The 47335-nt window shown below is 46.0% G+C and carries 40 protein-coding genes, 3 tRNA genes and 1 pseudogene; 14 read left to right on the top strand and 30 right to left on the bottom strand.

The genetic code is table 11. The features are described 5' to 3' along the window. The first annotated feature begins 390 nt into the window (after positions 1–390). Positions 391–1515 (top strand): Fic family protein, encoded by a 1125-nt coding sequence (locus HMPREF3144_RS10245; RefSeq protein ID WP_070477764.1) that lies wholly within the window; start codon positions 391–393, stop codon positions 1513–1515. Between the two features lie 194 nt (positions 1516–1709). On the opposite strand, the gene HMPREF3144_RS10240 is transcribed toward HMPREF3144_RS10245, so the two are convergent. The 5 genes from HMPREF3144_RS10240 to HMPREF3144_RS10220 all read right to left on the bottom strand — a co-directional run bounded on the left by HMPREF3144_RS10240 (position 1710) and on the right by HMPREF3144_RS10220 (position 4524). Then, positions 1710–1800, bottom strand: a tRNA-Ser gene (locus HMPREF3144_RS10240). Positions 1801–1805: 5 nt separating this feature from the next. Continuing rightward, positions 1806–1893, bottom strand: a tRNA-Leu gene (locus tag HMPREF3144_RS10235). Between the two features lie 151 nt (positions 1894–2044). Further along, positions 2045–3214: a vWA domain-containing protein gene (locus tag HMPREF3144_RS10230; RefSeq protein ID WP_070477762.1), complete on the bottom strand. Its 1170-nt coding sequence runs from the start codon at positions 3212–3214 to the stop codon at positions 2045–2047. A gap of 13 nt (positions 3215–3227) precedes the next feature. Then, entirely contained in the window at positions 3228–4073 is an 846-nt protein-coding gene (locus HMPREF3144_RS10225; RefSeq protein WP_018026453.1) for an AAA family ATPase, read from the bottom strand. A 16-nt stretch (positions 4074–4089) separates the two neighbouring features. Further along, positions 4090–4524, bottom strand: a complete 435-nt coding sequence (locus tag HMPREF3144_RS10220) for a DUF1841 family protein (RefSeq protein ID WP_018026454.1) — start codon at positions 4522–4524, stop codon at positions 4090–4092. A 237-nt stretch (positions 4525–4761) separates the two neighbouring features. Here HMPREF3144_RS10220 and icd point away from each other — a divergent pair, with 237 nt between their 5' ends. The 4 genes from icd (at position 4762) to HMPREF3144_RS10200 (ending at position 9744) form a co-directional block, all read left to right on the top strand. Further along, positions 4762–6018: an NADP-dependent isocitrate dehydrogenase gene (gene icd, locus HMPREF3144_RS10215; protein WP_070477760.1), complete on the top strand. Its 1257-nt coding sequence runs from the start codon at positions 4762–4764 to the stop codon at positions 6016–6018. 222 nt (positions 6019–6240) lie between these two features. After that, on the top strand, positions 6241–8049 hold the full coding sequence (aceK, locus tag HMPREF3144_RS10210; protein WP_070477758.1) for a bifunctional isocitrate dehydrogenase kinase/phosphatase: 1809 nt from the start codon (positions 6241–6243) through the stop codon (positions 8047–8049). A gap of 108 nt (positions 8050–8157) precedes the next feature. Further along, complete coding sequence (locus HMPREF3144_RS10205) at positions 8158–8691, top strand: phosphatase PAP2 family protein (protein ID WP_048767613.1); 534 nt, start codon at positions 8158–8160, stop codon at positions 8689–8691. Between the two features lie 18 nt (positions 8692–8709). Then, on the top strand, positions 8710–9744 hold the full coding sequence (locus tag HMPREF3144_RS10200) for an MJ1255/VC2487 family glycosyltransferase (RefSeq protein ID WP_070477756.1): 1035 nt from the start codon (positions 8710–8712) through the stop codon (positions 9742–9744). 116 nt (positions 9745–9860) lie between these two features. Here the strand turns inward: HMPREF3144_RS10200 and HMPREF3144_RS10195 are convergent. From HMPREF3144_RS10195 to rpsO, 3 genes are all read right to left on the bottom strand, one after another. Further along, positions 9861–9937: transfer RNA gene (locus HMPREF3144_RS10195), tRNA-Pro, on the bottom strand. 138 nt (positions 9938–10075) lie between these two features. Then, a complete protein-coding gene (pnp, locus tag HMPREF3144_RS10190) occupies positions 10076–12223 on the bottom strand; it encodes a polyribonucleotide nucleotidyltransferase (RefSeq protein ID WP_036560419.1) in 2148 nt (715 codons plus the stop codon). Between the two features lie 142 nt (positions 12224–12365). Beyond that, complete coding sequence (gene rpsO, locus HMPREF3144_RS10185) at positions 12366–12635, bottom strand: 30S ribosomal protein S15 (RefSeq protein ID WP_018026460.1); 270 nt, start codon at positions 12633–12635, stop codon at positions 12366–12368. Positions 12636–13195: 560 nt separating this feature from the next. Between rpsO and HMPREF3144_RS10180 the strand changes: the two genes are divergently transcribed. After that, the gene (locus HMPREF3144_RS10180; protein WP_036560427.1) at positions 13196–13756 is read left to right on the top strand and encodes a hypothetical protein; all 561 of its coding nucleotides are present in this window, start codon (positions 13196–13198) and stop codon (positions 13754–13756) included. Positions 13757–13816: 60 nt separating this feature from the next. Here HMPREF3144_RS10180 and pssA read toward each other — a convergent pair whose 3' ends face one another. Then, positions 13817–14686, bottom strand: a complete 870-nt coding sequence (gene pssA, locus HMPREF3144_RS10175) for a CDP-diacylglycerol--serine O-phosphatidyltransferase (RefSeq protein WP_141742774.1) — start codon at positions 14684–14686, stop codon at positions 13817–13819. Next, entirely contained in the window at positions 14686–15354 is a 669-nt protein-coding gene (locus tag HMPREF3144_RS10170; RefSeq protein ID WP_070477774.1) for a phosphatidylserine decarboxylase, read from the bottom strand. The genes pssA and HMPREF3144_RS10170 overlap by 1 nt, the downstream gene beginning before the upstream one ends. A gap of 300 nt (positions 15355–15654) precedes the next feature. Here HMPREF3144_RS10170 and HMPREF3144_RS10165 point away from each other — a divergent pair, with 300 nt between their 5' ends. Continuing rightward, a complete protein-coding gene (locus tag HMPREF3144_RS10165) occupies positions 15655–16251 on the top strand; it encodes a nitroreductase family protein (protein ID WP_070477754.1) in 597 nt (198 codons plus the stop codon). 141 nt (positions 16252–16392) lie between these two features. On the opposite strand, the gene HMPREF3144_RS10160 is transcribed toward HMPREF3144_RS10165, so the two are convergent. The 9 genes and pseudogenes from HMPREF3144_RS10160 to ilvB form a co-directional block, all read right to left on the bottom strand. Beyond that, entirely contained in the window at positions 16393–16575 is a 183-nt protein-coding gene (locus tag HMPREF3144_RS10160) for a FeoB-associated Cys-rich membrane protein (protein ID WP_018026465.1), read from the bottom strand. Positions 16576–16581: 6 nt separating this feature from the next. Beyond that, a complete protein-coding gene (locus tag HMPREF3144_RS10155) occupies positions 16582–17382 on the bottom strand; it encodes a DUF4198 domain-containing protein (protein ID WP_018026466.1) in 801 nt (266 codons plus the stop codon). An 18-nt stretch (positions 17383–17400) separates the two neighbouring features. After that, positions 17401–17703: a hypothetical protein gene (locus tag HMPREF3144_RS10150; RefSeq protein ID WP_018026467.1), complete on the bottom strand. Its 303-nt coding sequence runs from the start codon at positions 17701–17703 to the stop codon at positions 17401–17403. A 72-nt stretch (positions 17704–17775) separates the two neighbouring features. Continuing rightward, a pseudogene (gene feoB, locus HMPREF3144_RS11965) lies at positions 17776–20207 on the bottom strand (ferrous iron transport protein B). Between the two features lie 56 nt (positions 20208–20263). After that, positions 20264–20527, bottom strand: coding sequence for a FeoA family protein (locus HMPREF3144_RS10140; RefSeq protein ID WP_070477752.1), 264 nt, complete (start codon positions 20525–20527; stop codon positions 20264–20266). Positions 20528–20829: 302 nt separating this feature from the next. Next, positions 20830–21657: a phosphonate metabolism protein PhnP gene (gene phnP, locus HMPREF3144_RS10135; RefSeq protein WP_239660498.1), complete on the bottom strand. Its 828-nt coding sequence runs from the start codon at positions 21655–21657 to the stop codon at positions 20830–20832. Next, the gene (gene ilvC / locus HMPREF3144_RS10130) at positions 21638–22654 is read right to left on the bottom strand and encodes a ketol-acid reductoisomerase (RefSeq protein WP_018026471.1); all 1017 of its coding nucleotides are present in this window, start codon (positions 22652–22654) and stop codon (positions 21638–21640) included. Before ilvC ends, phnP begins: the two co-directional genes overlap by 20 nt. Before the next feature lie 45 nt (positions 22655–22699). Continuing rightward, a complete protein-coding gene (gene ilvN, locus HMPREF3144_RS10125) occupies positions 22700–23191 on the bottom strand; it encodes an acetolactate synthase small subunit (RefSeq protein WP_018026472.1) in 492 nt (163 codons plus the stop codon). Between the two features lie 11 nt (positions 23192–23202). Continuing rightward, positions 23203–24930: a biosynthetic-type acetolactate synthase large subunit gene (gene ilvB / locus HMPREF3144_RS10120; protein WP_018026473.1), complete on the bottom strand. Its 1728-nt coding sequence runs from the start codon at positions 24928–24930 to the stop codon at positions 23203–23205. Positions 24931–25454: 524 nt separating this feature from the next. On the opposite strand from ilvB, the gene HMPREF3144_RS10115 reads away from it, so the two are divergent. Further along, positions 25455–27707, top strand: a complete 2253-nt coding sequence (locus HMPREF3144_RS10115) for an FUSC family protein (protein ID WP_070477750.1) — start codon at positions 25455–25457, stop codon at positions 27705–27707. 77 nt (positions 27708–27784) lie between these two features. On the opposite strand, the gene HMPREF3144_RS10110 is transcribed toward HMPREF3144_RS10115, so the two are convergent. The 3 genes from HMPREF3144_RS10110 to dctP all read right to left on the bottom strand — a co-directional run bounded on the left by HMPREF3144_RS10110 (position 27785) and on the right by dctP (position 30640). Continuing rightward, on the bottom strand, positions 27785–29062 hold the full coding sequence (locus tag HMPREF3144_RS10110; protein WP_036560764.1) for a TRAP transporter large permease: 1278 nt from the start codon (positions 29060–29062) through the stop codon (positions 27785–27787). After that, on the bottom strand, positions 29062–29541 hold the full coding sequence (locus HMPREF3144_RS10105) for a TRAP transporter small permease (protein ID WP_036560761.1): 480 nt from the start codon (positions 29539–29541) through the stop codon (positions 29062–29064). Before HMPREF3144_RS10105 ends, HMPREF3144_RS10110 begins: the two co-directional genes overlap by 1 nt. Positions 29542–29638: 97 nt before the next feature. Further along, entirely contained in the window at positions 29639–30640 is a 1002-nt protein-coding gene (gene dctP, locus HMPREF3144_RS10100; protein WP_036560758.1) for a TRAP transporter substrate-binding protein DctP, read from the bottom strand. 372 nt (positions 30641–31012) lie between these two features. On the opposite strand from dctP, the gene HMPREF3144_RS10095 reads away from it, so the two are divergent. From HMPREF3144_RS10095 to HMPREF3144_RS10080, 4 genes are read left to right on the top strand one after another with little or no spacing between them, the layout of a single operon-like run. After that, positions 31013–31591, top strand: a complete 579-nt coding sequence (locus HMPREF3144_RS10095; protein ID WP_070477748.1) for an NUDIX hydrolase — start codon at positions 31013–31015, stop codon at positions 31589–31591. Between the two features lie 2 nt (positions 31592–31593). Further along, the gene (gene aat, locus HMPREF3144_RS10090; protein ID WP_246823948.1) at positions 31594–32385 is read left to right on the top strand and encodes a leucyl/phenylalanyl-tRNA--protein transferase; all 792 of its coding nucleotides are present in this window, start codon (positions 31594–31596) and stop codon (positions 32383–32385) included. Continuing rightward, positions 32369–33076 (top strand): arginyltransferase, encoded by a 708-nt coding sequence (locus tag HMPREF3144_RS10085; protein WP_026156835.1) that lies wholly within the window; start codon positions 32369–32371, stop codon positions 33074–33076. Before aat ends, HMPREF3144_RS10085 begins: the two co-directional genes overlap by 17 nt. Before the next feature lie 24 nt (positions 33077–33100). Then, a complete protein-coding gene (locus HMPREF3144_RS10080) occupies positions 33101–34153 on the top strand; it encodes a quinone-dependent dihydroorotate dehydrogenase (RefSeq protein WP_070470980.1) in 1053 nt (350 codons plus the stop codon). 117 nt (positions 34154–34270) lie between these two features. On the opposite strand, the gene HMPREF3144_RS10075 is transcribed toward HMPREF3144_RS10080, so the two are convergent. From HMPREF3144_RS10075 to HMPREF3144_RS10065, 3 genes are all read right to left on the bottom strand, one after another. Next, positions 34271–34855 (bottom strand): phasin family protein, encoded by a 585-nt coding sequence (locus HMPREF3144_RS10075; RefSeq protein ID WP_018026482.1) that lies wholly within the window; start codon positions 34853–34855, stop codon positions 34271–34273. A 193-nt stretch (positions 34856–35048) separates the two neighbouring features. Further along, on the bottom strand, positions 35049–35813 hold the full coding sequence (locus tag HMPREF3144_RS10070) for an IclR family transcriptional regulator (protein WP_036560923.1): 765 nt from the start codon (positions 35811–35813) through the stop codon (positions 35049–35051). A 15-nt stretch (positions 35814–35828) separates the two neighbouring features. Continuing rightward, on the bottom strand, positions 35829–36623 hold the full coding sequence (locus tag HMPREF3144_RS10065) for a competence/damage-inducible protein A (protein WP_070477746.1): 795 nt from the start codon (positions 36621–36623) through the stop codon (positions 35829–35831). 82 nt (positions 36624–36705) lie between these two features. Here HMPREF3144_RS10065 and HMPREF3144_RS10060 point away from each other — a divergent pair, with 82 nt between their 5' ends. Further along, complete coding sequence (locus HMPREF3144_RS10060) at positions 36706–37161, top strand: thioredoxin family protein (RefSeq protein ID WP_225792204.1); 456 nt, start codon at positions 36706–36708, stop codon at positions 37159–37161. Between the two features lie 26 nt (positions 37162–37187). Here HMPREF3144_RS10060 and HMPREF3144_RS10055 read toward each other — a convergent pair whose 3' ends face one another. The 4 genes from HMPREF3144_RS10055 to HMPREF3144_RS10040 form a co-directional block, all read right to left on the bottom strand. Beyond that, positions 37188–38612: a DEAD/DEAH box helicase gene (locus tag HMPREF3144_RS10055; protein ID WP_018026486.1), complete on the bottom strand. Its 1425-nt coding sequence runs from the start codon at positions 38610–38612 to the stop codon at positions 37188–37190. A 312-nt stretch (positions 38613–38924) separates the two neighbouring features. Next, complete coding sequence (locus HMPREF3144_RS10050) at positions 38925–42182, bottom strand: type I restriction endonuclease subunit R (RefSeq protein ID WP_070477770.1); 3258 nt, start codon at positions 42180–42182, stop codon at positions 38925–38927. Between the two features lie 338 nt (positions 42183–42520). Continuing rightward, positions 42521–43852, bottom strand: a complete 1332-nt coding sequence (locus HMPREF3144_RS10045; RefSeq protein WP_083290441.1) for a restriction endonuclease subunit S — start codon at positions 43850–43852, stop codon at positions 42521–42523. Further along, the gene (locus tag HMPREF3144_RS10040; protein ID WP_070477744.1) at positions 43842–45542 is read right to left on the bottom strand and encodes a class I SAM-dependent DNA methyltransferase; all 1701 of its coding nucleotides are present in this window, start codon (positions 45540–45542) and stop codon (positions 43842–43844) included. The genes HMPREF3144_RS10045 and HMPREF3144_RS10040 overlap by 11 nt, the downstream gene beginning before the upstream one ends. Positions 45543–45786: 244 nt before the next feature. Here HMPREF3144_RS10040 and HMPREF3144_RS10035 point away from each other — a divergent pair, with 244 nt between their 5' ends. After that, on the top strand, positions 45787–46041 hold the full coding sequence (locus HMPREF3144_RS10035; protein WP_070477742.1) for a zinc-finger domain-containing protein: 255 nt from the start codon (positions 45787–45789) through the stop codon (positions 46039–46041). 163 nt (positions 46042–46204) lie between these two features. Here HMPREF3144_RS10035 and HMPREF3144_RS10030 read toward each other — a convergent pair. Continuing rightward, on the bottom strand, positions 46205–47335 hold a 1131-nt coding region (locus HMPREF3144_RS10030), incomplete at its 5' end, for a YadA C-terminal domain-containing protein (protein WP_210394311.1).

The raw sequence follows: 47335 nt of genomic DNA, 5'->3' as shown, positions 1-47335 counted from the left end.
AGTAAATTTGGATTGGTGAAGTTTTGAGCAGGTAGTAATTAAATTAAATCGTCAATGCTTTTGACATCTGGGACGTTCGCCCGTGACGGTAGCCTTTTGTGGGGTGGTACTTCATCAATATCTTCCCCCCTCTGTCACACTAGTTGTCCGATCATTTAATTTTTACTTTTAATGCCTTTAGGGTGGCGGATAGGGTTTTATGTCCGGCGCACTGAACAGCAATTGCTTTGTGAACGGTTTATCAGTAAATACAGGACGCAAATTGTTTTGTGTCCTGTATGCCGAACACCAGTTATTTTGTGAACGGTTTACTCCAAACTTCCGAACACAAACCCACTTAATGTACACTGAGTCTTCAATAAAAACATCTTTTATAAACGCTATCAACTCATGTCTAAACACACATATATTCCTGATAACTTGCCTCTACCCCTAGAAAAACTCGAGTTAACAAGCTTAATTCGAGATATCAGTGACGCTAACTCTGCTCTCTCCACCTATGATGGAATTTTAAGGGCTATCCCCAACCCAAGGGTATTACTTTCTACCTTAATAGACCAAGAAGCTGATCTTTCATCAAGAATTGAAGGCACTCAGGCTTCATACAAAGATGTTCTTGATAAAGAGGCGGGGAAACTGCCTGCCACCACAAGACAAGAAAATGACATTCAAGAAATTATTAATTATAGAATGGCGATGATAACTGCCCAAGAGTATCTTGAGGAAGGCCGCAGACTGTCATTAAGCTTGATATTAGAATTGCACCAACAATTGCTGACTAGTGTCCGAGGACAAGACAAATCGCCTGGTGAATTCAGAAAAGAACAAAATTGGATTGGCACCGAAGGCTCAACCATAGAAAATGCTATTTTTGTTCCTCCTAGCCCAATCGTTTTATCTACAGCTCTTGAAAACTGGGAACAATACATATCCTATGACGAAGTCGATCCGATAGTTCAGGCTGCCATTCTACACGCTCAATTTGAGCTTATTCACCCATTTAAAGATGGTAACGGCAGAATAGGACGTCTTCTTATTCCCCTAACTTTATATAAAAAAAATAGATTCAACACGCCAAAATTTTATTTATCAGAAGTTTTGGAATCTAAAAGAGGCGAATATTATGAGAGATTAAACAATATATCTTCTCATCGAGATTGGAATGGTTGGATTAAATTTTTTCTACAAGCAGTCAACTCCCAAGCCAAATCAAATATCATCAAGGTAGAAGCAATACTCGAGCTTCATAATGAAATGAAAAAAGAAATTGTAGCGGCCACCAACTCCCCTTACAGTTCAGCCTTAACCGATTTTATATTCATTAGACCCATTTTTAATTCCGGCCATGTCCAAAGTTATATTACTGAACAGCATGGTAGTAGCGTTGGCAGAACGACTATTCATACAAACCTAAATAAACTTATCGATGCTAAAATTCTTCGTATAACCAGAAAGGGTAGCGGCTCAGCGCCTAGTATCTATTCATTTGATCAGTTATTAAAGATTATTAAATAGAATGGGGTAGGTTCATAAAGTAATCACTATAGGCGCATTATGGGAATTATCTAGCTCCTTTCATACTATATTCCCATTCGATACATTCTTTTTAGTTAAGAAAGTAGCCGATCTACGAAGCCCATTAATAATTATTTAATACTTAAACCAATAACAAAAAAGCCCTTGAACATCAAGGGCTTATTATATAATACTGGCGGAAGCTGTGAGATTCGAACTCACGGAGGGCTATTAACCCTCGCCGGTTTTCAAGACCGGTGCATTCAACCACTCTGCCAAGCTTCCAGTCTTGGTGCACTCGGCCGGAATCGAACCGGCACGGACGCAATGTCCGAGAGATTTTAAGTCTCTTGTGTCTACCTATTTCACCACGAGTGCTTGTGTAATGTATTAGGTTAAGAGCATAACTATAGCAAGTGAACGCAGGCTTGTCCAGTGGTTTGATGCGTTAGACCTTTTTTGTTGCAAAAATATGACTTTTTAAGGCTAAACATGCGCAAATAGCGCTCATCACCGCATTAGCTCAACGCTATTTAGCTAATAAGCGCATGGCTTCATCAATCGCCGAGATGCTTAAGCCATACATCCTACCACCGAGTAGCTCATAGATCAGTCGGGTTGAGTGATAGTACTGCCAATGTGACTGCGGATTAGGATTAAACCAGATGGACTTGGGCCAGTGCTCGACTGCGCGCTTTAGCCAAACCCCACCAGCTTCCTTATTGTAGTGCTCCACCGAACCGCCCGGATGGATAATTTCATAGGGACTCATCGCCGCATCACCTACAAAGATCAGGCGCCAATCCTCATTCATGCTGCGCAGTAAATCCCACGTACTTTTGTACACGCGGCGTCCTGCTTCATAGCGCCACACCCGTTCATATAGGCAATTATGAAAATAATACGCCTCAAAATGCTTAAACTCACTGCGTGCCGCAGAAAAGAGCTCCTCCACAATGGCGATATGATCATCCATACTGCCACCCGAATCGAGTAGCATTAAGACTTTAACCGTATTATGACGTGCTGGCACCATTTGCAAATCTAAATGACCAGCGTTTTTAGCAGTACCACGAATGGTGCCCTCCAGATCCAACTCCTCGACCGCCCCCTCGCGCCCAAAGCGTCGCAAACGGCGCAAGGCCATTTTAAAATTTCGGGTGCCGAGCTCCTGCTGACTATCGTACTCACGGAAATGGCGCTCTTCCCAGACCTTGACTGCCGTGCGATGACCAGCAGAGGGACCACCGATGCGAATCCCCTCAGGATGGTAGCCGCTATGACCAAAGGGCGAGGTGCCACCGGTACCAATCCATTTGCTACCACCCGCATGACGCTCCTTTTGCTCTGCCAATCGCTCCTTAAAGAGCTCCATCAGCTTTTCCCAGCCATGCTTTTCAATGGCAGCTTTTTGCTCCTCGCTTAAGTGCTTTTTAAACTCTGCCAACAACCAATGCTCAGGGATTTCTTTAAACTGCTCCATCACAGGTTCTGCTTTGCTAACAAAGGCAGCAAAGGCCTGATCATAGCGGTCAAAATGACTTTCATCCTTGACCATGGTCATGCGAGCGGTACGATAAAAATCATCCAAGGTGGGCGCCATCAGCGGGCGCCGTAACAAATCAATCAAGGTCAAGAGCTCATTGATTGACACAGGAATACCGTATTGCCGCAGCAGATAAAAGAAATTGATTAACATCGCCTTGCCTGTCCTAGCGTCGTCCCTGCCCTGTTGCCATGGCCACTAAGCGCTCGATTAAGGACAAATCCTGCTCGTTTTTAATCAATGCGCCCGCCAAGGGCAGATTGCCATTTTCCACGCTTTGTGGATTGATATTTGAGGCACTCAACAAGGCCAACCAATCCAAAAACTCGGAGGTTGAGGGCTTTTTCTTTAAACCGGGCATCTCACGCAATTCAAAGAAACGCTGCATGGCGCTATTAAGGATATCCTGATCGACATTGGGATAATGCACAGCCACAATCTGGCGCAAGGTTTCGCTATCTGGGAACTCAATATAGTGGAAAAAACAGCGGCGTAAAAAGGCATCTGGTAAATCCTTTTCATTATTCGAGGTGATAATCACCAACGGCCGGTGCTTCGCCCGAATCGTACGTGCTGTCTCGTAGACATGGAATTCCATCTGATCTAGCTCGCGTAATAAATCATTGGGAAACTCAATATCCGCCTTATCAATTTCATCAATGAGCACCACCGCCGGCGTCTCAGATTCAAAGGCCTGCCACAACACCCCGGGACGGATATAGTTGGCGATATCCTTGACACGCTCATCCCCTAGCTGAGAGTCACGTAGGCGCGATACCGCATCATACTCATATAGTCCCTGCTGTGCTTTGGTGGTCGATTTAATATGCCATTGCAACAATGGTCGTTGCAAAAACGCTGCTACCTCCTCGGCTAACATAGTTTTACCGGTGCCAGGCTCCCCCTTAATCAATAGTGGACGCTCAAGACTCAATGCGGCATTAACCGCCAAACGCAAATCATCGGTCGCAATATAGCGCTCAGTGCTTTCAAAAGATTGATTTAACTTCATGCCCATGTTCTAATCCCTAATGTGTATTAACTCGCTGCTTTAACAGCTCAATATATAATTGCTGATCAAGCGGGCCACGATTACGCTGTGCCTGCCAAATCACCTGACCCAAACACTCCATCATCTCATGATGCGCTGCATGCTCGTCCAACTTAGCGCTCAGCTGCTCGAAAACCTCACGAATGCCATGCGGGTTATCAATGGATATCTGCTCTTCAAGCGCAATGTGCATTGACAGATGTAAAAAGGGATTGGTCTGCCCCTCGGCCACGCTAAAGTCCTTATTGCGGGCCTCAGGATTATCCAACATCGCATGGTACTCAGGATGCTTCATAATCCAGCCCAATGCTATTTTCTCCATCGCACTTAGCGCTGCTTTATGTTGATACTTTTGCCAAGTCTGAATAAAAAAATCTCTGACCTGCTCACGCGTGGGATTAAAAATTGCCATATAACTATTTATTACAGTTCGTGAAAAATAAGAGTAATTTCAATGATAATAAGGTACACTAATCGAGTCTTATATAAGACTAGGTAGTAAGCAGTATATATTAGTCATCTCAAGTCTTATACAGTGTAAGCAAAGTTTTTAAAATCTCTGCTGTTACTGAGAGTTGAGTGTTAATTGTCTTTTATATTAACCTTTATTTTACTAGTCTATTCATTGCAACCAGTTCTGGAGAAAAGCATGTCTTACCAACACATCAAAGTGCCGGCAAACGGCGAAAAAATTACAGTCAATGCGGACAATAGCTTAAACGTTCCTAATAACCCGATTATCCCTTATATCGAGGGTGATGGTATCGGTGTTGATGTTAGCCCAGTGATGATCAAAGTGATCGATGCAGCGGTTGAAAAGTCCTACGGTGGCGAGCGTAAAATTCACTGGATGGAAGTTTATGCGGGTGAGAAATCAACCCAGGTCTATGGTCCTGACGTTTGGTTACCTGAGGAGACACTGGATGCGGTAAAAGAGTATGTGGTTTCTATCAAAGGTCCTCTAACCACACCCGTTGGTGGCGGTATCCGCTCACTTAACGTGGCCTTACGCCAAAAGCTAGACCTTTACCTCTGCTTACGTCCTATCCAATACTTTGAGGGCGTGCCTTCACCGGTTAAAGAGCCTGAAAAAACCAATATGGTTATTTTCCGTGAAAACTCAGAGGATATTTACGCCGGTATTGAGTTTGAAGCCCAATCTGATAACGCTAAAAAACTAATCAAGTTCCTCCAAGAGGAGTTAGGCGTGAAGCAAATCCGCTTCCCTGAGACTTCCGGTATTGGTATTAAGCCTGTTTCTGAAGAAGGTACCAAGCGCTTAGTACGCCAAGCCATTCAGTACGCAATTAATAACGACCGCGACAGCGTGACCCTCGTTCACAAGGGTAACATCATGAAGTTTACTGAGGGTAGCTTCCGTGACTGGGGTTATGAATTAGCTCGTGAGGAGTTCGGTGCTGAGTTGATCGACGGTGGCCCATGGTGCTCCTTCAAAAACCCTAAAACTGGCAAGGAAATCGTCATCAAGGATAATATCGCTGACGCCTTCTTACAGCAGATCTTATTACGCCCTGAGGAGTACTCCGTTATCGCTACACTAAACCTTAACGGTGACTACATCTCTGACGCCTTAGCAGCACAGGTTGGTGGTATCGGTATCGCACCAGGCGCTAACTTATCTGATACGGTTGCTATGTTTGAGGCGACTCACGGTACTGCTCCTAAGTACGCCGGTAAGGATATGGTTAACCCAGGTTCTGTCATCCTTTCTGCTGAGATGATGCTACGTCACATGGGTTGGACCGAAGCTGCTGACCTCGTTATCAAAGCCATGGGTGATGCTATCAAGTCTAAGCACGTGACCTATGACTTTGCTCGTGCCTTAGAGGGTTCTACTCAGGTGAGTTGCTCTCAGTTCGGTCAGGTGATGATCGACCATATGTAATCACTGCGGCTACCTAGGTAGCTGAGCATATTCACATACAACCGAGTTAAAGGCAAATTGCATTTAACTCGGTTTTTTTATGGCAAATGTAAAGCTCAGGCGCCATTTTGTGCAGTGCAGTAGAGATAAGTACCTATGGTGTTTACTAGCCTAATCTCCTACCATTGTATAGATGACTAATTTACCTTTTACGCATTTTTAAGTGCGAAGTTTTTACGATTTATGGCTAGCAATACCTTACCCGAACAATGTAAAGCCGATCCGGAGCTACTCGATGTAGCCCAAGCGATTGCCGAGACGATTTTACGTGGCTTTAATAAGCACTACCGCATTTTCCGTTCTTTCTCCGCCCATGCCAAGGAGGCTTTCGAAAACCGAGATTGGCAGCAGATCCAACGACTGGTGGCCGATCGTATTCAGGTATATGATGAACGGGTCAGTGAAGCCATTAGCGAGCTACGCCAACACTACCACGAGGTGATCCAGCATGAGGAGACCTGGCGTCTGACAAAAACGGCGTATATCGCACTCTTAGTGGACCATTATCAACCCGAATTAGCAGAGACCTTTTTTAACTCCGTCTCCACTAAGCTACTGGATAAGGCCTACTACCGCAATCAGTTTATTTTTGTCAAACCGGCGGCAGCCACCGAGTATCTAGAGTCCGATCGTGGCACCTTTAAGTCCTTTTATCCGGTCGATCGCGATTTACACGCTTGTTTTTCCAAGGTACTCGACTTCTATGATTGGCAGGTGCCCTTTGCCGATCAAGCGCGCGATGTGGAGAGGATTTATCAGGCACTCCTTGACTATCTAGGTGAGGGCTATCTTCTTAATGAGCTCAATCTACATATACAGGTACTGCAATCACCCTTTTATCGTAATAAATGCGGCTACATCATGGGCCAAGTGATTAACGGTCACGCCCGTCACCCTTTTGCCATAGCCATCATGCACAATGCTAAGGGCGAGTTGGAGGTGGATGCAGCGCTCTTTAATCCGCAGCATATTTCCGTGCTCTTCTCCTTTGCACGGGCCTATTTTCTCGTATCAATGGATGTGCCCTCAGGCTACGTCAACTTTCTATTGCAATTGATGCCAATGCGTAATAAGGCCGATATGTACGCCATGCTAGGATTGCACAAACAGAGTAAGAATATTTTCTGGCGTGATTTTTTACAACATCTGCATTACTCTGAGGATCAGTTTATTCTTGCCCCCGGTATTAAAGGCTTGGTCATGACGGTCTTTACCTTACCATCATTCCCCTTTGTCTTTAAGGTGATAAAGGATAAGTTCGGCCCGAATAAGGACTTCGACCAGGATTATGTACGTGCTAAGTATCTTTTAGTCAAAAAGCATGACCGCGTGGGGCGCATGGCGGATACGCTAGAATACTCCAATGTCGCCTTACCACGTCATCGTTGTAGCGAGGAAATGATTCAGGAGCTACGCGAACTTGCGCCGTCTCAATTAGAAGAAACTGAGCACTTTATTGTGGTACGTCATTGCTATGTGGAGCGTCGTCTAAAGCCGCTTAATATGTATTTATTAAATGCCACCGATGAGGAAAAAGAGCGCGTCATCATCGACTATGGCAATGCCTTAAAAGAGCTTGCTTCGGCTAATATCTTCCCCGGTGATATGCTCTTTAAGAACTTCGGCCTAACCCGTTTTGGTCGCGTGATTTTCTATGACTACGATGAAATCGAATATATGACCGACTGCCATTTCCGCGATATCCCGCCTGCCCCCTATCCGGAACTGGAAATGTCGGGTGAGGTCTGGTATCCGGTGGACAAATACGATGTGTTCCCCGAGGAGTTTGGCGCCTTTTTATTAGGCGATCCAGTGGTGCGCAAAACCTTTATGCAGCATCATAGTGAGCTCTTAACCTCGGCTTTCTGGCAAGGCAAGAAGGAGCGTATCCAAAACGGTCAGATGGATGACTTCTACCCCTACCCCGAGGAGGTGCGCTTTAGAAATGGCGATGACGGTAAAACCAAGTACCACGGCCAGGTTGAGGACTAAAGGAGCGCAGGCGCACTGAGCGATATTAGCTGTCATAAAGCTGTCATTACAGACTGTTACTATTATCTTGATAACTAGGGAATCGTCTGTAAATGACAGGAGTCTTCCATGAAAGCAAGTACGCTCGCGCGCTTAGGTGCAACTGATACACGCTTATTTTTCCGCTTATCAGCTTATAACCGCAAAAAGTATATTGCGATCTTAAGTCAACTCCTCTCGACACTTGGTAATGGCCCATTGTATGCCATACTCGGGATGGCCATGTGGATTTGGGCCGGTCCTGAAGGTAAGCAGCTGTTCTATGCAGGCGTACTAGCTTATAGCTTTGAATTACCGATTTACTATGTGCTTAAAAATAGCATTAAGCGTGACCGCCCCTGCTACAAAATCGTTGATGTGGTCAGTCTAGTCACCCCGTCGGATAAATTCAGTTTCCCTTCCGGGCATACGGCGGCAGCCTTTGTCTTTGCGACGACTATTGTGGCTTTATACCCCTTCTTAGCCGTGCCAGCCTATGCATTTGCTACCTTGGTAGGGCTATCGCGTGTGATTTTAGGCGTCCACTACCCAGGTGATATTGTGGCTGGTATGGTCTTAGGTTTAGCTAGCGCTTGGTCCGCCTTAACCATCATGGCGATTTAATTTGATTGAGTTTTATTAGTGCGAATTCTTTATGGTGTACAAGGCACGGGCAATGGTCATATCACCCGCGCCCGTGTGATGTTACCGGCGCTACAAGCAGCCGGTTGCAAAGTAGATTTTGTGTTTAGTGGTCGCCCAGCCAATGCCTATTTTGATATGGCCATGTTTGGTGATTACCGAGCCTTTCAGGGCTTTTCATTTTATACCAAGCAGGGTGCCGTCAATTGGTTTAAAACCATCAGTGATGCCCGTCCGCTACGCTTTATAAAGGATGTCAGCGCCTTAAATGTCAAGGACTATGATTTGGTGTTGACGGACTTTGAACCGGTTAGCGCATGGGCCGCCAAGCTACGTGGCGTACCTGCCATCGGCCTAGCCCATCAATACGCTTTATGTCATGCCATTCCCGGCACGGAAAAATCACCGCTACTGGCTCAAGCACTCAAAAGCTTTGCCCCAGCTAAGCACTATATCGGTGTGCATTGGGCGCCCTATGATGCGCCTATCGTACCTCCGCTGATTGCCATGAACCATGAGCAAGCCACGCGTGAAGAAGACTTTATCCTGGTGTACCTGCCCTTTGAGGATACGGCACAGGTGATTCAGTGGTTGCAACAAATCCCTGAACAGCGCTTTATCGTCTATCGCCAAGGTGACACCACGGTGCAAGACAAAAATATCCTAGTCAAACCCCTAAGTCGCGAACACTTTCCGCAGGATCTCGCCGCCTGCGCCGGGGTGATTTGTAATACTGGATTCGGTCTTTGCAGCGAAGCCATGGTACTAGGAAAAAAAATATATACCAAGGCCTTAGCCAAGCAAGTCGAGCAGTTTTCTAATGGCAAAATTTTAGAAGATTTAAATCGGGCTGTTGTATTTACTGAGTTTGAGACCACCGCCTTACGCCAATGGCTCATGCAAGCTAATCCACCACGGGCCGTGTTTCCACCGGTGGCTGAGGAAGTAGCAGCATGGATAGTCTCGCAGAACTACGAGGATTGGCAGGGTTTAGTGACGCGCTTGTGGGCTAGGGCTGAACAGGTGGCGCTGTAGTACTCAGCCTAAGGGACGTCACACGCCACCATAGCACATTATTTTAGACAACAAAAAAGCCGTCAATCACAATGGATTACGGCTAATTGCTACCACTACTATCTACTGATAAATAGTGGTCGGGACAGTAGGATTCGAACCTACGACCCTCTGGTCCCAAACCAGATGCGCTACCAGACTGCGCTATGCCCCGACTGGCTAAGCAATAAATTATACAGGGTTTTGAGATTAATGCAAGTAGATGACAAGTAAAAAATCAAATTTGTTAGTTAAAACCCACAATCATAAGAAATTTGTGGGTTTTAACACACGCCGCTACTTGCCGCCTCACTTACTCTGCTGCAGGCGTATCAACCTCACCCAGTAGGTTTTCTTCGTTTTCAATCCCGCCTAAGGCCTTCACCGATAAACGGATACGACCGCGATCATCCGCTTCGATCACCTTAACGCGTAGCTTCTGACCCACTTTAAGTACCTCATTAATATCATTAATGCGGTAATTAGCGATTTCAGAAATATGCAGTAAACCATCGCGACCCGGTAGGATTTGTACAATCGCACCAAAATCTAGCATGCGCTGCACCGTACCCTCATACACCTGATTTACCTCAACCTCAGCGGTAATCTCAAGAATACGACGCTCTGCCTCTTTTGCCTTATCTAAATCGGCACTAGAAATTGTCACTAGACCGTCATCACTGATATCGATTTGGCTACCTGTTTCCTCGGTTAGCGCGCGAATCGTCGCACCACCCTTACCAATCACATCACGGATTTTTTCAGGGTTGATTTTAACCGTCAACATACGTGGCGCAAAGCTGGAAAGCTCGCTACGCGAACCGGAAATCGCTTCTTCCATCTTACCCAAGATATGCATACGACCCTCTTTGGCCTGAGCCAACGCAGCCTGCATAATTTCTTTGGTAATGCCTTGGATCTTAATATCCATCTGTAAGGCAGTAATACCCGCTTTGGTACCTGCGACTTTAAAGTCCATATCGCCTAAGTGATCCTCATCACCCAGAATATCAGTCAACACGGCGAATTTATTATCCTCTTTGATAAGACCCATCGCCACGCCTGCGACGTGATCCTGCACCGGTACGCCCGCATCCATCAAGGCCAAGCTACCGCCACATACGGAAGCCATTGAGGAAGAACCGTTAGACTCCGTAATCTCAGACACCAAACGAATGGTGTACTGGAAATCATCGTGCTTAGGCAAGGTGGCAACTAAGGCACGCTTTGCCAAACGACCATGACCGATTTCGCGACGCTTAGGCGAACCTACGCGACCGGTTTCACCGGTAGAAAACGGTGGGAAGTTGTAATGCAACATGAAGCGTTCACGTCCCTCACCCATCACCGAATCAATGATTTGCTCATCCTGCTTGGTCCCAAGGGTCGCCACCACGATAGCCTGTGTTTCACCGCGCGTAAATAAAACGCTACCATGGGTCCGAGGCAACACACCTAAACGAATCGAAATAGGACGGACGGTGCGGGTATCACGGCCGTCAATACGCGGCTCACCGTTAAGGATTTGACTACGCACAATCTCAGACTCTAGCGAGAAAAGAATATTTTCAACCTCAACCGCGTCAAGCTCTTCGCCTTTGTCAGCGGCAGCAGCGGCTAACTGCTCCTGCACCGCTGTATGGATTTGCTTGATTTGCGTACTACGCGCTTGCTTTTCACGCACTTTATAAGCCGCCTGAAGACCCTCTTGTGCTGCCGCTTTAATTTGAGCTACTAGGGCTTCATTTTTAGGGGCTGGCTGCCAATCCCAAGCAGGCTTACCTGCTTTTTCTACTAGCTCATTAATCGCATTGATCGCGGCTTGCATTTGCTCATGACCAAACACCACACCGCCTAGCATCACCTCTTCGGATAGCTGCTTAGCCTCGGACTCAACCATCAACACCGCAGCTTCTGTACCCGCTACCACTAAATCCATCTGCGATTTTTCTAATTGGCTAGGGCTCGGATTCAGCACGTAATTGCCATCAATATAACCCACACGTGCCGCGCCGATAGGACCATCAAATGGAATACCAGCAATCGCTACCGCCGCTGAACTTGCAATCATGGCAATAATATCGGGATCAATCTCCGGATCCACCGATAACACATGCACAATCACTTGCACTTCATTATAAAAACCCTCAGGGAATAAGGGACGCAAAGGACGGTCAATTAAACGAGAAGTAAGGGTTTCCTTTTCGGAAGGCTTAGCTTCACGCTTAAAGAAACCGCCGGGAATCATACCGGCGGCGTAGGCCTTTTCAATATAGTCCACGGTCAGTGGGAAAAAATCCTGGCCTGGCTTAGCATCCTTAGCGGCAACCACGGTCGCTAACACAACTGTATCGCCCATCGAAGCTAACACAGCACCCGTCGCCTGACGCGCAATCTCGCCGGTTTCTAGGGTAACAGTATGCTCACCATACTGAAAAGACTGAGTAAATTTATTAAACATGTGGATTCCTTAATCTACAATTTTGTCCGAAATCTCAAGCGATACCACGGTTCTATAACGCTTGTCGGACTAACAATAAAAAGCCGTGCAGCAGAAACCATCTGTGCACGGCTATGAATCTCTACTTCTAAAGACCCGTCAATTACTTACGTAAGCCTAATTTAACAATTAAATCACGGTAAGCGTTAGCGTTAGTTCTTTTTAAGTAGTCTAGTAACTTACGACGACGGCTAACCATACGTAATAAACCGCGACGTGAGTGGTGATCCTTGGCGTGCTCCTTGAAGTGAGAACCTAACTCGTTAATACGAGCGGTAAGCAAAGCGATCTGTACTTCAGGTGAACCGGTATCGCCCTCTTTGCGAGCGAATTCTGAAACAATTTTTGCTTTATCAATATCTGCAACTGACATACTATATATCCTTAAAACATGCGTTGACACGGATAGAGCGCCAACGTGAACATAATCAATTAAACCCTAACTTTTGACTTCCTCCCCTCCCTAAAGGGATGGGATTCCTACAACTAGACGGTCAAGCCCGACCGCAAATCTTAGAGGTGGCTACCGCCTTGCAATTCACACCTTGCATCTAAGATTCTTATTTCAAACTAACCCTACCGTTAAGATTGTCTGTTGACACGAGCTAGTTTGAGAGTGTGTGTGGAATACCATCTACTAGCCAAAACACTGCGTACTCGCAATTTATACTATACTTGTCTTAGCTGTTTTTTGTAGATGGTTTGAATTAACAACTGATTGATTGTAGCAACTTTATCGCCTTATATCCACCCCTTGAAGTGGGTGGTTTTACGGCGACTGATGATAAAGCTCGCATGCTAGTCGCGCCGATCATCTGCTAAACTAAAGCTAGCCAGTCGCTACCTAACTGTCACTAATTTATAAGTTAATCGCTAATTATACTCCCTTTTACCATTTAAGTTGTGTTTAAAATCACCACTTGAGAGAAAATAATGCAATCTGTGATAAATAAGCCGCAAAAAGCCCAACCGCGTGCCCTCCATGCCCTTTATCGACCCGCATTTTTGCTTGCCTTAGCCGGCGTGCTTAGTGCTTGCGCCAGCTATCGTGATGTGCCGGCAAATGCTCCACTACCTGAGGCTTTGAGCATTATGGGACAAGCTACTCATCAGTGCGAGCGTGCCGATGGCGGTCAACGTTTGCTTTGGTCACAACAGCCTAACGGGCAATATGTGTACGGTGCTGATGTCAATGCTGAGGGCTATTTAATCGGTTCTGTTTATTCGGTACTCACTTCACAAAACTTTAAAAAGCTAGACCGTGGTCAGTGGTCTGCCCAAGCGGTACTATGCGAATTCGGTCCACCAGCGGAAATCGAGACCCTTGGCTTAGGCGAAAAGCGTGAGCAGATTTGGAGCTATCGCTACAAGGAGGTTAACCACTGGAATAAGCTGCTGCATATTTATATGGGCAAAGATGGTCAGCAGATGACGCATTGGCATACCGGACCGGATCCCCGCTTTGATCGCGATTGCTTCTTTGTCGAATGCTAATAGCACCACGCCCGCGACCATTTATGGTACCGCGGGCGTTTTTATAATTTTATGAGTTAACTACTCGGTCTTTCTCAAGCTGCGTAAGCGCCTAGCCTTGCGCCAGCGTAGCAGCATAATCACCCAACCTGATAGGGTATAGGATAAAAAGACAACGGTGATGACCAATGGTGCATTAAGCATCAACAAGGCAAATAACAACACCAACAGCGTCATCAATAGCGCCGGTGATTTTTTCTCCATAAAGAGACCTGATTTGCCACTAAAAAACGGCGCATTGGAAATCATGGTCAAGCCTGCATACACCGTGATCACAAAAGCAACCCACGCATGCGGATCCGAGATGGGTAAGCGATTATCCACCGACAACCAGACAAAACCGGCGGTTAAGGCCGCCGCCGCAGGACTCGGTAAACCCTGAAAGTAACGACTATCAACAATATTAATATTGCTGTTAAAACGCGCTAAACGCAGAGCAGCACCGGCCACATACACAAAGGCAGCTAACCAACCCCAACGACCCAAATCATTTAGGGTGTAGGTATACATCACCAAAGCTGGGGCCATGCCGAAAGACACCATATCGGCCATGGAATCATACTGCTCACCAAAGGATGATTGGGTTTTGGTTAAACGTGCAATACGACCATCCATCCCATCCATCACCATGGCGGCAAAAATCGCTAAGGCAGCCCATTCAAAGCGATGATTCATGGCTTGCATCACCGCAAAAAAGCCAGCAAATAAATTAGCCGTGGTGATCGCATTCGGCAATAAATAAATACCTCGCTTAGGCACCGGCTTTGCATTAATCAATAAGGGCTCTGCACCATCGTCCTGACTGAGCGTCTCAGGACTAGCTAAGTCCTCATTGGCCTGTGAAACCCCTGTCTCTGCAGCCTCAGCGCTCGCTCGTTGATCCTCTGTCATCATGACTCCAATTCGGCTAATACCGTCGTTGTATGCGAAACCCTATCACCGATAGCGACAAGTGGCTTAGCCTGCAAGGGTAAATACACGTCCACGCGCGAACCAAAACGAATAAAGCCGTAACGATCCGCTGCCTGCAGCGCCTGCCCCTCCGTCACATAACATAAAATGCGTCGTGCCACTAAACCGGCCACTTGCACCGAAGTGACTAACTGCCCATCGGCGCGCTCAATCACAATGGCATTACGCTCATTTTCTACCGAAGCCTTATCCAAATCAGCATTAACAAATTTCCCCGGATGGTACTCGACCTTATGAATCCGTCCACTGACCGGCATCTGATTGGAATGCACATTAAACACATTCATAAACACACTGATTTTAAGTGCTCGACGATCGGCATAAGGATCGTGCACTTCCTCAACAGCCACAATACGACCGTCAGCTGGAGACAGCACCAAGCTATCGCCGGACGGTGCCTGACGACTCGGATCTCTAAAAAACTGGATAACAAATATCGCCACTAGGGCCAATGCTAAACCTAGCCAGCTATTAATAAAAGCTGCAATAATCGTTAGAATCAATGCGAGGGCAATAAAAGGCCAACCCTCTCTTGCGAGTAACGGGCGCTTTTTTGCTTGATTCTTTTGTTGTAACTGATTGCTCACCAAGGTACCTATACAAGTAAATTTAATCAATTAATTCATCACCCTCCATGGTAACATGCAGACGCCCTTGGGTAGTCGCTAAGCCACCTTGAACCACATGCTTTTTTTCAATACGGCTAAGATTAAGATTGGCTATCAACTCATTTAGATGAATTGATTAGACCGCCTTGCAGCAATCAAGTAATATATGACTAGTCAGTAAATTTTTTACAGGCGCACATGAGCGTCTAGTTATTAGTTATTATCACCACCTCCCCTGAAGCAGTCGAGGTCGTCAGCCATTCTAATGTTGGAGAAACAATGAAATTACATGATTTAGCTAAAAAGCGTCGTTCTATTTATCACCTTGGCAAAGACATCGACCATTCTCATGCCGAGCTTTACGAACTCATAAAAAAAATTGTTAGTGAGAGCCCTTCCTCTTTTAACTCACAAAGTTCTCGTGTGGTGGTGCTGTTTGGGGATGAACATGAGGCCTTATGGGATATGACACGTGAGACATTGCGTGAAATCGTGCCAGCGGATAGTTTTGAAGCCACCAATGCAAAAATGGATGCCTTTAAAGCTGCGCGTGGTACCGTATTATTTTATGAAGATCAGGAGCCGATTAAGGCATTGCAAGAGCAGTTCCCACTCTATGCGGACAAGTTCCCAATTTGGTCTGAGCATTCGACCGCCATCGCTCAATATGCCGTATGGATGGCGCTTGCCGAGCACGATATCGGCGCTTCTCTACAGCACTATAACCCCCTCATCGATGCCGCCGTCGCTGAGCGCTGGGATATTCCTAGCAACTGGGTGTTAACAGCACAAATGCCTTTTGGTAGCATCGAGACGCCTGCAGCGGCTAAAGACTATATGGATGAGGCCGATCGTTTCCGTGCCTTTGGATTATAAGTTAAAGCCCTCACAGCGCTAAAGCAACATCGTCCCGAGCAAATTAGCACCCACGCTTAATTGCTCGGGATTTTTCTTGCTAACAGCGCCTATAGTAAAAGCGCTGTGTTAACTATTAAAGTAGCCCTGCGCTATGCGGACTTATTTGCTCTGATCCACTTCTGGCAATCGTTGCTTTTTCATCATGGCTTGCTTTTGGTGCTGAGCAGCAGCGCAACCCTTAGATGAAGCGCAACCGCTGCAACCCTTTTTCTTAACGAGCTTATGATAGATATACCAGCTAGCAAGCGCAAACACGGCGCCAATAATAATTAAATCCATCATCTTAATTTACTCTTGTGTCATGGCTTTAGCCTGAACCCAAATCACCGCATCTTGGCTTAGTTCCTTGCCTTCATAGCTGTCATCAGGACCTACGCCCAGGGCGGCAAAACCCCACCAACCCGCTTTAGGAATGGCAAAATTAAAGACGCCCTGACTATCGGCTTTGAGCACAAGGGTCACAAAGCTATCTTGTGGTGCTTTATATTTTAGGGGGCCGGTTTTGTTTGCCTTCACATCCACATCCGTATTGAGGTATTCCACTTCAATCTCAGCAAATGGCACTGGCTTACCCTCGCTCATCACCACACCGCTAAAGCTACCATGCTCCCACACGGCATAAGGCTTGGTTAATGGCACAATTTCAGCCTTCAGACCTAATTCACTATCCCAATCGGTGGGCATACCGGCCACATTGACGATGAGCTTGGTGATTTGCTGAATGTATGCGTCCTCGTTTTCTTCAAAATAAGGCGCCGGGGTTAAGACAAACATGTGATCGCCCATGGAACGTGCTTTGTAATCTAATTCAAAGGCTTGGCCTTTATTCTCATTACCCGTCCACTCAATGGATTTAAGCTCAGCTAGCAGATCCTTTTGCCTTTCTTTGTGAACCACATAAAAAGACGCTGGCTTTTTCATATCCATGGTGTGTGAATCTTCAAATGGGTGAGCAAACACAAGCTTCATGGGAATGGTTTGACCCTGATTTAAAGCAGACTCCGGTGTGTAAAGCATTTGAAAATGCGCATTGGCCGAGCCCATACCTAAGGCAAACATCAAAGCACTTAAGGTGAAAAATTTCTTCATAAATAATCCTCGCTTCGCTTAATTAATCTCACTGCCATTTAGCTGGATACGATGACCATCACCAGCATCAAACACGGCTTTATACTCACCCTCGGGTTTTTTAAAGTTGACACTATTCAACTCATCAAAAGTCAGGCTGTGAATTTTTTGGCCATCTTGCTCAACGTAGAAATTCACACCACTGGCGCTACTACCGTCACTAAAACCACCCTCGCATGTAATGGTGCCATCGCCCTCATCAAAGCAAGACATTAAGGCAGTATGGGCAAAGGCACTGGGCGCCAAGGCTAAACATAATGCGATCATTAAGAATTTTTTCATCAGAACACCTTTAAGATTAGTTAAAACAAACAGGAATCAAATGCTACTTGCACACTACGCTCCCTAACACCATTAGCGATAGTGATAGCTCGCCTGCCCACCACTCGTTTCAGGCAAAACAGCGGAACCCCTAAAAAACCCTAAAACTAAGGTAATGGCCACCACCGTGAAATAGAAATACACCATGGTATGCAGCCCATCCCAGGCAAAATGCGTTGCTAAGGTAAAGAAAGCAGAAGCAAATAACAAACCGAGACCAAAAGGCAGCGCAATCGCCAACAGCATCAATTTGTAGGACTGCACATTAAGCTTTAGTACCACCATCGAGGCAATGCAGGGCGGCGTAAAAATCATAAAGATCAACATCGCCACTGCATGCAGTGCGGTATAACCCGTTTCTGCACTAGCGAAAGCTTCTTCAGGACGATCACCCTGACCTTGCTCATACATCGAACCAATGGTGGCTACGGCACTTTCACGTGCAGCAAAAGAGCTTAAGAACGCCACGTTAATACGCCAGTCAAAGCCCGCCCATTGTGTCGCCGGTTCAATAAAGCGACTGACGCTACCGAGTAAGGAATTCTCAATACGCTCGTTTTTAATTTCGTTTTGTAATAACTGCGACTTTTGTGCTAATTGACGCAAGGCCCGATTAACGGCACGCTCATCGTTATTAGTAGGTTTCACAAATCTAAACAACTCAGGGTATGTTTGTTCAAAGCGTGTATCCAGCGCTTTTACCCTATCCGCTGAACTGGCCGCCACCATCCGCTCGGAACGGTATTGATTGTGTAAATTCACCAGTTGATAAATCGTTTCCTTACTGTGCAACGATTCAGCATAAGGTGAGTTTTGTACACTCGCTTTAAAGTCCTCAACCATGGTTGTAGCACGTTGCTCAAACGCAGCTTTAGTCGCTGCTGGTACCCCCGGAAATTGCAATAGCACAAAAAGTACGACAGCCACCGCCATCACAATGGTGCCGACCTTATAGATGTACATCCACACGCGCTGCACCGCACGCAATAAGACGCCCTTAACCGTTGGCAAATGATAAGGTGGCAACTCCATCATAAAGGGCTTGCTGGCGCGATTTTTAAGCACCGTCATGGTCAATACTCTGGCCACGCTGAGTGCAATAAAGAAAGTCACTGTAGAAATAAAAAACATCATCAATGACATGGATGAGGCAAAAAACGCCCCCAACAATAAGGTATAAAACGGCACTTTGGCTAAGCAGTTCATGTAGGGAACAGTCATGATGGTGGCAATGCGCGCCCGTTCATCAGCAATTCCTTTGGTGGCCATAATACCGGGCACGGCACAGCCGCCGACAAAGGCTCCACCTAACACCAACGGCAAGGTCGATTGACCATGTAGACCATAGCGATTAAATACGCGGTCCAAGACAAAGGCGATTCTAGGCATATAGCCCGTATCCTCTAGAATCGCAATAATAGAAAATAAAATCAGGAAGATGGGCACATAGTTCAAAAGCGCTAAGGCACTATTCACCAACCACACCACAAACTCGGCAATGAGTGGCACCTCAATCAACTGTGGCGCAGGTAATAAGCTCACAATAAAGTTCTTCGCTTTTGCTAAATAGGGCCAGGTATAATTGGTCAGCTCATAGCCTTTCACAATCGACAGCTCGTAGGTACCATATACCACCAAAGCCAAAACGACAAAAGACAAGTAACGATTTAGCACGACCTTATCGATCAGGGCAGTGAGTGAGGTTGATGACTTCGCTGGCAGGCGCACAATGTTGTGACATAAGGCACTGGCTGCAGCATGACGGGTAGCGGCAATACTGGATACCGCATCAAGCTCAGGGTGCTGTTGCGCTAAACCTTGTTTCACAGTTGCAATCGCTTCAGCCAAGGCCGGGGCAATGGCTAGCAGCTTGGCTTGTACGACGGCATTACCCTCTAAGAGTTTAAGCGCAAACCACCGTGGGGCAATGCTCGCCTCGATTTCTGAGGCAATACGCTGTGCCAGTGTATCAATGGCTACCTCTAACTCTGGATAAAATAATTGGTACGCTTGGGGTGGCGACTGCGCCAGTGACTGCGCTTCAGAAATGTCACTAATCGCCGCTAGAATTTCCTCTCTACCAATCTGCTTTGACGCCACCGCCTCAATCACCGGCACCTTAAACTCCGCCGCCAAGGCATCAATATCTATCTGCATGCCCCGACGCTTAGCCACGTCCATCATGTTGAGTACTACAATCACGGGCTTGCCAATTTCGAGTAACTGATAGCTCAGATATAGACTACGCTGAATACTCGACGCATCAACCACATTGATAATGATGTCAGGATCTTCATCAACGATATAGCCAATAGCCGCCTGCTCTTCAGCAGAGAAGGCGCTAAAGGAATAGGTGCCCGGGAGGTCGACCAACTCAATGGTCTGCCCTGCATGGCGCAGTACCGTGCTTTTTTCTCAACCGTCACACCGGGGTAATTAGCCACATACTGCTTGACCCCACTCATCATGGTAAAAATAGTCGATTTACCGCAATTAGGCTGACCCGCAATGGCTACTTTAATCATGGTGCTACTCGTCTAACCTCTAACATCTTTGCCTCTTGACGACGCATGGATACGTAGCATCCAAGCACCTGCACTTGAATTGGATCAAGTAATGGTGCGGAGCGTACCTTCTCAATCTCAACGCCTGGAATAAAGCCCATATCTAGGAATTTTTGCTGTAAAGCACCCTCGCCACGTACATGTGCAATCACTGCTTTTACATTGCACGGCAACTCGTCTAGGCTGAGAGTTGCCTCATCTACTGAGTGATTTTCTGACATCATCACAAGCTTAAAATCTGATTTGAAATGAAAAACTAACTTAGCTAATCGCTTAATTTAGTTAACTATTTAATACTAATGAGAATCATTGTCAATATCATTTGCAGAAAGGATTGATCAAGCTCAAATAGAGCATCACTTTCTGTATGCCGTGTCTTTGTACAACAACATGCGCAAGCACAAGGGTGGTCACTGTGAATGAACCACAGGCATAAGTGATGATGTAAAAAAGGAATTGACGCTATGCTAATGCCAGAGCTTAAAAAGTGCGGAGGGAGCACATAGGCTATTTGCTAGAAAAGCTACGCGACACTTAAATCAAAACACATCCCATCTTGAGCAAGTTGCACACCGGTCGGTAATTGCTCGGGATGCCGGATCAAATACGTCTCTAAGCTATGATCGATATGGGTTAAGTAAAAAGCCTTTGCTGGTATTTGGGGCACCAAGGCCAAGGCCTCATGTAGATGATGATGCCCTTTCGCCTTCACACCGGGCGGGTAGGTACAATCTACAAGTACATAGTCCACTGCCTTGGCACGCAATAAAGCTAGCACTTCCGGTGACAAGCCTTTGGTATCGGTTAAATAGGCAATGGCTTTGCCTTTAGATACCTCAATTAAATAGCCTAAGGTTGGTCTCGAATGCTCTAGGGGCAAGGCCGTGACAGTGACGCTGCCCGTGTCATTATCCACTAGGGTCAGGCACTGAAAAGGCGCTAAGGTATGGGAAAAATCAAGGATGCCGGGGTGTTTATACAGATCAGCAAAGCCGACCGCATCATCCGGCCCATAGACTGGTAGCGACATACCCTCACCCCAACGCAGACTTAACAAGCCTTGCGCATGATCGGCATGATAATGGGTTTGAAATATCGCTGTGAGACGTGGTGCTTCCACCTCATCGGCTGCCGGCATGGGAAAACGCTCCCGTAAATCCATCAGCCCGCTATCAAATAAATAAACGTCCCGACCGATTTGCAACATGGCACTGGCGGGACGTCTAATCAAACGACTATCTGCCCTTGCTCGCTCACAAGCGAGGCAGCGACAGTTGTAAACCGGTAGCTGCGAAGCGCTACCGGTTCCTAAGACAGTAAAGCGCACCGGCTTAGTTTTTGCTTTGGTCAACTAGTTTATTCGCTGCAATCCAAGGCATCATGGCACGCAATTCAGCGCCGACTTTCTCGATTTGAGACTCTGCGTTAATACGACGACGAGAGGTTAAGGTAGGCGCACCGGCTGCGTGTTCAAGAATAAAGCTCTTAGCATACTCACCGGTCTGAATGTCATGTAAGCACTCGCGCATTGCTTGCTTAGTTGCTTCAGTCACAACACGAGGACCTGTCACATACTCACCGTACTCAGCGTTATTCGAGATAGAGTAGTTCATATTGGCAATACCGCCCTCGTAGATTAAATCAACGATAAGCTTTAACTCATGCAAGCACTCGAAGTACGCCATTTCAGGTGCATAACCCGCTTCAACTAGGGTCTCGAAACCGGCCTTGATTAACTCAACGGCACCACCGCAAAGTACGGCCTGCTCACCGAATAAGTCAGTTTCAGTCTCTTCACGGAAGCTCGTTTCAATAATACCGGCACGACCACCGCCGTTAGCGCTCGCGTATGAAAGCGCAACATCACGGGCAGCGCCAGATACGTCTTGGTAAACAGCCACTAAATGAGGTACACCACCACCATTTTGGTAGGTATTACGCACTGTGTGACCTGGTGCCTTAGGCGCAACCATGATCACGTCGATATCATCACGCGGCACGACCTGACCGTAGTGAACGTTAAAACCATGAGCAAAGGCTAAGGCAGCGCCAGCCTTCATATTGGCCTCAACCTGGTTTTTGTAAACCTCGGCAATGTTTTCATCCGGCAATAAAATCATCACAACGTCAGCGTCTTTAACCGCATCAGCCACTTCAGCAACTTTTAAGCCAGCGTTTTCAGCCTTTTTCCAAGACGCACCGTTTTTACGTAAACCAACGGTCACATTCACACCGGATTCGTGTAAGTTAAGCGCATGCGCATGACCCTGAGAACCGTAACCGATGATCGCTACTTGCTTGCCCTTGATTAGGGATAAATCACAATCTTTGTCGTAAAAAACTTTCATAACTTCCTCTATAAAATTAATCTATTACTGCGTTATTTTTAAAAATTAAACTTTTAAAATACGATTACCGCGCCCTACGCCAGTCACTCCGCTCCGCACGGCCTCTAAAATCATCCCTGGCTCTACTGCCTCGATAAAGGCATCAATTTTTTCCTGCACACCGGTGACTTCAATGGTCATGGTCTTGTCGGTGACATCAACGATACGACCGCGGAAGATATCGCTAAGGCGTGTAGCCTCTTCACGCTCCTTGCCTACAGCGCGTACCTTAATCAACATCAACTCGCGTTCTACCATCGGTGCTTCGGTCAAATCAACCACCTTGACCACATCCACCAAGCGATTTAAATGCTTCGTAATTTGCTCAATCACATCATCCGAACCGTTGGTCATAATGGTCATACGTGACAAGCTGAGGTCCTCAGTGGGCGCTACGGTGAGCGTCTCAATATTGTAGCCGCGAGCAGAGAACAAGCCGACCACACGAGATAAGGCACCGGGTTCGTTTTCCAATAAAATCGAAATAACGTGTTTCATTTGCCCTTCCCCTATACATCAATGCCGTCGATTAGCATTTCAGTTAAGCCCTTACCGGCTTTAACCATCGGCCAAACGTTAGTTTCACGGTCAGTCATAAAATCAAGGAACACTAAACGATCCTTGTGTGCACCGAAAAAGGCCTCACGCAAGGCCGGCTCCACATCCGCCACCTTGGTCACTTGAATCCCCACATGACCATAGCTCTCTGCTAACTTCACAAAGTCGGGCAATGAATCCATATAGGACTCGGAATAGCGTGACTCATAATCAAGCTCTTGCCACTGCCTGACCATACCGAGATAACGGTTATTTAAACAAATGATTTTCGGGGTAAAACCGTACTGCTTACACGTGGCGAGCTCCTGAATATTCATCTGAATCGAGCCTTCACCGGTAATGCAAGCAAACATCCCGTCAGGATTTGCCATTTGCGCACCCATGGCATAAGGTAAGCCCACGCCCATCGTACCCAAGCCGCCAGAATTTAACCAACGACGCGGCTTTTCAAAGCCATAGTACTGCGCAGCAAACATCTGGTGCTGCCCTACATCAGAAGTAACAAAGGCCTCGCCACCAGTCACTTCCCATAGCTTTTCAACCACAAATTGAGGCTTAATCACATCATCTGACTGTGTATAAGCTAAGCACTTACGCTCACGCCACTCATTAATCTGCTGCCACCAAGCCTCAATATTTTTAGCTGGCTTGTCTGGATTATCTCGCAATGCGCGGAGCTGAGCGTTCATCTCCTGCAGCACGTCTTTGACATTACCCACAATTGGCAAGTCCGCACGTACACGCTTAGAAATTGAAGATGGATCCACGTCAATATGAATCACCTTACGTGGCACCTGACCAAAATGCTTAGGATTGGCAACCACGCGGTCATCAAAACGCGCACCCACACAAATCAGCACATCGCTGTTTTGCATGGACATATTGGCCTCATAGGTACCATGCATCCCCGGCATCCCGACATAATTAGGATGACTCGCATTAAGACCGCCTAAGGCCATAAGGGTAGTGGTGCAGGGTGCTCCTAATAAATCAACAAACTCTCGCAGCTCCTCGGCCGCATTGGATAAAATCACCCCACCGCCGGCATACACCATCGGTCGAGAGGCAGCGCGCAATGCGGTAATGGCCTTTTTAATTTGCCCCTGATGCCCCTTAACCACTGGATTGTACGAGCGCATTCTCACCTCCCCCTTGGGTGGTGCATAGCGACACGTATCAACGGTAATATCCTTGGGAATATCCACCAATACCGGACCGGGACGACCGGTCGAAGCAATATGGAAGGCCTTACGCATGGTGTCGGCCAAATCTTTGACATCACGTACTAGGAAATTATGCTTTACGCAGGGACGCGTGATCCCCACGGCATCACACTCTTGGAAGGCGTCTTCACCAATCATTTTAGTGCCGACCTGACCACTGATAACCACCATCGGAATCGAGTCCATGTATGCGGTCGCCAGGCCGGTCACGGCATTTGTCAGCCCGGGACCACTGGTCACCAGGGCTACACCAACTTTATGAGACGATCGGGAATAAGCATCGGCAGCATGAATTGCGGCTTGCTCATGACGCACTAGAATGTGCTGAAAATCTTCTTGACTGAAAATAGCGTCATAGATGTATAGTACTGCGCCGCCCGGATAACCGAAGATGTGCTTAACACCCTGTTCGGCCAGACAACGAACTACTATCTCTGCGCCCGTTAATTGTTCCATTTTTATGATCCTTTCATAACCAGTACGTTACCCTACTGAACTTGTGGTGCTTGACGTAGTCAACTAGCCGCCGCAGCGCTTCAACCCTCACAGAGGATATCCACCCACAACAGATAATTGGCTCGAACAAGACCTTCAGCGGCTTGTACATCGCATTAAAAATATGCAAAAAAGTCAGAAACGGAGTCTGCGCATTCGCTTGTGGCGAGAAACGACAGATTTTTCTAAACTTAGGGCTATATAGCTCGATGACTTGGTGTGTAACTAGTCAACTATACTCAATGGGTAATTGAATATCTTCTGTCTATAAGTCCGTTGTTTTTCTGATAAAAAAACATAACTAGAAACATTAGCTCATTAGGATTAAAAAATCAATTCAATCGCCTAAATACATCATTTTTTTTAAAAAATCATGCATAAAACAACAGTATCGCAATGGCAATCTCATCAATTTTAGAAAATCGATTGCGCCCAAAAGTTTATAATAAAGCGTCTTATGAGTCCTAATGATCAGGTGAGAAGCAGTGCATATTGCAAGCGATACGCTCAATAAATTTATCCACAGCCCGGAGCTATACTTCGGACTACGTAAGGCCTTCGGCTTATTTGTGGCCGTTGTGGTCTTTGTCGGCTTATTGCAGGACTACGCCCATGGAGTTGCCTTTGCCAGCGGTGTCTTGGCCATGTCGATTGTGGATCCACCTGCTGCCTACAGTCTACGAGCACGTAGTAATGAGCTTTTATCCACCTTGCTATTATGTAGTGCAGGCACTTTTTTGGTGAACCTAGTCGGTCCCTATCCTGCGATTTCTTGGATTGTCGTCACCCTGTTGGTGTTTTTTTATACCATTCTGGCCGGCTACGGTAAATCTGGCATGTTGATTGGCTTTGCCGCCTTACTGGCGGTGCTAATCAATCATAATTTTGTCAAACCCTTTGATGAGGCAATGATACATAGTGTACTCACCTTGTTGGGTTGTACTAGCTATTGGTTTTTCAGCCTGAGTATCAGCTATGTGTTTAGAAAATACGAGCAGCGTCTCATTATTGCGACTGCGCTCTATGCCACCGCCGATTATATGCTGGCACGAGCCCGTTTATACGATATGGAGCGGGATTTAGATCAAAGCTTTCATCAACTGATTAGCCAGACCTCACGTATGATTGAGGCACAACAAGCGGCGCGCGATATGATTTTACGGCATTTGCCGAGCGCCGATGAAAGCAGTTCCTATGAACAGCGCACTCGCTTGTGGAATATCTTTAATCGGATGGTGGCGATTATGGATAATATGGTCGCTACTCATACGGATTATCAATTTCTTCGAGAAAAGCTAGGCGAGCATGATGCCTTACTGTTTATGCGGGATACTTTAGTCATTTTAAGCACCACCCTGCAGCATGCTGCCACTGATTTGATTCGTAATGAACCGCTCTCCTATCGCAGTAGTGTCAAGGCCGAGTTGCGGGCGCTGGAGTTTGAAATTGAGCAGTTTCGGGCGCAAAATCTGCCACAAGAGGACCCCGAAATTTACGGTTTAGTGATCCAGATTTATCGACGCCTTCGAAATACCCACTTTAATGTGGAGGAAATCAGTAATAATCTACGCTACGTCAAAAACTTCCAAGGTCCACCGGATCCACGCCAGTCCGGTCTGCAACGCACAGCGAGCGCTAAGGAAGCAATCACCATCAGTCCCTCCCTATTGCAATTCCGTTCGACCAATGACTATTCTCTGTCGCGTCTAGTAAATCAGCTTAAAGACGGCTTGCGTTCACCGATTGTACGCTATTCGCTGCGAGTGACGGCGGCAGTGCTGTTGGTGCAGCTAGGCACCGCTTTGGCGCTACTCGCCCCCATTGATGGAGAAACTTATCAAAATCTTAGCAATCATAGTAACTGGATTCTGGTGACGGTACTACTGATTATGCGTCCGGGCTTTACCCTGACCCAGCAGCGCACGAGCTGGCGCCTTATCGGGACCTTGATTGGCTGCGTGATCACGATCGGACTCTTTGCCATTACGCACAATGATATTGTGATTTTGACGATGATGTTCATCGCCATGATTTTAGGCAATACCTATATTAAGGATAATTTTAAACTGGGATCGGTCTTTATCACGGTCTATATTTTGATTGGTTTCCACTACCTGACCCCAGGCTTTTACTGGTTGGTCGGTGAACGGGCGTTGGATACAGCGATTGCTTCGGTGATTACTTTTCTCTTTAGCTTTTTATTGCCTTGGTGGGAAAAGGATCAACTGCCACGCTATGTGAGTAATACCATTGACGCCCTTTATCACTATCTGCACGATACCATTGCCCATGTACGTGTATTACAAGCGCTACCCAAGGATCAACGGATGGTGGAACCAACGGAGCCCACGCTACTGGCAATGCAATTATCGCGCAAGAAAATGCAAGATGCCTTTGCACTGTTTACCGATAGTTTAAACCGCATGATGAGTGAACCTGACCGTCGCCAAATGGATATTATTCGCTTAAACCGCATTTTACTGGAAGCTGATGCCTTGGCTAGTCAGATAAACTCCATGGTGCCGCTGATGAGTCAGTTTGATGATATTCCTACGGATTTGGAGAAAAACATCGACTATGTTTATAACATGCTGACCTTAAAGCCGTTTGAGGGACAGGATGAACCTCCTCCGCTTGAGTCGGGGCAAGACTATATCAGCATGCGCTTCCCGATGAAGCAGATGTACAAGGCCTCGCAGGTACTAAAGCAAGAGGCCACGGCGATGGGCTTGGGGTGATAATAGGCGTAGCAAGCACTCGTCGACGCTTATCATCACACCCGAGTGACCGTTTAGCTAGGCTTCAATCCTTCGCCCTAGGCAAGCATTTGTGGTAGCCACAACACCAACACCGGAAAGAAGATCACCAGTAACAACACCAACACAGCAACCAACACAAAGGGCCAGATCGTTTTAAATAAATCCAGAATATCTAGCTTACTCACTGCGGCTGCCACATAAACACAAGCACCCATGGGCGGCGTAATCAGGGCAATCGTAATATTAAAAGTTATCACCAAGCCCAAATGCACTGGATCCACCCCTGCCTGTATGGCAACAGGCCATAACACCGGCGTCAACAATGTCAGCGCCGATACTTCTTCCATAAACATCCCGGTCACAAAGGTGATCAAACTAATCAATAGTAAAACGGTTGTTGGACTATGGATAAAAGGCGCAATCAACTCACCAAATTGTGCCGGTGCTTGTACATAAGAAAGCAACCAACTCACGGTGGCTGAAGCCGCAATAATAAGGAAAATGGCCGAGCTTAAACGCGCCGTCTCAATAACCGCACTCAGCAATTTTGGCAGTGTTAAGGAGCGACTCAATAGTCCATAAACAGCAACATAGGCGGCTGTTAAGGCACCCGATTCCGTGGGCGTGACCTTACCAAAGACGATACCGGCAACAATAATAAATGGCGCAACCAAAGCAGGTAAGGCAAACAATAGACTGCGTAGCAACACCGACCAGCCTGCCCACTTTTCAGAAGCAGGTAAATGATGCTTATAGGCATACATGGCATTTAAAATCATATAAGCCACGCCGAGTAGTAAGCCAGGCACGACACCTGCCAAAAAAAGCGAACCCACTGAGGTATTGGTGAGTGCACTATACAGAATCATAAAAATCGAGGGCGGTATAATCGGACCGATCAGTGAGGAGCCAGCTGTCAGACCGGCAGCAAAGGCGGTGGAATAACCGTCCTTACGCATGGCCGGCACTAAAATCGAACCCAAGGCTGAAGTATCCGCAACTGCAGAGCCATTAACCCCGGCAAAAAATACACTACCTACGACATTCACATGCCCCATACCACCACGCCAATGGCCTACTAAACAGCGCGCCACGTCCATGATGCGTGTGGTCATGCCACTGGCATTGAGTAAATTACCTGCCAAGATAAAAAATGGAATGGCCATCAAAGAAAAACTGTTAATGCCATTAAAAAATTGTTGTGGCATCACTCTGGCGACCATCTCCAGATCCACAAAACAAAAGCCCACCAAGGAGGTCACTAAGAGTGACACAAATAGCGGAACGCCTAATAATGCATGCACAACAAAGACCAAAAACATGGTGATTAGCATTAGACCTCTCCTATTTGTTGTGGCATAGGCTTAGCCCCCCGCAACAACAAGCCAAGGGCAAGTAAGGCAAAACCAATCGGCATCGATAGCATCAGTAGGGTGCGACTCACACCCAAGGTTGGCGAACGGAACATGGACACTGACTGGGCGTAGCGCCAGCAAAGCCAAGCACCGACTAAGGCAATCACGACACCCAAAAACCATTGATAGCGCACCACCCAACGTGCTTTTGCAGGTGGTAGGAATCGTTCAGCCAAGGAAATCCGCATATGCTCGCCACGCAACCAGACACCCGCCATCCCTAACATGGCGGTCGCAATCATGGCATAGCGCGCTAGTTCATCGGTCCAGATCGGTGCTCCGCCAAATACGTAACGCATGGCGATGCCGTATAAGACCACACTGACATTAATTATCACCATCAAGGTGGCCACGCCGATGCTTAAGCGTGCAACGCCTTCACATAGAGATGAGCGCATACTATCTTCTCACGATTTTATTTAAATTTAAACTAGTAGATCAAAGATGGCCTCTCGAACTCATCAAAAGGCCATCATGAAAAGCAAAGCTAGGCGATTATTTTAAGTCGTTTTTAGCTGCGTCCAAAAACTCCTGCGAGATTTTTTGATCGGCTAAGAATTTCTCATAGGCTGGTGCTGATTTTTCTCGGAACGCCGCTAGCTGCTCAGCGTTTGGACGAATCACTTCCATGCCATGATTTGCAAGGGTTTCAATCCGCTCCTCAACCTTAGCCTCATTGAGCTGGCGGGCATTTTTATTCGCCTCTGCCACGGCTTCCATAAAGGCGCTACGCGTTTTCTCATCCCAGGCCTCAATCATTTTTGCATTGCCGACTAAAAACTGATCGGAATATTGAATATTGGCCAGGGTCAAGTACTTTTGAACCTCGTGCAAGCTACCTAATAGAATGTACATCGGTGGATTCATCTGCCCGTCTGCCACACCGGTTTTTAAAGCCATATATACTTCCGTCCAAGGAATAGGCGTACCGGACGCACCAAAGGCCTCATACAGCGCCACTTGGCTCGGATCCATGGCACGGAAACGTAAGCCTTTAAAATCATCCGGTGAGGCAATGGCTTTTTTGCTATTGGTAAAGGCTAAAAAACCACCCTCTTCAACGACCGCCAACATTTTTAGACCTGAACGCTGCTCCAAAGCCTCGGATACCATGGACCAATACTTGCCTTCATCAAAGAATTGACGTGCTGTAGCAAAGTCCTTAAACATAAACGGGGTGGCGCTAACATACACCTCTGGCACTAAGGGTGAGACACCAGCAAAGGAGGCAATATTAAGACTCGGCGTCGTCATGGTTTGCTCCATACGCGCCTCTTCCTCACCTAGCATGGAGTTAGGATAAAGCTTCAACTCAATGGCACCACCGGTTTTTTCCTTGACCAGTGCCTGTAAATCAGCAGCAAAGGCGTGCACCGCATTTTTCTCCGCATCGGGTGCACCGTTATAAGAAAGATTAACCACTTGGGCAGACAATGCGCTGCTAGCATAACAAGCCAAGCCGGCCGCCAAGGCGAGTAGTGAACGTTTAAACTTCATAGGAGCTTCCTCATTGCTAAAAATAATCTCTGTGTAAGGTAAAACATTGAACCGCGTCTGTCAATTAGGGCAAGTACAAAGCCGCGTGGAGCAATTCCTCCCATACTTTATTTGAAGACTATGCACATTGCCACCCTCAAAATCTTCGCCCTTATTCCCAGTGCTCGGCCCACTATTCCCAGTGCTCGACTCACTATTCCCAGTGCTCGGCACGCTCTCAACGCCTCGAGCCTCTTCCAGTTTAAAACACAGCTACCTCCATAGCCATAAGCCATTTACCGCTCACTTCCTAAAGCCTGTACTTATCTAGCCATCACCGTATAATAAGATCATTGTTATTAACAACGCCCTTTCCTATTGATCGAACGAGTCATGACACAACACAAACACGATGCTTCCTTCTTTTTCCCCAACCCGGTTTCGCAGCGCTTTTGTAACCAATGTGGTGCGGAGCTTAGTCGCATTATTCCACCGGGGGATAATGAGCTACGTGACGCGTGTTTAGCATGCGGTGCGGTGCATTATCGCAATCCCTTGATCGTGGTTGGTGCACTACCGATTTATAACAACAAAGTCCTCCTTTGCAAGCGCGCCATTGAGCCGCGCTATGGCACATGGACCTTCCCGGCGGGTTTTATGGAGCTTTCTGAAACCACTGCCCATGGGGCCAAACGTGAAACCCTCGAAGAAGCCGGCGCTCAGGTTGAGATTGGTGATTTATTTACCATCATTGATGTGCCTGGCGCCAATCAATTGCATTTGTATTATTTAGCTCAAGCCCATAACGATCAGCTAGACCCCGGTATTGAAAGCTTGGAGGCCGCCTACTTTGATATCCAGGATATTCCTTGGGATGAGCTAGCTTTTAGAAGCATTCGTACCACCTTAGAGCATTATGTACAGGCCTTGGAAAGCGGTGATTTTGGGCCTTTTAATTACGTTATCGAATAAGCATGATGGCACCACTTTATTTGATTGATGAATACAGCGATTTGCCCCCGAGCCACTTTGCCTTAAGTGATCCCGAGGGTCTAATTGCCGTTAGTCAAACAGTGAGCGCCCGGTTGGTGTGGCGCGCCTATCATCAGGGCTACTATCCTTGCAGTCCAATCGGGGAGGAGCTCACACTCTGGTGGGCGCCTACAGAACGCCTGGTGTTAAGACCTCATGAGCTACATCTGTCAAAGAATTTTAAAAAGCAGCTCAGAGCCATTCGCCGTGAGGAACAGCATGCTTACGCTGCTATTCAAGTGACGGTCAACCAATGTTTTGAAGAGGTGATACAGGCATGTGCCGCCATTCCAAGGCAACAGGATTTTGATGGTGGTTGGATTTCTGATGAAATTATCGAGGCCTACAGCGAATTACATCGTCACGGCATGGCGCATAGCTTCGAAACGTGGCAGGATGGTGAGCTGATTGGCGGTCTTTATGGGGTGAGTTTAGGGCAAATTTTTTGCGGCGAATCGATGTTTAGTAAGCTTTCCCAAGCCTCACGCATTGCCTTTAGCCATGCAGTACCTTTTTTGGCACAACAAGGTATTCGACTGATTGATTGTCAACAGGACTCTGAGTATTTACGTAGCTTCGGTGCTACCTTAATCCCACGAGCGGATTACGAATTTTATTTACAACAATTAGCCTATGCCGCCGCACCCGTGCATTGGCCAAGCGGACGCATTTCATTGGACGGACAGTATATTCGCGCCGTATCAGCGGGTGAGGACAATGATGCAGTCCTTTAATCTCCACCTCTCCTCTCCCGTTAAGTGCAGCTATTTGGCGGACCAGCAAGCTAGCTCACAAGTTATCGTGCCTGCAAATCAGGTCAATGCCTCTTATTACGGTCCTTTGCTACGCCAAGGCTTTAGACGTAGCGGTGTTTTTGTGTATCGCCCTCAATGCGCTCAATGTCGTGCTTGTCAGTCGCTAAGGATTGATGTTAATCGATTCACCTTATCCAAACGCTTTAAGCGGATTATCAATAAAAACCGTCACCTGCATTGCCGTCGATTACCGCTGCGCTGGGAAGAGGCGCATTTTCAACTGTATCAGAAGTACCAACAACATCGACATGGTGAGGTGCAAAGCGAGCTCAGCATGCGTACGGATTATAAGGAGTTTATTCTGCAAAGCTATGTGGATAGTGCCTTGCTAGAGTATCGTGATGCCAACCATCAATTAAAAATGGTTTCCCTAATTGATATGAGTGATGACGGGCTATCTGCCGTTTATACCTTTTACGATCCCGAGGATAAAACGAGTTTGGGGCATTATGGTATTTTATGCCAATTGGATTTATGTAAAGTGGCAGCCAAACCCTGGCTTTATCTAGGCTATTGGGTCGAGGGTTGTCAAAAGCTCAACTATAAAATGGACTATCAGCCCGTTGAGATTTTCCGAGACGGGACGTGGATTCCTTATAATCGTGATTAATTATTATTTTTAGGGCGTCTTGTTATGCTTTCAACAATCAACTTTTATCCCCTGATACGACCGCTATTATTTCGCATGGATGCAGAAACGGCGCATCATAAAACCCTAACGATGTTAAATAACCTCTCAAAGATTGAGGTGTTAAAAAAATGTCTAAGCGCTGATATGCCACAAACGCCTAAAAAAGTCATGGGCCTGACCTTTTTAAATCCCGTTGGCTTAGCTGCTGGCTTGGACAAGAACGGTGAGTTTATCGACGCCCTAGGCACCTTAGGTTTTGGCTTTATCGAAGTGGGCACGGTCACCCCTAAACCACAGGACGGCAACCCTAAGCCTCGCCTCTTTCGCATTCCCGAAAGAGAATGTTTGATTAATCGTATGGGCTTTAATAATCAAGGTTTAGATAGCTTTTTAGCGAATGTACAAACGCATCAATACCGTGAATACGGGGGTATTTTAGGTTTAAATATCGGCAAAAACGCAGCCACGCCCATCGAGCATGCAGTTGATGATTACCTAATCGGTCTACGCGGTGTCTACGCACATGCTGACTATATTACTATCAATATCTCCTCACCGAATACTGAGAATCTGCGCTCACTACAAGCTGAGGATGAGTTAGATCGCTTATTAAAAGCCTTAGTGGATGAGCGTGAAGTACTAGCCCAAGCCCAATCTAAGCAGGTGCCTATTTTATTAAAAATCGCGCCAGACATTAGTCAAGAACAATGCATTGCCATTTGCAATATTGTGCGTCATCACCGACTAGACGGTGTGATTGCCACCAACACCACACTTTCCCGAGAGGCGGTGCAGGGCCTGCCACATGCAGATGAAAAAGGTGGTTTATCAGGTCCGCCGGTACATGCCATGTCACTAGAAGTGATTAAAACCTTGCGTAGTCATTTAGGACCTGATGTCGCAATTATCGGGGTGGGTGGTATTAGTCATGGACGCCAAGCCGTAGAAAAGCTGCAAGCGGGTGCTGATCTTGTACAACTTTATACAGGCTTAATTTACCAAGGCCCGCAGCTGGTTAAAAACTGTGTTCATGCGATCAAAGCTGCTGGTCTTTAAGCTCCAAAGCTAATCTGCAACCGCATAAAAAATACCGTCAAATCAATCGATCTGACGGTATGTTTACTTTGATGTAGGCTGCAACTCGTCTAAGACTGCAGCTACAAAGCTAAGTCATTACTTAGCAGCTGTTTTAGTAGCTGGTTTAGCTGCAGCAGCCGCTTTAGTTGCATTTTCAGTAGCTTTTAAAGTAGCACTTGTAGCAGCAGCTAAGTTATTTTGAGCAACTTCAGCCGCTTGTTTAGCAGCCTTGTTGATAGAATCGTAGGCGTTGCTAGCAGTAGCAAAGCTTGATTTCAATAGAGCGATAGCGCTTTCAGAACCAGTAGGTGCATTTTTAGCAAACTGCTCTAAAGCTTCTTCCATTTTCTTTTGAGATTCAGCTACTTGCTCTTCAGTAAGCTTGATAAGCTCTTTGCTTACTTCGTTCATGATAGCGTAAACGTCTTGCGTATAGGCAACGGCTTTTTCAGCGTTAGGCTGAGCGATAGCAGCAACGTAGCTAGCAGCTTCTTGAGGGTCTTTTAACTCAGCAACTTGTTGAGTTTGGTCAGCAGCGTCAGCGATAGCGCTTTTAATAGCTTTTAGGTTTAAATCAACTAGTTTTTCGAAACCGCTGAATAAAGAACCCTGAACAGAGATAAACGTATCGATGGCTTCTTTTTGACGCTGTAATAATTGCTGTTGAACTTGGTTATTCATAATAAATTCCTTTTTAGTACGAGACAGTTTAAATGGGAGTACTTCATCGTTGATGCAGCATATTATGAATCCTATGTTGCATCGCAACAATTGTTATTATTCCAAAGAAGACACTCTCTGTCAAGTGTTTTGTTGCATTGCACAAACAGATTGGCAAAAAGAAATAATATATAAATCAATTAGCTAGCAGACCTTATACAAAACAACCCAGCTCGCGAGAGATGTCTTTGGCGGCACGTTTTAAGTCCTGACTCCACGCATATTGGATACGTGCAGCCGGCGCAGACAGGGATAAACCAGCCACGACCCGTCCCTGCTCATTAAGAATCGCTGCTGCCAAACAACGCACCCCCTCTTCTAGTTCCTCGTTATCAATGGCAAAGCCCTGCTGATGAATCGCCGCTAATTCATTTTTTAATCGCTGCACTTCATTGACGCTTTTGGCGGTACTCGCCGGAATACCGGTACGTTGCACATAATCCAGTAATTCCACCGCATCAAAATCCGCCAAAAAGAGCTTACCTACGGCAGTTAAATGCAAGGGGGCTCGTCCGCCAATGGGTCGCACCACATGAATGCCTGATTGACCGCTCCAACAGCGTTCGATATACACAATATCATCGCCCTGTCGAATCGATAAATTAATGGTCTCACCCGTTTTTCTATGCAATTCCTGCATTTGCGGATAGGCTAATTCCTGAATATTGAGTCGGTTTTTAACCAAATGACCTAACTCCAACAAACGCAAACCGAGTTGATAGCGACCGCCTGGCAAATGCTCGACAAACTGAGCAAGCACTAAGTCATTTAAAATTCGATGACAGGTAGAAATATTTAAGTCGCTCTGCGCCACCAAATCCTTAAGACTCAAGGGCTCAGTTGATTGAGCGAGTAACTCCATCAACCGCGCCGCACGCTCAAGTACCTGAATCGAATATTTAGACCTACCCTCTGTCATCGCTGTCCGCCGACACTAGAAACTAAAACGACCGCCGACGCGCAACACCTCACCGCGCAAAAAGTCATATGCTTCTTTAAGCGAGCTCTCGTTTTTACCCTTAACCCCTAAATCTATAAAGCCAGGGGTATCACCTTGCGCCATTTTAGGCAAACTAAAGGTCGTCACATCAGGCCAACGGCTCTCAATCTCCTCTAATGAAGGCGCAATTCGTGACTCGGGGATATGATAGACATTCACCGCCAAGATTTTGGTGGGGTTATTTTGCAATGCCAAGTACTTATTATCCAGCACCCACTCAAACATCGCCCAAGCCATTTCAGGAAAACCGGGTACAAAGGTATGATCCTTAATAAAAAAGCCTGGAATACGATTATAAAAATTAGGTACAATCTCAGCACCCTCGGGAAACACCCCCATGGCTAAACGGCGCTGGTTTTCAGGGGCGCCCATATCCTGATCAATCTTACCAATGGCGGCGCGACTCATCACATACTCCATAATCAAGGCCTCAGCCTCTGGATGAAGCACTAATGGCACACCGAGCGCCTTAGCCGCAGCCTCACGGGTTTTATCATCTGGGGTGGCACCGATACCACCGGTAGAAAAAACGATATCACCACTGGCAAAGGTTTCTCGATAAATTCGCACTAACTCATCTAAGTCATCGCCAATAAAGCGCGCCCACGATAAGTCCATACCTCGTGCACTAAGCAACTCAATCACTTTACTCAAATGCTTGTCTTGACGACGACCAGATAAAATCTCATCACCGACGATGATTAAGCCAAACTTTCTGGACTTAGGCATAGGGGCTCCCTTATGATTTAACATGTGTTAGTAAATTGCACATAATAATAGACGGCATTTGCGAATTCAGGTATAAATGCTGATGCAAAAGATTAATAGAAGTTTATCAAATCGCTTCTACACTACGGGTTTATCCATGTCTTTTTTTATAAAAGCTTTTGAACACATTGATGAAATTCAAGCGGCGCTTGCAGCCAACAATCAACGTATTGTGGTCTGTTATTGTGCCGCTTGGTGTCGCACCTGTGATGGCTACTTAGAGGCCTTTAAGGAACTGAGCCAGAAGTTTCCCGAGCAGGTGTTTTTATGGGTGGATATTGAGGATGAAGAGTCCTTACTGGACGATTTGGATGTAGAAAATTTTCCCACCATTTTGATTCAAGAAGCGGGCAGCAATCGATTTTTTGGCACCATGCTGCCTTATATTGCCCATCTGGAGCGGTTGTTACTAAATACGCAGGAGGGTCAGGTCATCAAAAGTGATGAGGGACCTAGAGCGATTAGCGAGCTACTAGCCGCAGGCGCGACCGATAAGTAGTCGCCCCAAGACTGACTTGATACGGCTTATTCTCGACTGGATTTTCTACCACCACCGAGCAAAACCGCCAACATTGGCTCTTGCCGTTCGTGTGAACGTTGTGGTTTGCCGGTGGCTGCCGGTGCATCACTTAGATCCGGCTCATACGGCTTATAGAAAAAGGCATCAATCGGTTCACGCTTCGCCTGCTGCTGATAGGAGCGACGTGGCTGCTCTTTTGCCCGCTCAATAAAGGTTTCAGGAATGGTTAATTGCGCCAGTTGCAGATCCTGCTTAACCAGCTCCTGGATATTAGCTAATAGCATTGATTCCTCGGCCTCATCATAAAAGGCAATGGCCGTCCCTTTGGCACCAGCTCGGCCCGTTCTACCGATACGATGCACATAATCCTCGGGATTAAAAGGCAAGTCATAGTTAATCACACAAGGCAAGCCGGCCACATCCAAACCACGTGCTGCCACATCCGTTGCCACCAATACCTGCACCTTAGCCGCTTTGAAATCCTCTAGCGTCTTAGTCCGTTCAAATTGCGAACGATCCCCATGAATGGGCTCGGCCGATATCCCCTCTTGCACCAAAAAGCGACTTAATCGATTCACTTCGAGCTTGGTATTAGCAAACACAATCACCTGCTCAGAATAATGTGTCATCAACAAATACAACAGGGCTGAACGCTTATCCTGCGCATTGACTTGATAGACGATTTGAGTCACGGTATCTGCGGTCTGATTGTTATTTGCCACGGTAATTTCAACGGGATGGTTGAGAATACTCCGAGCTAATTTACGAATATCGGGACTAAAGGTAGCTGAAAACAGCAGATTCTGACGTTGTTTAGGCAAATAACTCACAATTCGCTCAAGATCGGGCATAAAACCCATATCCAACATACGGTCGGCCTCATCCAGCACCAAGACACCCACTTGGCTCAAATTGACATTTTTTTGCTCTAAATGATCTAATAAACGACCGGGGGTTGCGATTAATAACTCGCAACCTTGGCGCAACTCATCCCGTTGGGGACGAATATCAACCCCACCATAAATGGCGGTGGAACGTAATGCAGAGGTACTACAATAGCGCTCGACATTTTCTGCTACCTGATCGGCCAATTCACGGGTCGGCGTTAAAATCAAGGCACGCACGGGATGACGTGCAGGCGAGGTACTGTGACTCGCAAAAGGCATGATGCGATGCAAGACCGGCAAGGTAAATGCCGCTGTCTTACCCGTACCGGTTTGCGCCGCCCCCATCACATCACGCCCAGCCAATACGGCTGGAATCGATTGTGCCTGAATTGGGGTGGGCTTTGTGTAGCCACTATGAGCAATGGCTTTTAACAGGTCGGGATGTAAGCCGAAGTCCTCAAATGATAACTGCTCGTTGTCGGCAGCGGGACTGCTATCGGAGCTGCTTGAATTATTATTGTTATTACTTAAATGACGCTGCATATGGATTTGTAATACCTACTTCTCTATAAAATCTATGTTGTAAAGCTCATTTTACTACAGGGCGTCTTAGCTACCCTGATTAATAAAGAAAAAAGCAGATTCATCGGTTAAGTTAGGCTGAGGAAGCTCCCATTATTCACACTCCAGAGACACTTATCTAAATCCATTAAAACTGATATGGCGATTAGTTTGTAGCACTATTCCCTGCATACATGAGTGGCTGTTGCTGGCCCGAGGTTTTCATTATTATTGCTTGCGTGATGCGCTTATTAATATGTAGGAACGAACACAGCTTTGGTCGGTAGCTAGATTTCACCACATCGCTAAGGGTGCGCTCTTAAACCCTCTCTCTGCACTCCACTCATCAGCTAATAGCTCCGTGTTTTTCATAATAAGCTCGATCACATTCTCTGCATTCTCAGATTTATCGATCGGATAGTGATATTGGCGTAGGATTTGACGTACAAGAAGTCTCAATTTAGCGCGTACACTTTCGCGCTTTTGCCAATCCACCGTCACATTTTTGCGAAGTTGCTCGGTGATGTCTATAGCGATTTCTTTGAGGCGCTCATCGCTCATCACCTCAACTGCCGACTGACTCTTACTTAAGGCCTGGTAGAAGGCGAGCTCATCATATTGCAGCCCAAGCTCCTCGCCCCGCTGTACCGCTTTGGTGAGCTCTTTGGCTATCTTTATGAGCTCTTCAATCGCCTCCACCGAATCAATAGTGCGGTTATTATATCGGTTCATCGTATCGCGTAATCTTGCACTAAACTCAAGCTCTTGTACCACATTGGTTTTAAGATTGGCGCGAATTTGATTACGCATTAACTTCTTGAGCATTTCTAAAGCGAGATTTTTCTCATTCTGCTTTCTGATGCTATTGAAGAATCGCTCATCTAAAATATCAATGCGAGGATTTTCAAGACCCACATACTCGTAAAGGTCAATAACTCCCGCAGATTGCACGGCATTAGCAATCACACGCTCAAAAAGGTCATCACTTAAACGTTTGCGTTCTTGCACCCCCGTACTAGTGGCTTTACGGATAAAACTACCTAATTGGGTATAAAAAGCGATTTCCTTCTCATAAGGCTTTGCCTCTTCTAAAGTGGAGCATAGAGAAAAGGCTTTACGAATGGCTAAAAGTGTGTCTAAAAAGCGATGTTTACCACTCTTATTCACTTCATTTTCGGGGATACCCAAGATATAGTTTGCAGCAGGAATCAGGAGTGTCGTTGCCCTCTCTCCCTCTAAACCGCTTAAATCAAAGCCTTCGGTAGTGGTTGTTTTAGCAAAGAAATTGCGCATAATCTCGATATATCTAAGCAACTCAGCAAAGGCGTCGTGCGCATTTATGGTGGGAGCCCCCTTACCATCGGAGTTGGTATAAGTCTTAAGCGCAGCTTCAAGCTCGGAAGCGATACCGATATAATCCACCACTAAACCACCTGCTTTTTCTTCAAAGACTCGATTCACTCTGGCAATGGCTTGCATTAAGTTATGGCCACGCATGGGCTTATCGATATACATGGTGTGACATGATGGCGCATCAAAGCCCGTGAGCCACATATCACACACGATCACCATCTTAAAAGGATCATTTGGATCTTTAAATCGATTCTCTAAGTTGGAGCGAACCTCTTTACTGTAAAGGTGTGGCTGGTAATGCTCAGGGTCGCTCGCACTTCCTGTCATGATGACTTTAATCGCCCCCTCTTGGGGATTATCGCTATGCCATTCCGGGCGAATCTTGATAATCGCATGATATAGGTCAACGCAGATGGCACGACTCATGGCAACGACCATCGCCTTGCCCTCAATCTCACTTTCTTGACTGCGCTTTTCAAAGTGCTCGATCATATCCTGTGCAAGCATCTTAAGCCGCTCTGGCGCGCCGGCTAAGCGCTCTAATCGACTCCACTTCTGTTTGACCTTCTCGCGCTCCTCTACATCTGCATCTTTTAGAATATCCTCAAGCTGATTTGAATAATCATCAAGCAGCGAATCATCCATTTTGAGCTGAGCTAATCGAGCTTCATAGTAGATGGGAACGGTTGCGCCATCCTCTACCGCATCTTGAATATCGTACACCGAGACATTCTCACCAAATACCGCACGGGTGCTGCGATCGCTCTCTTCAATAGGGGTTCCTGTAAAGCCGATAAAAGCAGCATTTGGAATGGCATCACGCATGTATTTGGCATAACCATAGGTGTAGAGTCCCTCTTCATTCATTCGTGCATTGAGGCCAGATTGCGTGCGGTGCGCCTCATCAGATATCACGATAATATTACGGCGCTCATTGAGTACGGGATGCTCTCCCCCTTTCTCATCGGGTGCGAATTTCTGTACCGTGGTAAAGATAATGCCGCCCGCCGCTCGCTCTGCTAATCGCTGGCGCAACTCTGCACGTGTGCTAGCTTGGACTGGCTCAGTATTATTAAAAAGCGCTTTTGCTCTGGTGAAGGTGGCAAAAAGTTGATCATCCAGATCATTACGATCAGTTACCACAACGATGGTCGGGTTTTGTAGCTCAGGGGTTTTAATGATTTTCCCCACATAGAAGGCCATGGAGTAGGACTTACCCGATCCTTGGGTATGCCATATAACACCAATCTTTCCATCCCCACTCTCAGGGCTAGTGGCGTAGCGTGTTGCCTCAAGCGCATTCTCAACTGCGTGATACTGATGATAGCCTGCAACGATTTTACTGATCTGATGTCGATTATCGGTAAAAAGAATAAAGTTCTGCAGGTAGTTCATGAACCGTTTTGGTTCAAAGAGCCCTTTAATTAAAGTTTCAAGCTCATACTCAAGATAGGGACGGTCTTTCTCATTCTTGATGGTACGCCATGGCATAAAGCGGTCAAAGCCTGCAGAAAGTGAACCAAAGCGAGCTTGTAAGCCATCACTTACAACTAAAACCGCATTACTGATAAAGAGCTCATGTAGCTCATGCTTATAGGTATTGAGCTGATTAAGCGCATCCAAATTTGCCTCGTACGAACTGTCTTTATGGAGTGGGCTTTTAAGCTCTAATACCACCATTGGCAAGCCATTCACATAGGCGACAATATCGGGACGGCGAGTTTTGCGCCCCACGATGGTGACTTGGTTCCTTACTAAAAAACAGTTATTATCCAGCGTTTGAAAATCGATAATGAAGGCGCGCTCTTGCTGCTTCTCCCCCTCCGCGTTACGGATAGTTATGGGGAAGCCTTCAATCAGCCATTGATGAAATTGGCGGTTATTCGCCAAAAGATCGGGCTGGTGCCGCTTCACCATGGCTAGAACATCTTGATACGCCTCCTCTCGCTCAGCTTGAGGGATCCATGAATTAATGCACTCAAAGGCCTCTCTTAGTTGCGTCTCTATGATCACCTCTCCATCGGAAGTCTGCTGAGCATGGCTATAAATTAGGTCTGGCCTATCCCTTAATTCATTGCTGCCTGAGGTGTAGAAACTCTGCTCTACACCTGATGGGTTCATATCAGAGCTTAAGCCCAGCTCCCAACCTACCTCCTCAAACCACGCTAAGGCGGCAATTTCTAAATGTGCTTCATCCATCATCATCTCTATTTTAAAGAGGGCTTATCTTATCTAACTGCTAACAAATTAATTAGTACTCTCAAAACGCACACAGCAATATTATTCAAGTTTATAGCAAAGGCAGGGTTCATGGCTATATTTCTTTAATTTTAAATAAGATTTGCCTCTGCTTTACCCTATCAACTTAATTGTTCAAGTCCTATAAGTTATTTTTGAGACAGATGTTACCGACGTCAATGTCGGTAACATCACGGTGTCATACAACGGGAACCTAGGGATTACAAAGCTTTTCATTTTATTAGGTCAAATTTTCCTTCGTAACTACTTCTTTATCTAGCCAAAGGGAGTAACTTATCTCATGCTACTTCAATCTCACCTGATAGAAGCTTGGGAAGTAGGGTATCGCGGATTTCGGCTAGCGTAATACTTTCTTTTTTATTATCAGAAATGAGATTGAAAAAACCTTGATATATAGCCTCCAAAGAATCTAGTAAAGCTTCTGAAGGTTTTACAATCATTAGTCTTTCAAAATCTTTAGGATAAATATGTGGTTGAGCTGCTCCAGTCTGCATACTAAAGATTTCTTTCTGCCTATATTTCAAACATACATACGCAACATAGAAAGCTTTTGTTTCATTGTGTGCAATATAAGAACTATCCGATGACCAAATATCTTGATAATAAAGATTCACATAACCCGCATTAGCCCCTGATGCACTAATAGTAATTGCGGGACCTTTTACATTACTTTCATTATGGTAGTAGGCGGGCTCTAGTCCTCCAGCAACCACTGGCACATTTCCTGGATTAACTTTTGCTTTAGTAATGCTTTTACCTTTGGTGACCTGGATCCACTCTGAAAAGCTTAAAACCTCCCACCCCTCTGGAATCAGACCTAATTCGGACTCTACTAATTGATCAGGAAAGAGGCTTGCAAGGCTTTTTAATCGCTCATACTTTTCAAGAGATTCGGTTTTGATCTTGGCAATTTCGTCATCACTTTTAGAGGCAATCACCGCCATCGCTGCACGATTAATCCCATCTGAATCCAAGCCTTCTGCTTTCGCTTTGATTTTGGCATGGACAGGGTCAAAATCCACAAACCAACTCTTAAAGATCGCCTCAGCCATTGCTTCTAGGGTGTCGTTGATCTGATTATGGATTTCGATTTTTTTTGTTAAGTCATACCTAAAATTAGCAATCTTATTTTGTATTAACAAACTAGGAACTGGGACTTCTATTTTTCTTAATTCAGATTGCTTAATACCTAATACTGTAGAACCACTGGCTCTCCGATGAAGTTTTTTTTGCCCCTCTTCTGAAGTTAACCACGCTACTAAATACAGAGGAGATAAAATCTCTTTCTTAGTGCGCAACACAAAAACCCTTTGTCCAGCTACATACTTTTGATCAGTATCTATATAAAAAACTTCTCCTAGAGGTGCTTCTGAAGTTAAAACAATATCTCCCTTCGCAACCTCTTCCTTCATCCACTTTTCATACATTTCGCGACCAGCAAAGCGTATTTTCGCTATGTTCACAAGCTTATCTGTTTTAACATGCTTCGCTGATAAAACTGGGACTCCTTGAGATTGAAAATCCTCAAAGCCCATTTTCCTTGGCGTTTTGCCACGATGGTCGATTATTAACTCTAGAGCCTCATCAAGAGTATAAAAATCAAAACTCATACCCTATCCCCTTCAACTTCTCACGAATAGCTTCTTCCAACTCGACACTTTCCGCAAACTGTGCCTTAAGCGTTTGAGTTAGGCGTGCCATTTTTTCGTCAAAAGCTTCGGCATCTTCTTCTATTTCCGAAGCTCCCACATAACGACCTGGCGTTAGGACATAATCATTTTTAGCGATTTCTTCAAGATCCGCCTCATAGCAGAATGCAGCAATATTTTCATAGCCTACTCCCTGTTGCCAACTGTGGTAAGTATCGACAATCTTGGCAATGTCCTCAGGCGTAAAATCACGCAGTACGCGACTCTTCATATAACCCACATTGCGCGCATCAATAAAGAGCACCTTACCGCTGCGATTGCGATTATTGGGCCGTTTAATCTTCTCCAAACTATCCCCGGTTTTATTACGATTTAAAACCCAGATACAAGCAGAAATCGATGTATTGGTAAAGAGTTTGCTAGGTAGCGCAATCATACACTCCACAAGATCCGCTTTGATAATCGCCTCTCGAATCTTATCTTCATCGTTCGTCATCGAGCTCATGGAGCCATTGGCTAAAAGAAGTGCCATCACACCATTAGGCGCTAGATGGTAAATCATATGCTGAATCCACGCAAAGTTAGCGTTACCCTCAGGCGGTGTACCATATTTCCAGCGGACATCCCCTTGTAGCTCAGCACTCCACCACTCCCTGAGATTAAAAGGGGGATTTGCCATGATGTAATCCGCTTTGAGATCGGGATGCTGATTATCGAGGAAGGTATCGGCATTCTTTTTGCCAATATTAAAATCAAGTCCACGAATCGCTAAGTTCATCGCAGCAAGCTTCCATGTAGTAGGGTTACTCTCTTGCCCATAGATGGCGATATTTTCTTTGCGTACTTTTTGCTTATTAGCCTGCTTGCCTGCATGACGCTCAATAAATTTAATACTAGAGACAAAAAAGCCCCCAGAACCCATGGCGGGGTCATACACACGCCCCTCAAAGGGCTCAAGCATCTCCACAATTAGGTTAACAATAGAGCTTGGGGTATAGAACTGCCCACCATTTTTACCCTCAGCGAGTGCGAACTGCCCTAAGAAGTACTCATACACATGACCTAAAATATCTTGACTCGAGAGATTGACCCACTCCCCCTTATAGATAGGATTCGCAAAATCGGTAATTGAGAAAACGGTGATCAATCCCGCTAACTTACCATCAGGAAGCTGATAACTTGAGATGCGATTTAAGACCCCTTTCAGCTTGCTATTCTCCGCCTCAATTTCATCCAAAGCATTATCAACTAGACGATTAAGTGAGGTGATCCTTTTCTCTCTACCATCCAATCCTATAATCGTTTGAGGAAACTCCAGCGCCGATTGTTGCTCTAAAAAACGCCAGCGTGCATTTTTAGGCACCCAGAAGATATTCTCAGCGGTGTAGTAATCACGCACTTCCAACTCTTCCAGAATCTCCTCCTCACTCATCCCAATCACGTAGTATTCACTATCAGGATTAGCAAAAGCCTCGTACAACGCTGTGCGGTGCTGCTCAAAGGCATCAGAGACGTATTTAATAAAAATTAAACCTAACACGATATGCTTATAGTTCGCCGCATCTAAACTCGTTTGAAGTGCGTCCGCCGCACTCCATAGACGCTTATCTAAATCCGCTAAAAACGCATGTTGAAGATTATTTTGTTGCATCTTGAGACCTTATATGAGTAAGTAGCTGTTACTAGATTGAGGTTATGATTGTTATTGCCAGTATGGTCCTGCATATTGATATGTAGGGTCAATTTTTTTATATAATCAACGGTAGAAATAGTAATTTACTAGGGGCGTCTTGTCCACCCCGACAGTTGAAGATTAAAATTATATCCAACCATTTAATTTATACTAAGGCAAGGATGCCTTATTTACCCAAGCCATCGAATTTCCGGAGAAACTAATGCCTGCACAGAATCACGCTGAAGCGATTTACGTTAATGCCAAGGATTTACCCGTTTATTGTCCTGGTCCCAAAGCACCACGTTGGAGCATGCATCCACGCGTATTCTTAGATGTCACCAAAACAGGTGAAGCGACCTGTCCTTATTGTGGTGCACATTATGTGCAACAGAGCGATGTAGCGCCTCAACATAATCCTGAAGCTGAACAAACGTCTACTGACTTAGCTGCAGCAGATTTAGAGACCTCTGCTTAAGACAATTACTATTTAACAATTACATAGAGACCATCTTGATAAAAACGGTCTTTTTCTTTTGTACCGTCAGACAGATCTTGTCCAAACCATACACTTTAAACAGTTCAAAGCCCTAAAAACATCCAGTTTCTAGGGCTTATACACTACGAAAAAAAGTAAGCGACTACCAGCGATAGCCTACACCTAAGCCACCACCAAAGCCACTATCGCTTGAGCTTGAGACATTAGCCTTGAGAACCCATTTACCATTATCCGTGGCATGACTAAAACCTAGGGCATAACCTGCTTGTCCTCGCCATAAACCGCTACCAGCAGACACCATGCTTTCGCCTGCTAATACAGCTTGAGGCATGCTTGCCACTGCGATGGCTGCCGCTGCACCTGCACGAGACTCTTTTTCGACCGAAGAAATACGACTATCTAAACGTTTTACTTCACGTCCTAAACTTTGTCCTAGTTGGACCTGGGCTTGTTTAACTTCATATAACTGAGCGCCGGTCACTGTATCTGTACTATTAGCAGATATATCACCAGCAACTAGATTGGTCATTTTTACACCACCTACATCTAGACCTTGTTTTGTCAAACTGACTGTCGTTGCAGAGCCATCATTACCTATCACACGCAAACCCTCTACTGCAGGGAGTTTAACTAACTCTACTGTAAACTTGGTACCATTTTGCGTCACTAAAATATTGCCACTTCCTTGTACATTAATACTCTTCGCGAAGTTATACACATCAGCCACTTGTCCCTCCGTGGCAGCGCGGTTGGCAGTTATCTGACTCTCATCAAATACAATATTTGATAGACCCGTTAGTTGCTGAGTTGAACCATTAATCAACAATCTTTGCTCACCATTACCTACATAAATACTATCTGCAATATTTAAGGTATCACCTAGCTTCAAATCAATACCCGTTGGAGTAGTTGTGGAAATAATGTTGCCATCGGCACCAACAATATGAATCGTGTCACCTAAGGCATAATTTGTGCTTGTACTACCATCACCAACATTAATACCCTTTTCAATAGTCTCTTTATTGGTAGCAATATCTTTTTGATTGGTTTCAATAGCATCCTTATTCTGATGAATTAATTGTTTGTTTTGCTGAATATTATCGGTATTAGTGGCAATATCTACGGTGTTGTTCGTGATATTGGCTTCGTTCGCACCAATGCGTGATTCATGATCGGTCAACTGTGCGCCATGCGCATTCAACGTATTGGTGTTGCTCGTGATATTGGCTGCATTGGAAGTGATCCTAGCCAATTTAATAGACAGTCTGTTCCT

Source organism: Oligella sp. HMSC05A10, assembly GCF_001808335.1.
Lineage (GTDB): Bacteria > Pseudomonadota > Gammaproteobacteria > Burkholderiales > Burkholderiaceae_B > Oligella > Oligella urethralis.
This window is presented reverse-complemented; position numbering and strand designations above follow the sequence as displayed.

Coding starts and splice junctions, on each gene's coding strand:
- HMPREF3144_RS10060 (WP_225792204.1), top strand. CDS start 36,706: ATGCAAAAGATTAATAGAAGTTTATCAAATCGCTTCTACACTACGGGT.
- pssA (WP_141742774.1), bottom strand. CDS start 14,686: ATGACAGAGGATCAACGAGCGAGCGCTGAGGCTGCAGAGACAGGGGTT.
- HMPREF3144_RS10055 (WP_018026486.1), bottom strand. CDS start 38,612: ATGCAGCGTCATTTAAGTAATAACAATAATAATTCAAGCAGCTCCGAT.
- HMPREF3144_RS10160 (WP_018026465.1), bottom strand. CDS start 16,575: ATGATGGATTTAATTATTATTGGCGCCGTGTTTGCGCTTGCTAGCTGG.
- HMPREF3144_RS10150 (WP_018026467.1), bottom strand. CDS start 17,703: ATGAAAAAATTCTTAATGATCGCATTATGTTTAGCCTTGGCGCCCAGT.
- HMPREF3144_RS10035 (WP_070477742.1), top strand. CDS start 45,787: ATGCCTGCACAGAATCACGCTGAAGCGATTTACGTTAATGCCAAGGAT.
- HMPREF3144_RS10180 (WP_036560427.1), top strand. CDS start 13,196: ATGCAATCTGTGATAAATAAGCCGCAAAAAGCCCAACCGCGTGCCCTC.
- icd (WP_070477760.1), top strand. CDS start 4,762: ATGTCTTACCAACACATCAAAGTGCCGGCAAACGGCGAAAAAATTACA.
- HMPREF3144_RS10105 (WP_036560761.1), bottom strand. CDS start 29,541: ATGCGCTCATCTCTATGTGAAGGCGTTGCACGCTTAAGCATCGGCGTG.
- HMPREF3144_RS10165 (WP_070477754.1), top strand. CDS start 15,655: ATGAAATTACATGATTTAGCTAAAAAGCGTCGTTCTATTTATCACCTT.
- HMPREF3144_RS10095 (WP_070477748.1), top strand. CDS start 31,013: ATGACACAACACAAACACGATGCTTCCTTCTTTTTCCCCAACCCGGTT.
- ilvB (WP_018026473.1), bottom strand. CDS start 24,930: ATGGAACAATTAACGGGCGCAGAGATAGTAGTTCGTTGTCTGGCCGAA.
- aceK (WP_070477758.1), top strand. CDS start 6,241: ATGGCTAGCAATACCTTACCCGAACAATGTAAAGCCGATCCGGAGCTA.
- dctP (WP_036560758.1), bottom strand. CDS start 30,640: ATGAAGTTTAAACGTTCACTACTCGCCTTGGCGGCCGGCTTGGCTTGT.
- HMPREF3144_RS10045 (WP_083290441.1), bottom strand. CDS start 43,852: ATGAGTTTTGATTTTTATACTCTTGATGAGGCTCTAGAGTTAATAATC.
- aat (WP_246823948.1), top strand. CDS start 31,594: ATGATGGCACCACTTTATTTGATTGATGAATACAGCGATTTGCCCCCG.
- pnp (WP_036560419.1), bottom strand. CDS start 12,223: ATGTTTAATAAATTTACTCAGTCTTTTCAGTATGGTGAGCATACTGTT.
- HMPREF3144_RS10110 (WP_036560764.1), bottom strand. CDS start 29,062: ATGCTAATCACCATGTTTTTGGTCTTTGTTGTGCATGCATTATTAGGC.
- HMPREF3144_RS10220 (WP_018026454.1), bottom strand. CDS start 4,524: ATGGCAATTTTTAATCCCACGCGTGAGCAGGTCAGAGATTTTTTTATT.
- HMPREF3144_RS10225 (WP_018026453.1), bottom strand. CDS start 4,073: ATGAAGTTAAATCAATCTTTTGAAAGCACTGAGCGCTATATTGCGACC.
- HMPREF3144_RS10080 (WP_070470980.1), top strand. CDS start 33,101: ATGCTTTCAACAATCAACTTTTATCCCCTGATACGACCGCTATTATTT.
- HMPREF3144_RS10050 (WP_070477770.1), bottom strand. CDS start 42,182: ATGGATGAAGCACATTTAGAAATTGCCGCCTTAGCGTGGTTTGAGGAG.
- HMPREF3144_RS10085 (WP_026156835.1), top strand. CDS start 32,369: ATGATGCAGTCCTTTAATCTCCACCTCTCCTCTCCCGTTAAGTGCAGC.
- HMPREF3144_RS10230 (WP_070477762.1), bottom strand. CDS start 3,214: ATGTTAATCAATTTCTTTTATCTGCTGCGGCAATACGGTATTCCTGTG.
- HMPREF3144_RS10065 (WP_070477746.1), bottom strand. CDS start 36,623: ATGCCTAAGTCCAGAAAGTTTGGCTTAATCATCGTCGGTGATGAGATT.
- HMPREF3144_RS10245 (WP_070477764.1), top strand. CDS start 391: ATGTCTAAACACACATATATTCCTGATAACTTGCCTCTACCCCTAGAA.
- HMPREF3144_RS10205 (WP_048767613.1), top strand. CDS start 8,158: ATGAAAGCAAGTACGCTCGCGCGCTTAGGTGCAACTGATACACGCTTA.
- ilvN (WP_018026472.1), bottom strand. CDS start 23,191: ATGAAACACGTTATTTCGATTTTATTGGAAAACGAACCCGGTGCCTTA.
- HMPREF3144_RS10155 (WP_018026466.1), bottom strand. CDS start 17,382: ATGAAGAAATTTTTCACCTTAAGTGCTTTGATGTTTGCCTTAGGTATG.
- HMPREF3144_RS10040 (WP_070477744.1), bottom strand. CDS start 45,542: ATGCAACAAAATAATCTTCAACATGCGTTTTTAGCGGATTTAGATAAG.
- HMPREF3144_RS10140 (WP_070477752.1), bottom strand. CDS start 20,527: ATGTCAGAAAATCACTCAGTAGATGAGGCAACTCTCAGCCTAGACGAG.
- rpsO (WP_018026460.1), bottom strand. CDS start 12,635: ATGTCAGTTGCAGATATTGATAAAGCAAAAATTGTTTCAGAATTCGCT.
- HMPREF3144_RS10075 (WP_018026482.1), bottom strand. CDS start 34,855: ATGAATAACCAAGTTCAACAGCAATTATTACAGCGTCAAAAAGAAGCC.
- ilvC (WP_018026471.1), bottom strand. CDS start 22,654: ATGAAAGTTTTTTACGACAAAGATTGTGATTTATCCCTAATCAAGGGC.
- HMPREF3144_RS10070 (WP_036560923.1), bottom strand. CDS start 35,813: ATGACAGAGGGTAGGTCTAAATATTCGATTCAGGTACTTGAGCGTGCG.